The following is a 57,671-nucleotide window of genomic DNA, read 5'->3' as shown; positions in this document are numbered from 1 at the left end:
GGTTTAGGATGTCGCCTTTTTATAGACTCAAAACCTGCGATTGCTTCTCCGGTTGCTGAAGTAGTGCGTCGCTATCCGATTCATTCAACTAACGTCATTGCTCACATCCGCAAAGCTACCCAAGGCGAAATTGCTCTGGAAAACTGCCACCCTTTTATTCGGGAACTTTGGGGACGTTATTGGGTGTTTGCTCACAACGGAAATCTCGAAAATTTTTCTCCAGAATGTGCCGGAGTTTACAAACCGGTTGGTAAAACTGACAGCGAAAAAGCATTCTGTTTGATATTAGAAAAGCTGCGCTCCACTTTTCCTCAAAGTAAGCCTGCTGTAGCGGAAATTTACCCGGTTTTGGAGGAAATTACTAAAAGTTTGGCAGAACACGGAATTTTTAATTATTTACTTTCCGATGGAGAACACTTGTTCACCCACTGTTCTACTAATCTGCATTATATTGTGCGACAAGCACCTTTTGCTAGCGCTCACTCGATCGACGAAGATGTAACAGTCGATTTCCGGGAATTGACCAAGGAGGACGATCGCGTGGCTGTTATTGCGACTTTTCCGCTGACAGATAACGAAGTTTGGACGCAAATTCAGCCGGGAGAATTGCTGGTATTTCAGGATGGTTTGCCCGTCAATTCTGGGCTGCTGGAGTTAAGTTAACGAGATTTAAACAAATTTAAAGCCTAAACAGAGCATCGAACCTGCTAAATAACCAGCTTTCCAGCTTGATTGATGAAGCCATATTTGCCATCGCGCTTGACAGCGGCTAAGCCTTCTGAAAAACTGCCGACAGCGGAAACTTGGGGGCGATCGCCCACTAGCCTGTTTGATTGATGTATCCGCACCCTTTTGAAGCCCTAACTGCTGCTAAACCTTCATTAATTGAGCCGGGGTTGCACAATTTGATGATGATGCTTGTGGGGTGTCCCGCCTTCAGTGAAAATATACCTGACTGGCTACGATATCCCATGCCACAAAACAATCAAAATCATCCCCCAATTATCCAACGGCTTCTACGGTTCCCGAAGTGACAACAGAGGGATTAATTCGGTTGAACAGCCGCTAAAATTTGTCCTGCTGTCACCGTTTGCCCCTTTTCACAAAACAACTCGGCAACAGTGCCGGCAACATCAGCAGTAATAGCAATTTCCATTTTCATCGCTTCCAAAATTAACAGCCGATCGCCCTCTGCAACCGTATCTCCAACATTAACCAGCACCTGCCAAACATTGGCCGAAACGTGAGCGACAACTGCCTCACAACCGATCGGCAAAACAACCTCCGCCGCCGTTTCAGAAGCCACATCCGCCGAGGCTTCTGCGATAGCTTCAGCGTCAAATTCCCCGGATGCGGCCCAGCGATCGCGCTCTGCATTAAATGCGGCCTGCTGCTGCGCTTTAAATTCAGCCGCACTGTTAGCAATAGAATGCAAAAACTCATTGTATTCTCTCAAATTAAAAGTGATTTCCTCAACCTTTAATTTAAACTTACCTTCGATAAATGCTTCCCGACAGCGGTGCAATTCCTCATGGGAAACCGGATAAAATCGGATTTGGTCAAAAAAGCGCAAAAGCCAAGGTTTACCAGACTGGAAATCCGCCGTTTGTTTGAACCGATTCCACATTTGTACCGTGCGGCCGACAAATTGATAACCTCCGGGCCCTTCCATGCCGTAAACGCACAAATACGCGCCGCCAATGCCCACTGCATTTTCAGGAGTCCAAGTGCGGGCGGGATTGTATTTAGTAGTAACCAAACGGTGGCGCGGATCGAGGGGAGTTGCGACGGGCGCGCCTAAATAAACGTCTCCCAAACCCATCACTAAATAGCTAGCATTAAATACAATTTCTCTGACTTGTTCGATGCTGTCAAGCCCGTTTATGCGGCGAATAAACTCAATATTGCTGGGACACCACGGTGCATCCGATCGCACAGACTGCATATATTTTTCAATCGCCAACAGCGTCGATTCATCTTCCCAAGATAAAGGCAAGTGCACAATTCGCGCCGGCACTTCCAAATCCTCGATCGCCGGAAGTTCGGCCTCCGCTGCAATCAGCGCCTGCATTAGCTGCTGTTGCGAAATCTGGCGGCCCTCAAAGTGAATTTGGAGCGATCGCATTCCCGGCACTAATTCGATAACACCAGGCAACGGATTTGCTTTCAACTGTTCCATCAATGCGTGCGCCCGAAAACGCAAATTTAAATCCAGCACCAACGGGCCGTATTCAACTAGAATATATTTATCCCCAGCTTGACGGTAAGTAACAGCAACCTGTCCCGGAGATTCGGGAATTTCGTGCAAAATTGGAGAAGCGGAAACTGCGGGCAATCCCTCCGCATTTTCCCCAAAAACAGGCAAACTAAAAGTAGCAATTTGCAGATTTTGTGCTAATTCCCGCTGCAAAGCTTCAGCAAAACTCAAACAGTGAAAGCGAATGCTGTCCCCCGGTTTTAGTTGCCCGATTTTCCACAATTCCGACTGCACAATAGTAGCAGGACACACAAAACCTCCCAAACTCGGGCCGTCAAGACCGAGAATTACAGGCATATCGCCCGTAAAATCGATCGTGCCGATCGCGTAAGCATTATCGTGAATGTTAGACGGGTGCAAACCCGCTTCCCCGCCGTCTTGACGCGCCCAGGTGGGCTTCGGGCCGATCAGCCGAATGCCCGTCCGCGTCGAGTTGTAATGCACCTGCCATTCTGTGGAGAAAAACATTTCGATGTCTGACTCAGTAAAGAAATCCGGCGCGCCGTGAGGCCCGTACAAAACGCCGATTTCCCAATTATTGCTGTAGGTGGGAATTAGTTCCGGAGGCAAAGATATTTCCGCTTCCAGAGTTGCAGTTTGAAGCAGTTTAAGCACATCTCCCGGACGCAGCGTGCGGCCCGCGTGTCCGCCAAATTTGCCCAGTACAAAAGTTGATTTGCTGCCCAAATAATCGGGGACATTAAAGCCGTGCTTTACTGCTAAATAAGTGCGGTAGCCGCCGCTTTCAATGCCTTTTAACTTAAGAATGCTGCCAGCTTTTACGGGAATTGCCGTCCAAAACGGCACCGATTCGCCGTTTAGCGTTCCCTTCATAGTTGCACCAGTCAAACTAATAACTGTATCGGCATTAAAGCGCAGAGTTGGGCCTGTCGCTGTGAATTCCAATCCTGCTGTCGATTCGGGATTTCCTACCACACGATTTGCCGATCGAAATGCCAGATGATCCATCGGCCCAGAAGGCGGCACGCCAACATCCCAATAGCCAATCCGCCCCGGATAATCCTGAATGCTGCTGTAGGTTCCCCCATCCAATACATCGATCGTTAAAGGTGCGTATTCAAAAGAGTTTAAAAAGCGCGTGCTCTGTTCGCCCCGGTTGAATCGGGAATCGTCTAAAATCTGGCGGAGGTAATCTAAATTAGTTTCAATTCCCGCTATTTCACTGGCATCTAAAGCAGCTTTGAGTTGAGCGATCGCCTGGGTTCGATTATCCCCGCAAACGATTACTTTGGCTAGCAGCGGATCGTAAAAAGGAGTAACCTCCGTGCCGGTTTCTATCCAACTGTCGCAGCGGACGTTTTCGGGAAACGTAACTTGATTCAGCAACCCGGAACTCGGCTGAAAATTCTTGCCGGCATCTTCGGCATAAATTCGCACCTCAATTGAGTGTCCCTGCGGTTGATAGCGGTACTCTTCCAGGGGAAACAAATCTCCAGAAGCCTGTTTTACCATCCACTCAACGAGGTCGATATTGTTGACAGCTTCAGTAACGCCGTGTTCAACTTGCAAGCGCGTGTTGACTTCCAAAAAATAAAACTGTTTCGCATCGACATCAAAGACAAATTCAACAGTACCCGCTGACTGGTAATTTACGGCTTTTCCCAACCGCACGGCTGCACTGTACAACTGATTTCGCTGTTCGTCGCTAATAGCAGGGGCGGGGGTTTCTTCAATTACTTTTTGATTGCGCCGCTGCACCGAACAATCTCGTTCGCCCAAGGCTATGACATTTCCTTTGCCATCTCCAAAGATTTGGACTTCTATGTGCCTGGCTGTTTGAATGTATTTCTCTAAAAAAACGCCGCTTTGTTTAAAATTGCTTTGACTCAAACGCTGTACTTTTTCAAATGCTTCTGCCAAATCTCGATCGCCAAAACAAGCCTGCAAACCGATGCCGCCGCCGCCTGCGGTACTTTTGAGCATCACCGGATAGCCGATCGCCCCAGCCGCTTTTTCCGCATCCTCTAAACTTGCTAAAAGGTCGCTTCCGGGAGTTAGCGGCACTTGATTTGCAGCGGCTATTTCCCGCGCGGTGTGCTTCAATCCAAAGCAGCGCAACTGACTCGGAGTCGGGCCGATAAATGCAATATTTTCGCTTGCACAAGCTTCGGCAAATTCAGCATTTTCGCTCAAAAAGCCGTAACCCGGATGGATAGCTTGAGCTTTAGTTTGGCGCGCAACTTCGAGAATGCGATCGAACCGCAAATAACTCTCGGCTGCGGCGGCTGCACCGATACAAACGGCTTCGCTGGCGGCGAAAACGTGCTTGGCGCGGGCGTCGGCTTCAGAATATACTGCTACTGAAGCAATTCCGAGGCGATCGAGCGTGCGGATAATTCGGCAGGCAATTTCACCGCGATTGGCAATCAAAACTTTGTTAAACATTTGGGTAATTGTATAAATCTTTGATTGATAAGTCAACCGCAGATGTAAGGGAGATGAACGCAGATAAACGCAGATAATTTCTAGAGAGGAAAGCTTGGGAATGCCATGCAAGTCTCTTGGGGCAATAGGGAAGGGCGCTAACAATAGTGCTAGCGTCCTCCTCGCGGGTGATTCTAATAGCTTGCGGCGGGCATATTAGATTACACGGAATCCCAAACAATCAACTGAATCGGTGTAGGATTGTAAGCATTGCAAGGATTGTTCATTTGCGGGCAGTTAGAAATAGCAACCAGTGCGTTCATTTCGGCTCGCAAATCAACTGTACTTCCCGGATCGGAGATGCCGTCAACAATTTCTAGCGTGCCGTCTTCGCTAACGGGAACATTCATAAAGAAGTTGATATTGCTGACTAAATCTCGCTTGCCCAAACCGTAGGGAAGAATTGCGGCGAGGAAATTTTCAACACAGGCGTGCTGGTATTTTTTATCTAGCCCAAACCGCACCGAATTGCTCTCGCAGCTACAGGCGCCGCCGGAGGTATCGTGCCGCCCGCACGAGTCAGCAATTATGGTCATCATGGCTCGCCCTTCGTTGGAAATGAGTTGGCTGTTTGTAGTGACAAAGATGTTGCCTTGATTGACGATCGTATCGGGGGCGCTGTAGCGTTCGGAAGGGTCATCGGCATTGTAAACTAAAAAATCTACTGCTTGATTTCCGCCTAAATCTACAATGCGGAGAATCTGTCCTTTTTTGATGACACGAGACCAGGGATGTCTGGCGGGTAAAACTTCGTTATAAATTGCAGTTTTTGGATCGAGAATTTGTTGGGTAGTTGCAGTCATGGTTCACTTTTTGTGATGGAATTACAGAATTTTTTACCGCCGATTGGTGCGGACAAGATTGAGTGCTGTAATCGAGTCTATTGCACGAACAAAGAATCAGTGTTGATGAACCCGCGCACGGCTTCCGGGTTGGCGGTGCGGCACAAGTCGTCTGGTGCGGGTGCGGGGGTTTTCACAATCTGAATTTGGATGGGTTTTGGATCGTAACTTGAACCCGGATGCAGGATGTGGGGGCAGTTAGAGATAATGGTCAATACGTTCATTTCGGCTCGCAAATCGATAAAACTCCCCGGTTTTTCGCAGCCTTCGCGAAACTCCATCGTGCCGTCTGGTTTGACGGCAATGCGAGTAAATAAGTTGAGGTTGGGCATGATATCTTTTTTGCCCAATCCCCACCGACTTAGGGCTTTGAGGAAGTTGTCGCGGGAGTTTTTCCAGTCTCCTTCGCCGTATTTTTTGGCATTGCTAATGGCGTTGCTGCATCCTCCTAACAAATCGTGACAGCCGGAGGTGTCTTGGGTGATGGAAAATAGGATGCGTCCCATGTCTGTGTAGATCGCCATGCCTTGTTTGAGAAAGGCGTTGAATTGAATTTTGGCGGTGTCTGCTGCGTTGAAACGTTCGATCGCATTGTCGGCGTTGTAGCACAGCATGGAAACGCCGCGAGAGCCTTCTAAATCGGTGATTCGCAGGGTGTTTCCCCGCTTGATGACTCCCGACCAGTACGCGCCGCCCGGTACGGTTTCTTCGATTAATACGAGGCTTGAATCGATTTGTGAGTTTGGGTCGATCGATGATAGTTGCACCATAAGTTCCTCTTGATGTATTTGGGGGGGTCAGCGAAACAAAACAATAGTATTTTGTAGCGGCCAAACCCGCCATCTCCCAAAGTAATATTTATTTCCACTGATATCTTGCACCATTCTCAAGAACGGGCTCTCCGGCCCGTTCCACAATAAAATTGAGTTTTGTGGAACGGGCCGGAGAACCCGTTCCTAAATAGGTAATTGACAATGGTGCAAGATGTTAAGTTTCCACTTACTTAGGTTGGGCGTTGTACTGTTGGCGTGGGTGCAAAAAGTGCAACTACAAACCTATTTTTATTTAAGCAGCCATTGCAACTGCTTCCTGTCCGTGTTTCCGCATCAAATCCATGAGTTCGTCGCGGTAATCGTGGAATTTGGCGTGGCGTTTAACGCTGGGAGTGCGATCGGGCAAATTAATCGACATTTCCTTTCTCACTGTACCGGGACGAGCGCCCAAAGCATAAATCCGATTGGAAAGAAACACCGCTTCTTCGACATCGTGGGTAATCATAAAGATTGTAATCTGAGTGCGGCGCCACAAATCGAGCATAAATTCGTGCATCGATTCTTTAGTGTGGATATCCAATGCGCCGAAAGGTTCATCCATTAATAACACTTTAGGTTCAGAAGCGAGGGCGCGGGCGATCGCCACCCGCTGTTTCATCCCGCCCGACAATTCCTTCGGTAGCGACGAAGCAAACTGCGTCAATCCTACCACACTCAAATAATAGCTCGCTTGTTCGCGCCGCTCCTTCTTGGACACGCCTTGAAGTTTGAGGCCAAACTCGGCATTTTCCTGCACGTTCATCCAAGGAAAAAGAGTGTAATGCTGAAATACCATACCTCGATCCGGCCCAGGCGAAACAACTTCTTTGCCATCAATTTTCACTTCCCCTGTTGTCGGCTTGTCCAATCCCGCAATCTGCCTCAACAGAGTAGATTTGCCTGAACCGGATGCGCCTACCGCGCAGATAAATTCGCCTTGCTTGATGCTCATATTGATGTCCTTGAGGACAACTAATTTACCCTTTTTCGTTTCAAAGTTTTTGTGCAGATTGTTGATTTGTAGAAACATGAGTTTATCCTCTGTATTGTAAGTAAAAAATGGATTTTTTCATTCCCAAAATCTGTAAATTTTAGGACTAACAACGATATCTAGCGTGGGTTTCAATTTTATTTTACACCACTGCCTTCTTCCTTCTTCCTTCTTCCTTCTTCCTTCAACATCTGCTTACTGTTTCTGACTTGACCATTTACAAGAAACCCGCAGCAGATATTGAAAAAGCAAGTCAAAAGTCAGTCCGATCGCCCCAATGACAATCAGCCCCACAAAAATTTCATCGGTTCGGAGAAATCGACCGGCGACGCTGATCCGGCGGCCTAAGCCTTCGGTTGCAGCAATCAATTCCGAGACGATTACCAATTGCCAAGCCGCAGCTAGGTTGATGCGGCTAGCATCAAGAATTCCCGGCAAAACGTGGGGAAAAATAACTTGAGTTAGGATTTCCCAGCGATTCCCGCCCAACATATAAGTAGCTTCGATCAAGTCTTTTGGAACAAACTTGACTGTATCCATCACCATCAGCGAATTGAAGAAAAAGACACCGATAAATATCAGGGTAATTTTGGGTTCTTCGCCGATTCCCAAGTAGAGAATTAATAGGGGAATGAATGCTGGCGCGGGCATATATCGCATCAAGCCGAACATGGGTTCTAGCAAGGCGCGAATACTGGGAAAACTGCCCATCAGCACGCCAATTGGTATAGAAAAAACCAAGGCGAACAGAAAGCCCACTCCCACCCGCCACAAACTCGCTACTGTGTCTTTCAAAAGTTCGCGAGTGTTCCACAGCCGACCAAATGCCTCTAAAACTTTGCCGGGTGAAGGCAAAAATTTGGGGTCTACGTTGGCGAAGGTTGTTACTAGCCACCACAGCAGCAGCGGCAGTGCGATCGATGTTACCGTTAACCCAATATTGAGGGGTTGTGGTATCTCTTCCGCAATCCGCCAGAAAACGGTGGGATTTAGGTTTTTTTGCTTGAGGTGAGATTGGATCGATCGCGGATCGGGATTTGGTGGCATGATTTAATTACTGAATAGTTTATCGAGTAATTTCGGTGATTTTTGGCAATTTTAAAAACCAATATTTGTGACAGGTATTAGCAGAGGTAGGACACAGCGCCGTGCCATTCTTCGTGTCAACTTAAGACGGAAACCCTTCAGAAATCTCGCTTGTCGTCGAGTCTAGATCCCCCTAAATCCCCCTTAAGAAGGGGGACTTTGAGAACACTCTTATCCCCCCCTTATTAAGGGGGGTTAGGGGGGATCTGGGCTTAATCGTCAGACAGCAGACCGGTCTTAGGTTTGAGCTGGTTGTTGACACCAATGGGCTTTGCCTAAGTCCCTAGGGCGATCGGGGTGTACTCGATAAACATGAAATCTGCTGTAATTTTGCATTCTAGCTTCTACCTTCGGCATAAGCTTTTATAAAGCGATCGTCAAATAATGTGCTAATATCTGGTTGGGTTTTTGCTAAATTTACATCTACGAGAAATTTAGTCATTTCGGCAGCCGCAAACTGTAATGATGTCATGTCATTTCCCGGTTGAAAGGCTTTCAAGTTTTCCTCGATCGTAAATATCTTTGTGCCGTTTTCATATTCTTTGTATTCCTCTACGCTGACTCCGGCGCGGTTTGCTAAAATTTGGTAAGATTTGTCTGGATTTGATTTCATGTATTCTAATGTTGCAAACCATGAATTGACCAGGGCTTGTACTCGATCGGGGTGTTCGCCGATAAACTTTCGGGTGAATACCAAATGGTCGGAAATCGCCCCCGGAAAATCTTTGGAACTAAACAGTTCCTTGCTGTTCGATCGTTTTAATGCCTGTGTGGTAAACGGCGCAAATACTGCCACCGCATCGACTTTTCCTCCGACGAAAGCCGCCGCAGCTTTGCCAGTTTCCAACGGTACAAATTGAATATCTTGCACTGATAAACCTGCTTTTCTCAGCCCTAACAATAAGAGAAAGTGATCGACTGTACCTTCCTCTGCGGCTACTTTTTTACCTTTCAAATCGGCAACGGAATTGATGCCTTCGGCGACAATCACTTTGTCATTTCCCGTCGAGTTGTCGTTGACTAAAACAATTACTTGGTCGGCACCACCGGATATAGAGTTTACGGTATCGCCGAGGGTTTGGCTGTTAGCATTTATCTGTCCTGCTGTGAGGGTGCTGATCGATTCTAAGTAGCCGTCAAACCATTTTAAGTCTACAGCAACATTGTTGGCTTCAAATATCTTTTGTTCTTTGGCAATTTGCCAAGGAAACCAGCCGGGCCACGCGCTGAATCCGAGGCTAACTGCATCAGCACTTACTGAAGAAGCTGCTTCGCTTTCTGTCGTGGTTTTGATATAAATTGCCGGGTTGACGCAGCCGACAGCGAAAAACAAGGTGATAAAAAATAAGGCGCAGTAGGATAAGGGCGATCGCGTTATTTTTGGGGAGCAATATCGGATATCCATAGCAGATTCTGGTTGCTGGTTAGAGGTGAATATGTCGATCGAGCTTTTGCACCTTCTTTGGCTTCCTTAGCTGCCACAAACCCCCTTGATATACAAGGATAAAGCCCGAGAGCTAACGAACCGAGTCTTGATGACCGATCGCGTTTCTCCCGGGCTTTTATCCCGCCGTGTAACTGGCTAGTGTTTCCCTAAAATTCAATCTGGGGAGAACCAGTCTGCTTCTCTCGGACCAGCACTTGAACTTTCTAAGCTGAGTTAGAAATTAATTCAAATCGGAACCCTAGAAGCTGTTAAATTTTTTCGGTTCTTGTCTGTATAAGCCCTGTTTGCAACCCAAGGAGTTATTCGAGACTGTTGGTAACAGCAATGCACTTAGCTTTTTGAAAGGTAAGCATACTGTAGCGTGGAATTTTACTAGATTGCTACGTCTCAAACGGTAACAGCAAACTTAATGAGAAAATGTGTAAGATGTTACAAAAAATGGTTTTTTTTGGAGTAGTTAATTAAAATTTTTGGAAGATTAAACCGGGCGATGAGACGGGGCAATTGGAAATCGCGAAGTTTACCTGCACACAAAGACTAAACCCGCAAGGTCATAGTTGAATATTTCTTGAGAAATACTTCGATCGCCCGTTAACTGGATGCGAGTACGATCGCCAATGCGGTAAACTAACATCCTATTTGTAATAACGATCGGCAAACACAGCCTGTGAAGTCAAATCCGTTAGCATTGGAATTATTCCTCTCTCTCCGATCTCCCTCTGCGTTCTCTGCGCTCTCTGCGGTTAAATCATCCTCATATAACCAGAAATGATATGAAGTCAAATCTTCAATCTAAAATCTAAAATCTAAAATCGACAGAGTTAATTGAGGGTGCATTATGGAAAAAGTTAACTACAGTCAGAGTCTCGACATTCATTCGCTGCTCGATCGCTACCGCACCGGCTCGATCGCGCCTGCAGATGCGATCGCCAGCGTGTACCATCGGATCGAACGCTATGCAGATCCGGCAGTATGGATTTATTTAGCACCGCAGGCGGAAACCCTCGAACGCGCCAAAGCTTTGGAAAACCTAGATCCGCAACAATTGCCGCTCTACGGGATACCTTTTGCGATCAAAGATAATCTCGATTGGGCGGGCGTTCCGACTACGGCGGGATGTCCTGCGTTTGCTCGCACTCCAGCGCGATCGTCCGCAGTCGTAGAGCGCCTGTGCGCGGCCGGTGCGATCGCGATCGGCAAAACAAACATGGATCAATTTGCCACAGGATTAGTGGGAACCCGCACTCCCTATGGAGTTTGTCGCAATCCGTTCGATCGGCGCTACATTCCGGGCGGATCGAGTTCCGGTTCCGCAGCAGCAGTCTCCGCCGGATTGGTGAGTTTTGCTCTAGGTACCGATACCGCAGGCTCAGGGCGGGTTCCCGCTGCTTTTACCAACATTGTCGGGCTGAAGCCAAGTTGCGGATCGATCAGCACTAGCGGCCTGCTGCCGGCAGTGCGATCGCTCGATTGCGTTTCTGTGTTCGCTCTCACCTGTGCGGATGCAGCCTCGGTGCTGCAAGTAGCCAGCGGTTTTGATGCTGAGGATGCGTTTTCTCGTCGCCCTGAAACGAAAGTTTTGCCAGATTTATCCAGCTTGCGGGTGGGAGTTCCCAGAGAGGGCGAACTCGAATTTTTTGGGAATGCAGAAGCCGAACAGCGCTACCGAGAGGCGATCACGCGCTTGCAATCATTGGGCTGCACGATCGCACCTATTGACTTCAAACCCTTTGCGGATGCTGCCCAACTGCTCTACGGCGGGCCTTGGGTAGCAGAAAGGTTGGCCGCGATCGGCGATTTCCTCGACGCGCACCCAGAGGATATCGATCCGATCGTCTACGAAATTATCAGCGGCGGCAAACGCTACGATGCCGTCTCTGCCTACCGCGCGTCATACCAGTTGGCCGAACTCCGCCAGCTTGCAGAAATTCAGTGGCAGTCAATGGATGTGTTGGCGGTACCCACGACAGGCACAATTTATACTGTCGCAGAAGTTGCAGCCGAGCCGATCGCGCTCAACACCAATCTCGGGCGCTACACAAACTTTGCGAATTTGCTCGATTTGTGCGCGATCGCAGTTCCCAGCGGGTTTCAAAGCAGCGGATTGCCCGCAGGATTGACACTGATGGCTCCTGCGTGGCACGATTTATCGCTCTGCCGCCTGGGATCTGCTTTCCACGATCGCTTGGGGGGAACTTTGGGCGCAACTGGCCAGCCGCTACCAAGCCTCCCGGAACCAGCCATTGCCCCCAAATCTGACTCAGAAGAACGAGTTAAAATAGCCGTGGTTGGCGCTCATTTGAGCGGTGAGCCGCTGAATTATCAACTAATCGAGATCGGAGGAATTTTGGTTCGCGCCTGCCGTACCAGCCCGATTTACAAGCTGTACGCTTTGACGGGTACTGCTCTTGGCAAGCCGGGATTGGTGCGTCAGATAGAGGGCGGTAGCGCGATCGAGGTGGAAGTTTGGGAGTTGTCGATCGCGGCTTTCGGCGGATTTGTCGCTAAAATTCCCCCGCCCTTGGGAATTGGTACGCTGGTGTTGGAGGACGGCTCGACGGTGCAGGGCTTTTTGTGCGAACCTTATGCTGTGGCGGATGCGATCGATATTTCTGATCTAGGCGGTTGGCGAGCGTATAACTTCCGGTTTTAAGTTAAGTTAGAATTGCAAATTTCTACCCATCTTCAGAATCATGCCATCAGCAGTGCCAATTCGACCAATTCCCGTCACAACCCCAACCCCCACCGGCGGCGGTACCAGTCCCGGAGGGGCACCTGGTGGCACTCGCGGCACCAGCGGCCCCGACTCCCTCAGAGGTACTGCGGGCGCTAACTTGATATTTGGTTTGGGTGGCCCTGACAGCATTTTGGGCTTAGGCGCAGACGATTCCCTCTACGGCGGCGACGGCGATGACTCACTGCTGGGCGACATTGGCGATGACAGACTGTTCGGCGGTGCTGGCCGTGACAGCGTTTTGGGCGGCGCCGGCGACGATACTTTCTACGGCGGCAAAGGTTCTGACTCTATGCTGGGCGACGTTGGCAATGATTTGCTGTTTGGCAACCAAGACACCGATACTTTGTTGGGCGGCGCGGGTAATGACACGTTTTTTGGGGGGGCCGGCGATGACTCGCTGTTTGGTGGCATCGGCGATGACTGTTTATCGGGCGATCGCGGCCGAGATACTTTAACTGGCGGCGCCGGAAACGATACTTTTGCGATCGGGCGTCAGGCAGATGCTGATGTCATTACAGATTTTACTGATGGTACGGATCAAATTCGCTTGGCTGCCGGCCTCACCTTTGGCGAACTCACCATTGCCGCTGGGGCAGGAACTTCGCCGAGTACAATTATTCAGCTTACAAGCACCAAGGAAACTCTGGCTACTTTATTCGGAGTTGCCCGCGCTTCTATCAGTCAGGCAGACTTTATTCTTTAATTGGGAATTGTTGACGGTTGACGGTTGACTGTTGACGGTTGACTGATACAAAATCCGGGTTGGCTAACCATTTTATGAGACTCGGTGCTTGAAACCGCTTTTGACCTCAAACTACACAAACGAAGTCTGCCTTCGCAGACTAAGATAGAGAAAGTTATTTAAGCAGGATTTGGTATGACAAATAACAAATAACAAATAATATCATTTCCGGTAACACCGGAATGATGTTGACTGTTAACGGTTGACTGTTGACTGTTCACGGCGTCAACAGTCAACCGTCAACAGTGAACTCGAATTTACTATTCCGATGCTAACGGATTTGATATAACAACTGACTACTGACTACTGACTACTGACTAATGACTAATGACTAATGACGGTTTTCTCAATCTCAACAAACCTGCGGGCATGACTTCTCACGACTGCGTGGGGCGAGTGCGCCGGCTATTGAAACTCAAGCGAGTCGGACACGGAGGAACCCTCGATCCTGCTGTGACTGGCGTTTTGCCGATCGCCCTGGGCAAAGCAACCAGACTGCTACAATATCTCCAACACAATAAAGCTTACCGAGGTACGATTCGGTTTGGCTTAACTACTGCTACTGACGATTTAGAAGGAGAAATTATCCATTCTCAACCGGTGCCAGAGTTGAGTTTGGAAAAAGTGCAAGCTGCACTGCCCAAATTTATAGGAAAAATCGAGCAGTTTCCACCGAGTTTTAGTGCGGTGCAGGTGGGAGGAAAACGCCTTTATGAGTTAGCTAGAAAAGGCGAAACTGTGGAAGTTGCTGCTAGAAATGTTGAGGTTTTTCGGCTGGAAATATTGGATTGGCGGCCGGGGGATTTTCCTGAATTGGATTTGTCGATCGCCTGCGGGGCGGGTACTTACATTCGGGCGATCGCACGGGATTTGGGCGCTATGTTGAATGCAGGCGGTACTTTGGCTTGTTTGACTCGCACCGAAAGTAGCGGTTTTTCGATCGACCAAAGTCTAACTTTTGAACAATTGGAACTGCAATTGCAGGAGAATAAATTCTGCCCGATTTTGCCATCGGCGGTTTTGGGACATTTAGGTGCGATCGTCCTTTCCCCTGAATATACCAAACGCTGGTTTCAAGGACAGCGCCTCCCGATTCCCGAAACGCCGATCGGGCCAGAGGAGGAAAGTAGCAACAATTCCCCCCACAACCCAATACCCGAACCTCCCTATCCCTTGCAGGTGTACGATCGAGACGGTAATTTTTTAGGTATCGGTCAAGTAGCCAACTCAGAGACAAGTACCATATTATCTCCTCAAATTGTGATTTGAGTATCTAAAATAAAAATGAAAAAAGGTATAATTGGTACTGGAAAAGTTGGCGCAACTCTAACCGCTGTGAATGCTCTCGATGCACCTAGCTTACAGCGGTACGGGACGAGATTGGCCTATTAATCTAATCAATCGCTGAGGTAAAAATTGTGAAAATATTGCTGATCGGATTAATCCGAGGCTACAAAATGGGGATTTCTCCTTACCTGCCTAACGCCTGTAGATTTCAGCCAACTTGTTCGCAATACGCGATCGAAGCAATAGAAAGATTTGGGCCGGCCCGCGGCAGCTCAATGGCAGTTAAGCGAATTTTACGCTGTCATCCTTTTCATCCAGGGGGTTACGATCCAGTACCTCCCACAGATAGCGAAGGCAATTAGTTATTAGTGAGAATCCCGATTTTAATGATTAGTTAATAGTGCAAATAGGCGTTGTATCCTCATGGCTAAAACTACCGAGGGGAATCACTCCCTAAGAGGGTAAAATTCTCACAATTAGTGGTGTTTTTTAACCTAAATTCAGTAATTTTACTGTTATCTTTCAAAACTCAGCAGCTATATAATGGTACAAACAGAGTACAGGGGATGCGAGTTGATATGTCTGCTACCGCAATCGGATACAAAATGTTGTCCCATACTCTGGCTGTACTCAGCCAGAAACAAGCAACGGGGAAACTGCTGTTAGAGCAAGGCGAACAACAGTGGCAACTTTACTTTTTTCAGGGTAGTTTGGTTTATGCCACTGGAGGAGCGCACAGAGCGAGGCGCTGGTACAGGGCGATCGGGCAACACTGTCGAAACTTTCAAGTGGATCTCAGAAACCTCGATGCTGGAGAACTGTGGGAATATCAACTGCTTCAGCGAGGGATAGCAGCCAGCGAAATGAGTCTGGAACAAGCTAGGGCGATCGTCCACACCAGCCTTTCCGAAGTGTTATTTGCTCTGATCGGTCAATCGGGTTTGCGCCGGGAGTGGCGTCCGTCCCAGAAATATTTTTCTACCATTACCTCTTCTTTGCTGCTGTCTTTAACAGAAGTAGAGAAAGTTCTGTGTTGTACAGAAGAAATTTGGCAGAAGTGGAAAGCAATGGGTTTGTGGCTGGTAGATCCCGAACAAGCACCACTTTTAAAAGCATCGGCTCAGTTGCAGCAAAATCGATTTAGTTCTAATTCTTTGATCGCTTTGGGTAACGTATTCAACGGCGAGAATACTCTTTGGGATATTGCATTTAAGAAAAAGCAGTGCGTGACAGTGGCAACTCGCGCTTTAGTTAATTACATCAAGCAAGGTTTAGTAAATTTCCGAACAGTACCAGACTTGCCGTCGCCTATAGAACAGTGGCGCCTTGCCTCAGCGATGGCAGGGCCGGGTCGCCCTTTGATTGCTTGTATCGATGACAGTCCGACAGTTTGCGAATTTTTAGAGCAAATTTTATTGCCGGAGGGGTATCGAGTCCTAAAAATTCAAGACCCCATGCAGGGAGTGGGCCTCCTCGCCAAACAAAAGCCTGCTTTAATTTTTATGGACGTGGTGATGCCCAAGACAAGTGGCTTTGCTTTGTGCAATTTTTTGCGAAAAACACCAGCTTTTCGGGAAACTCCGATCGTATTTTTGACCGGTCAAGATAGTATAATTGACCGCACGCGGGCGAAATTGACAGGTGCTTCCGATTTTTTGAGCAAGCCAGCCAATCCCGAACAGGTTGTGCAAATAGTTGATAAGTATTTGAAGGTAAAAGGCGATCGCCACCCTTCAGCAATCCGCCCCCAAGATATACTTAATCCACGACAACTTACCCTGGCAAATTCTTGAACCCAAATTATGCTGATCAAGCGTCACTTATCGGGCGCGTGAGCCTCCTGGGCACCCGATAAGTATTGTAAAATAAAGACGCCACCGGATTTTACCAATAAATCTTGTAGGGGCGGTTGCATGGTTTTTCTGACTTTCAAAGCCCGCATTTCCGTAAACCAGCTCAACGCGTATTGATTCTAATACCAGTTCCAACCATTTGACAAAAAGAATGCAACTGTAGGCAAGTTCCCAGCCAGACGGTCATCAATCATTTCCAGTTTTTTAATCTAAAATCTAAAATCTAAAATCTAAAATCTAAAATCTAAAATGGTATAATCCATAAAACTTGATATTAATTATGAGCGATCGCACCCCGCAGGTGAGTGTAGTAATTCCGGCTTACAACTGCGCTGCTTACGTCGGCCAAGCCGTAGATAGCGTTCTGCACCAAACCTATGCTAACTGGGAAATTATTGTCGTAGACGACGGCTCCCGAGACGATACCAAGTTAGTTTTAGAGAAATATGGCGATCGAATTCGCTACATTTACCAACAAAATCAAGGAGTTTCGATTGCCAGAAATCACGGCATCGAGCTAGCCCGAGGAGAATTTATCGCTTTTCTTGATGCTGACGACTACTTTTTACCAGACAAATTAGCAGCACAAATGGCTGTATTTGCAGCGCGACCAAATCTAGGAATAGTTCACAGTGGCTGGCGTCTAGTTAATAGTATAGGCGAACCGCTAAAAGATGTCAAACTCTGGCAAAATGTCCCTAAATTAGACTTAGAAATGTGGCTGCGGTGGAAACCAGTCTTACCCAGCGCGATGGTATTTCGCCGTCAGTGGTTAGAGCGCGCCGGCGGATTTGATCCTCGATTTCCCCCGGCGGAAGATACAGATTTAGTGCTGCGTTTAGCCTTAATGGGATGCGAAGCAGAGTGGTTGCAACAAGTAACTGTTTGCTACCGCCAGCACGAACAAAGCGCCATGTACAAAGGTTTACCGCAGGCTAAATCCCTCGCCGCAGTGATGGACAATTTTTTTGCCCGCCCCGAGTTGCCGGATAAAATACGTTTGTTGGAAAGACAAATTAAGTACAGTACCTTAGTTTGGATTGCTTGGTATTTGTACCGCACCGGTCATTCTGTTGAGATGGTAGAGTTTTTGCAGCGTTCTTGGAATTATACGCCTTATTTGCCTGTGGAAACAGTAATTAATTGGGCGGAAGCTTTCGCTGAGTTTTCGCAGGATGCGGGAAATGAATTCGATGCAGATTTATTAGCTCAATCTCCCGAGTGGCAGCGGTTAATGCAGTGGATGATTCTCGGTACACCAGCTTGATTGAAAGCTTTTCCATTGCACTGATATCGTTTACGGTTGCCGGTTGCATAGGAATTATTTAACCGCAGAGAGCGCAGAGGACACAGAGGAAGAGAAGAGAGGCTTTTCGCATTTCTGGCTATGTAAAACCTGCATAAACTTTAGGCTTCAGTTTGAGTTTCTGCTTCAGTAAAAATTGGCGGCCACAGTTCAGCAATTGGCAATTCCCAGCCAGGAAAAAGTTCGGGGACAGTCAAAATATCTTCATTTCCCAACACAATTGGTTCACATTCCTGACGATAAACTGTAACAGTTTCTTCGTCCGGGTCAATCAAAATTCCCACTTGCGCTCCGAGTTCTAGGAAATTCTTAATCTTTTTTTCTAGCGGTTTAATGCGATCGCTCTGTGATTTAATTTCTACTACCAAGTCTGGGACTAATTCTCCGAAATAACGGGGACTTTGCCTGAGACGTGCGGCTCGGACAAAAGAAACATCAGGTGCTGTAAGGTTAGCATCAGGTAAAATAAAGCCGCCTGCGGAGTCAAAAACTCGACCCAAACGGCGGGGATTCACCCAAACGAAGAGAAAGGCACTCAAGCGAATGCCAATTTCACTAGATACAATGTCTGACGGGCCCACAATGATAATTCTCCCGCTTTCTAGTTCAACTTGGTAGTCTTGACCGGCTTCTTTGAAGGTTTTTTGGACTTTTTCTAAGTCTTTGAGTGTCATCATATTGATTATTCCTTGGCAGAAAAGGAGTTGCCGCAGCTACAGCTTTGGGCGGCATTGGGATTGTGAAATCGGAAACCTCCCCCCATCAAGTCTTCTGAATAATCCAAGGTGATCTCATTGAGATATTTTAAGTGCTGGGGGTCGATCGCAACTTCAATTCCCTCCGACTCGCATAGAGCGTCTTCTGGGGCTGGCGCATCGTCAAATGCCATTGTATAAGACAAACCGGAGCAGCCACTCGATTCCACGCCCAGACGAAATAAAGCATTGGGGTTCGGACGCTTCGACTTGAGGCGCGTTACTTCTGTTGCTGCTGTTTTGCTCAGATGAATCATTATGAGTAATTGGTAATTGGTAATTGGTAAGTAATGTTGAGTTTTGAAAATATAGAGTGTGCCTAGCCGTGTACCTTACCCGTAGAATGTAGGGTGCGCCGCCGCGCACCTTACTGCTATATCTTTAGCAACTTGAGTTACTTAGCCTTTTCATTACGAGCATAATCGTCTTGAAAGCGGATAATATCATCTTCTCCGAGATATTCGCCATTTTGCACCTCAATTAAAACCAGGGGGATAACTCCCGGATTTTCCAGGCGGTGAGAAGTGCACTGAGGAACGTAAGTAGACTGATTTGTAAACAGAACTTGTTCAGTTTCGCCACAAGTAACTTTTGCAGTACCAGAAACCACAATCCAGTGTTCGCTGCGGTGGTGGTGCATTTGCAGGCTGAGGCGGTGTCCAGACTTAACTTCGATCCGCTTAATTTTATATCCTGGGCCTTCTTCTAGAGTCGTAAATGAACCCCAAGGCCGCAATTCCGTAGCGGCTATTGCGTTGGGTGCTGCAGGTGCGTGCAGGGTAGATACTTGAGAAATTTCTTGAATCTGAACCATGATTTTCACTCCTTGAGGATTGCTTGCTGAATCCTTCGGTAAACGACGTTGTTTTTTGAGATTAACTAATCTATAGTTAAAACCGAAGCCCACCTGCGGGGACTGGTTAGCCGACTGTAGAGTTTTGCAAGAGTTGTGCTCAGCCCGATCGACTTGCCTTAACAACCATAGCAAAACCAACATAGCTGTTGTCACCTGTTATTCGCTCGATCGCCCCAATCTACATCAAATCTTCATAGAAAGGGCGCTGGTTCTTGAATATTCATTAAATGTGAATCCTAATCTAGCTCTTGAGACTGCTGCTGCCAAACTTCTAGCATCTATTGATACAAATGCAGCCATTGACCCAGGCTATCGCTGGCGGTTGCTAGGAGTTGTGAATTTGTTTAATTTCTCATTCACGGATCTCGGTGAGCGTATTTCTTAAAGCTATGCACTGACAATCATAACTTGTCCTCTAGTTGCCATAGTTAAAATAGCTAAAACTTTTGGAGCTAAAGGCTTCAAATCTGCCAAGCGATTGGATGGTGCTTGCAGAACAATTACCGCAATATCGAACTGTGGCAAATTCTGTTGAAACGACAAGTTGCGATCGACTGTGAGCAAAAGATCAAACTCTGCTTATGCAAGGGCAAGAAGTTGACCATTTTTTACACCTGCCCATCCCATTTGTGGAACCGTTTTCATCTCATGGTCAACAAATTCTCTGGCCAATTTGCGATCGATGCACTCATCCAAAAGAAGCTTCATTCGTTAGGCGACCATGCCAACAAGCTGTTTTTCTGCCTCTTCCAGCAAGGCGATGACTTGCTCTTTAGTCACAGTTGGGAATCCATCTAAAAAATCATCAATAGATTCTCCTGCTTTCAGATAGTCCAGAAGTGTTTGTACCGGAACCCTAGTAAAAGCAAAGACTGGAGTGCCACCCATAATTTCAGGAGATACGCTAATAATTAGAGATTTTTTCTGCATAAATATTTAGACCTTCCGGTTTCATAGTTAACTCATCACCTTTAACTATTTTTTCACGCTCGCTCGATCGCATCAGCTTTGATTTTTTCGTGCATCTGCCCAATGCAGTAAATCTATATATAATACATCATACTAGATCGATCGGCTTCCCGCCTTCTACTCTAGATCAACATCTTTTCGCCACTTTGACAGGAGCATCAAAATGAACAGCAACGGACTGCCACAAAAGCAAGGTCTGTACGATCCGCAGTTCGAGCACGACGCTTGCGGAGTCGGATTCATCGTACACATCAAGGGTAACAAATCCCACGAAATTGTCGAGCAGGCACTGACAATCCTATTGAACCTCGACCACCGGGGCGCGTGCGGCTGCGAACCCAACACCGGAGACGGGGCGGGGATTTTGATGCAGGTACCCCACAAGTTTCTCAAGAAAGTAACGGCGGCCCTAAACATCGAACTTCCCGAAGCCGGCGAGTACGGCGTTGGCGCGATTTACTCGTCGCCAAATCAAACTGAACGCGAAAACGGCAAACGCATTTTTGAGGAAATCGCGGCAGAAGAAGGCCAGGAAGTGCTGGGCTGGCGCGATGTGCCCACGAACAACTCGTCCCTCGGCGACACCGCCAAATCTAGCGAACCCTTCATGCAGCAAGTGTTCCTCCGGCGCGCCGCAGGTATCGATGAGGCGGCTTTCGAGCGGAAACTGTACGTCATCCGCAAACGGGCTCACAATGCCATCCGCAGGACTAACACAGACCCCTACTGGTATAATTCCACACTCTCCTGCCGGACGATCGTCTACAAGGGTATGTTAATGCCGGTGCAAGTCGGTGATTACTATCCCGATTTGCACGACCCCGACATGGAAAGCGCTCTAGCCCTGGTTCACTCGCGCTTCAGCACGAATACTTTTCCGAGCTGGGAACGATCGCACCCTTACCGCTACATCGCTCACAACGGCGAAATTAACACGATGCGCGGCAACATTAACTGGATGCACGCGCGGCAATCGCTGTTCAAGTCGGAACTATTCGGCGATGACTTAAAGAAAATCCCCAATTTAATCAATATCGAAGGCAGCGACTCGACGATTTTTGACAATGCTTTGGAATTGCTGAATTTGGCCGGGCGTTCTTTGCCGCACGCTGTAATGATGATGATTCCCGAACCTTGGACGGCCCACGAGTCCATGAGTGACGAGAAAAAAGCTTTCTACGAATACCATTCTTGCTTGATGGAACCTTGGGACGGCCCAGCTTCGATCGCATTTACCGATGGTACATCGATCGGGGCCGTGCTCGATCGCAACGGTTTGCGCCCTTCCCGCTACTGCGTTACCAAAGACGACTTGGTAATTATGGCATCGGAAGCCGGAGTTTTGCCCATCGCCCCAGAACGAATTGTATCAAAAGGCCGCTTGCAACCGGGGCGAATGTTCCTGGTAAATACCGAGGAAGGCCGCATCGTCTCTGACGAGGAAATTAAGACCAAAATCGCCACAGAACACCCGTACCGCCAGTGGATCGACCAGCACATGGTCGAAATCGCCAAACTGAAAGATGCGCCGGCCTTGCCAGAATCCCACCCCGAAACATTGATCCAGCGCCAGATGGCCTTTGGCTACACCTTTGAAGAACTGCGGTTGCTGTTAGCGCCGATGGCGAAAGATGGCGTGGAAGCTGTCGGCGCGATGGGTGCGGATACGCCGCTGGCGGTGCTTTCCAATCGACCAAAACTGCTTTACGAATACTTCCAGCAGTTGTTTGCTCAAGTTACCAATCCGCCGATTGATTCTATCCGCGAAGAAATTGTAACTTCTGCCGAAACTACGATCGGCGCTGAACGCAATTTGCTCAAACCAGAACCGGAAAGCTGTCATTTGATAGAACTGAAAACGCCAATTCTCAGCAATGAAGAATTAGCTAAGCTCAAACACGTAAATGAGGGCAATTTCCGGTCGATTACACTGCCGATTTTGTTTGACCCCAAAAGCGGCGTAAAAGGTCTTGAACAAGCCTTAGAAGAGGTTTTCGCGGCAGCAGACAGCGCGATCGCCTCCGGGGTGAATATCGTCATTTTGAGCGATCGGGGCATCAGTCCCGACCAAGCCCCAATTCCGGCGCTGCTGGCAGTTGCAGGCCTGCACCACCACTTGATCCGTAAAGGTACGCGCACGCGGGCGGGACTCGTGCTCGAATCCGGCGAACCGAGGGAAGTGCATCACTTTGCGACACTTATTGGATATGGTTGCGGCGCGATTAATCCGTATTTGGCCTTTGAGACGATCGCCGATTCGATCCGCGAAGGATTGCTGCTAAATGTCGAGTACAAAACAGCTTGCAAAAACTACGTCAAAGCCGCAACTAAAGGTGTGACGAAAGTTGCCTCGAAAATTGGGATTTCCACAATTCAAAGTTATCGCGGCGCGCAGATTTTTGAGGCGATAGGCTTAAACAAATCCGTAGTCGATAAATACTTTGCTTGGACAGCCTCCCGGATTGAAGGCGTAGACCTCGAAGTCATCGCCCAAGAAGCTATTTTACGCCATACCCACGCATTCCCCGATCGCCCATCCAGCGGACATACTCTCGATGTCGGCGGCGAATATCAGTGGCGGAAAGAAGGCGAGGCGCATTTGTTTAGCCCGCAGACAATTCACGCGCTGCAAAAGTCGGTGCGCGAGGGCAGTTATACGCTTTTCAAACAGTATTCTGGGCTGGTTAATGAACAAAACCAGCAGCATTTTACCTTGCGCGGTTTGTTGCAATTCAAACAGCGGGAATCGATACCCATTGAGGAAGTTGAACCGATCGAATCTATTCTCAAACGCTTTAAAACTGGGGCGATGAGTTATGGTTCGATTTCTAAAGAAGCCCACGAATCTTTAGCTGTGGCGATGAACCGCATTGGTGGCAAATCGAACACCGGTGAAGGTGGCGAAGATCCCGATCGCTACACTTGGACGAACGATCGCGGCGACTCGAAAAACAGCGCGATCAAACAAGTTGCTTCCGGGCGTTTCGGCGTTACCAGCTTGTACCTTTCACAAGCGCGGGAACTGCAAATCAAGATGGCGCAAGGCGCGAAACCCGGTGAAGGCGGACAGTTGCCTGGTAAAAAAGTATACCCGTGGATTGCCAAGGTGCGGAACTCGACTCCGGGTGTGGGTTTGATTTCGCCTCCTCCTCACCACGACATTTATTCGATCGAAGATTTGGCCGAATTGATTCACGACTTGAAAAATTCCAACCGAGAAGCGCGGATTAGCGTCAAACTCGTGTCGGAAGTGGGAGTCGGGACGATCGCGGCGGGTGTTGCAAAAGCCCACGCCGATGTCGTGTTGATTTCCGGCTATGACGGCGGTACCGGCGCTTCGCCCCAGACTTCGATCAAACACGCGGGATTACCTTGGGAATTGGGACTGGCGGAAACTCACCAGACTTTGGTACTGAACAATCTCCGCAGCCGGATTGTCGTGGAAACTGACGGTCAAATGAAAACCGGTCGCGATGTAGTAATTGCTGCACTGCTTGGCGCTGAGGAATTCGGTTTTGCGACCGCGCCGCTGGTGACATTGGGCTGCATCATGATGCGCGTTTGCCACCTGAACACTTGCCCCGTGGGCGTGGCGACGCAAGACCCGCTGCTGCGGAAAAACTTTACCGGCGACCCCGAGCACACGGTAAACTTTATGACTTTCATCGCGCAGGAAGTCCGGGAAATTATGGCGCAGTTGGGCTTCCGCACGCTGAATGAAATGGTTGGCCGCACTGATGTTTTAGAACCTCAGCAAGCGGTGGAACACTGGAAGGCTAAGGGTTTGGATTTCTCGAAAATCCTTTATCAGCCGGAGGTTGGGGCGGATGTCGGGCGCTATTGTCAGATGGCGCAGGATCACGGTTTGGAAAAGTCTCTCGACATGACTGTGTTGTTGGATTTGTGCAAAGGTGCGATCGAAAACGGTGAAAAAGTCCACGCCAAACTGCCGATTACCAATGTCAACCGCGTTGTCGGCACAATTCTCGGCAACGAAATCACCAAACGCAACTGGGAAGGTTTGCCGGATGACACGGTGCACCTGCACTTCCAAGGCAGCGCTGGGCAAAGCTTTGGCGCATTCGTGCCCAAGGGTGTCACCCTGGAGCTCGAAGGCGAAGCTAACGACTATTTGGGCAAAGGGCTCAGCGGCGGCAAAATCATCCTGTATCCGTCGCAGGCTTCTACCTTTGTCGCGGAAGAAAACGTGATTGTCGGTAACGTTGTGCTTTACGGCGCGACAGCCGGCGAGGTTTTCATCCGAGGGATGGCGGGCGAACGTTTTGGGGTGCGTAACTCCGGCGTGAATGCGGTAGTTGAAGGTGTGGGCGATCACGGTTGCGAGTACATGACTGGCGGCAAAGTTGTAGTTTTGGGCGAAACCGGGCGCAATTTTGCAGCGGGTATGAGTGGCGGTGTTGCTTACATTTTGGATGAGGCGGGGGATTTTGCTACTCGCTGCAATATGTCGATGGTGGATTTGGAAAAACTGGAGGATGTTGAGGAAATTAGCGATTTGCGGCAGTTAATTCAGACTCACTTTGATTTGACTGGAAGTGCGAAGGCATCGAAGGTTCTGGCTGCGTGGGATGATATGGTGCCGGTTTTTGTGAAGGTGATGCCGAGGGATTATAAGCGGGTGTTGCAGGCTATTGAAAGGGCGATCGCATCGGGTTTAAGCGGTGATGATGCGCTGACGGCTGCGTTTGAAGAAAACGCTCGCGATGTCGCTCGGATTGGCGGCAGCTAGTATTAGTATGGGTGCGTTACGGCTACGGCCTAACGCACCCTACAAAACTATAATTAACTCAAGCATGGGTTTCTCGAAGCGGGCGCGAAGCAAATTCATACGGATCAAGTCAAATAATCTCATATTCAAAATATCTTGGGCGCTGACCATGAGTGATTTTCAATCTTTAAATTATGACAACCAATTTCTTAATCTAGCTTCCGAAAGCGGAGCTGATTACACTCAATTACGCAATTTTTTAGCAGAGGGCAAGTTTAAAGAAGCTGATTGCGAAACTAAACAAATTATACTTTGGGTAGCGTGCTGTGAAAAATTAGGCTATTTAGGGCATTCAGATTGGGTAAACTTTCCTTGTACAGACCTCCAAACAATTAACCAACTTTGGGTAAAATACTCAAATGAGCGTTTCGGATTTTCAGTACAAAGGTCTATTTGGCAACAAGCGGGCAAAGATTATGACAAATTCTGCGAATACGTTAAATGGGATTTATTTAATAGTAGAATGACCTATGAACTCCGCGCTCCCCTTGGTCATCTTCCCCATACTTTTGTATATTGGTTAGGACATAGAAGTGTCATCGTCCCTGGTGGAAATAGCTGGGGATTGGGATTGCATTGGTTAGATTCCAAACTATCTGCTTGTCATCTATAAAATAATTATCGTAAATACAGAAGTAGATAAAATTGTGCAATGGATCAACTAATCGAATATCCCAAACTAATCAAGCGTATTTTGACCGAGTATATAGAATTGTGCAATAATCGCCCTTCTCAATAAGACATCGAGACATCGAGACATTCTTGATTGCAGACGAGGAAAACGGTCATTACATCTGGATAAATCTTGGCTGGCAAAAGGGCGATCGCATTACCGGTATCACTGTTTACGTTCGGATTCGCGATCGCAAATTCGGGATCGAGGAAGACTGGACAGAAGATGGGATTGCAACGGATTTGGTGCGTGCAGGGGTTCCCAAGGAAGATATTGTGTTGGCATTTCACGAGCCGGGAATGCGACAGTACACAGATTTTGCAGTAGCTTCCTAGTAATTTATCAAACTTTGAATTGCTGTTGACCCACCCGTTTGATATAATGTTGTTACTAGATTGTAGAATAGCAATCAAAAAAAAGGGATAATTATGACCGTCGAACAAGCCATTTTGGAAAATGTGAAGGTCTTATCGCCAGACCAACAACAAGAAGTCTTAGCTTTCATCAAATTCTTGCAGTCCCATAAATGGGAAAATATCTATAAAGGACGCTTCAAAGAACTGCAAAAAAAAATTCGTCAAAACACTGAGATCGATCCCGATGATGACCCCACTGAAACAGTCCTCGAAGGGATTCAGCAAGGCTTTCATGAAGCAATTACCGGACAAACTCTCCCCTTGTCCCAACTGTGGAATTGATAGAGAATTAGGGAAATCAACAAGCAAAATGATTCAATCCATACCGGAAATATCCATCAAACCTGGATACCGTCCCCAGTCGAATGATAAAACTCCTGAAGCTGATGCAATTGATTTTTACCTACTGCGACAACTCACCAATTCCCAACGGTGGCAAATGGGGGCAAAATTAAATCGTTGGGCAAAAACTGTTAGCTTGCGCGGGATGAAAAAAGCTTGTCCCTCAACCTACAAAGAGCGATTTGCTCGATCGATATTAGGTAGCAAGTGGTTGCCAAATTTAACCCCCACCAGTGAGCCCTCTATGTGGACGCAAGACCCCAGCGAAATTGCTAGACTGTTGCACCCAATTTTTGAAACATTAGGTGTCTCTTATTATATTACAGGAGGCGTTGCCGCTTCTGTCTATGGCGACCCGAGAACAACACGGGATTTAGATTTAGTAATTGAATTAATCCGGGACAATATTTTTCAATTAGTTGAAGCACTAGAAACGGCTGGTTTTTACTGCCCTCCGGGTTCGGTAAAAGATATTCAAGAGGGTAGAGGGATGGTGTTGAGCGTCACTCACATGACTTTAGTATTGAACGCTGATATTGTGCTGAATTCTAATACTGAATTCGATCGCTCAAAAATGGCAAGACGACGATTAGAAGCGCTTGACGAAGCTGGTGTAGAACAATTTTGGGTTGCTTCTCCTGAAGATATTGTGTTGGCAAAACTGCTCTGGCGGCAACAGTCTCAGTCTCAAAAACAATGGAATGATGTCTTGGGAATTCTGAAAGTCCAATCTGAGAATTTGGATCGGGGTTACTTAACAGAGTGGGCCCAACAATTGGGGTTGATTGATGATTTGAACCTAGCTTTTACTGAATCAGGGATTTGAGGCGATCGCAATTCGCGTAGTGCGATGGGAAAAAAGGTCGATCGATAGTATAGAAAATAGTGCAATGAATAAACTAACTGAATATCCCAAAGTAAGAGAGCATATTTTAACCGAGTATCTATAATTGTACCGCCATCCTCAACCAGACATCGAAACATTCTTAATTACCGACGAACAAAACGGTCATTACATCTGGATGAATCTTGGCTGGGAAAAGGGCGATCGTATTACCGGTATTACCGTTTACGTTCGGATTCGCGATGGTAAATTCTGGATCGAGGAAGACTGGACAGAAGATGGGATTGCAAGGGATTTGGTGCGTGCAGGGGTTCCCAAGGAAGATATTGTGTTGGCATTTCACGAGCCTGGGATGCGGCGGTACACAGATTTTGCAGTAGTTTCTTAGCACTTAATCGATATGACTACAGCAGCTTTAATAACAAAACAGTACATTGAAAAACAGGAAAGTTGCTACCGAATTGTGGGGAAGCGAGTTTCTCTGGATTCAATTACTTATGCTTTCCTTAATTAAACAAGGGAAAGTAACTCATCCCTTTGCTGAGCTAAATTACTTTGAATTCACTCCAAAGTTTGCAAGGCTTCCAAAATAGACAGTTTTCAGATATATATCCACACTTCTCATAGAAACCCATTGCGGTTTCATGTGCGACTGTAACGACCGTAATATCATCTTCCCCACCAACCATCTCTCGGATGCGAACCAATAATTCACTTCCTATTCCTTGTTTTGCATAAGACCTGTCCACACCCAGGTCTGTGACAAAAAGGAAATAAACAAAATCCGTAATACCAAAGGCTACCCCGATTAGCTTCCCTTCATCATTCCTAGCGGTAACAGCGACTGAGCGAGTAGTCAACAGCTTCCTTACCCTTTCTTCAAAACGCTCTTTGGGATACTGACTACCAAGATCGCTCCTTTTTAAGAAGTCGTAATATTCCTCAAAAGACAAGTTTTCGTTATCTCGGTAGTCAATCATCTTACTTACTCAAATTTTTTCTTAAATTACTGCATATTTTATTGGGTGTCAAGAAAAAGTCACAAGATTCTGAGGATTTCCCTGTATCTACCACGCTATCTGGAAGTTATTTGCGATCGCCCACAAGTGCAGACATACCTACAGTCATTATATTGTCCGAAGGCGATCGCCCCTAAAATATTTACAAAACTAAATCTGGTATGCGATCTATATCTAGCTCTTAGAATAGATAAACCTGAGCGTTAAAATTGCAAATGTATGACAGCGTTCTTACAAACTATGCAATGGAATATCTAATTTTTAGAGAAGCCGATCGAGAGGACATACAGGCGATCGTCAATATTTACAATTCTCATGCGCGCGGTCAAAATACGTCGATCGAGCGCGGCTTTTTGCTAACACAAATTACTGAAGATGAGATTGTCCAAAGCTTAAATAATTCATGCAGATATTTTGTGGCAGCTAAAACCGATGGGGGAACTCTGGGATTTGTGGCTATATCACAACCCAAAATATCTGATGAAATGTTGAATAAAATCATCTGGAAAGATGAGGGTTTTAAGAAAATAGTCACAAGCGATCGGCATTTTTATCTCGAAAGAGTAGCAACCAAGTTAAATTGGATGGGTCGAGGTGTTGCTCGATTTATGTATAAAGAAATTTATCAATTTTTTCCAAATTCATTTATTTCGCTGTTTATTGTTACCCAGCCAATAGCTAATACTCGTTCCCTAATGTTTCACCAAAAACAGGAATTTGAACAAATAGGAACTTTGCAAGTTGACCGATTTCTCGATATAGAAAATTATGAATGTATTGTGATGTTTAAAGAAACTTGAATTTATCATGAGTGAGTCTCCAAGCAGAAGCCGACCTCAATTCAGCCTAACAGGAGTTACCAGAAGCGACGGAACTGTTACCTCCGCGAATTGCAATCTCAAATAAGCTCGATCTAACTCCTCTGGCGGCTACGATACTTCGCCTCCCCGCAGTTAAAATATTTTCCCCAAACAAAAAGCGCCCCTATTTCTAGGAGCGCTTTTTGTCAATCAAAGACTAAAACTTAGCCATTGATAGAAGGAGCAACCAAAGCTACAGGAGTTGTCTCACCAGCAGCCAAGTCAAGCGGGAAGTTGTGAGCATTGCGCTCGTGCATTACTTCCATACCCAAGTTAGCGCGGTTAATGACATCAGCCCAAGTATTGATGACACGACCTTGAGAGTCGATAATCGATTGGTTGAAGTTGAAACCGTTCAAGTTGAAAGCCATCGTGGAGATACCCAAAGCGGTAAACCAGATGCCGACAACTGGCCATGCACCTAACAAGAAGTGCAAAGAACGGCTGTTGTTGAAGGAAGCGTATTGGAAAATCAAACGACCGAAGTAGCCGTGGGCTGCAACGATGTTGTAGGTTTCTTCTTCTTGACCGAATTTGTAACCGTAGTTTTGCGATTCGGTTTCGGTTGTTTCACGAACCAAAGAGGAAGTAACGAGAGAACCGTGCATGGCGGAGAACAAGGAACCACCGAAGACACCAGCAACTCCCAACATGTGGAACGGGTGCATCAGGATGTTGTGCTCTGCTTGGAACACGATCATGAAGTTGAATGTACCGGAGATACCCAAGGGCATACCGTCAGAGAACGAACCTTGTCCAATTGGGTAGATCAAGAATACTGCGGTGGCTGCTGCAACTGGTGCAGAGTAAGCTACGCAGATCCAAGGACGCATACCTAAGCGGTAGGACAGTTCCCATTCACGACCCATGTAGCAGAAAACGCCAATGAGGAAGTGGAAAATTACCAATTGGTAAGGGCCGCCGTTGTACAACCACTCGTCTAAGGAAGCTGCTTCCCAGATTGGGTAGAAGTGAAGACCAATTGCATTGGATGAAGGAACAACAGCACCTGTGATGATGTTGTTACCGTACATCAAGGAACCTGCTACTGGTTCGCGGATGCCGTCGATGTCCACTGGTGGGGCTGCGATGAAGGCGATGATGTAGCAAATGGTGGCGCTGAGCAAGGTAGGAATCATCAAGACGCCGAACCAACCGATGTAAATCCGGTTGTCGGTTGATGTTACCCACTCACAAAAGCGTTCCCAGACGTTGGCACTTTCGCGCTGCTGTAAGGTTGTTGTCATTTGTTTATGATTGCTTTATTTGGTTGTCAATGTTCGGATGATGTTTCTATTATTAACGGTATTGTTAACGTTTGTAAAGGGGTTGAGCGACAGTTAAACTGATGAGTGTGATTAGGAAAGCTGATGTAAAGAGAGAGAGGGGCGTAGCTTGCGGGGCCCGACGCCATCGCTAGGGGTTTTGTTAAGAAAGTTGAGGGTTTTGCTTTCTGTGGGTCAGCTCGTGATACCTTTCTAAAACCTGAAAGCGGGAAAGTCCGGTGCAATTCCGGCGCTGTGCCGCAACTGTAAAAGTCAGAATGCCGATTTCGGGGGCGCTTTGTGGGCGTTTACTTTTGGATTCCCTGCGGAGCACGGGGAGGAGATTATTTGTTACCTTTGACTAATTGGCCGACTTGTCCGGGTTTATTTTACGGTTCGATCGCCCGAGACGGAGTTTTATCGAGAATGCGGATTCCGGGGGGAATTTTAAACGCGCAGCAGTGTTGGACGATCGCCGATGTGGCTGATCAATACAGTACCGGCTGTTTGCAAGTGACAAATCGGGCAAATTTGCAAATCCGAGAAGTGAACTCGGAAATTGCCCCGGAAGTCTGGAACCGCTTGCAGGAATTGGGGATAGCGTCTCGCCGCGTTGAAGTTGACCCGATTCGCAATATTATGGCAAGCCCGACAGCAGGGATCGATCGCCAGCAGTTACTGGATACTCGCCCGCTAGTCAAAGCTTGGGATGATTACCTGCAAACGCATCCCGAATTGTCGGAACTTTCGCCTAAGTTCAGTATTGGCTTCGACGGCGGGGAATCGGTTTCGATCCAGGCTTTACGCAACGATATTTTATTAGCTGCTGAAGGGCGTTCAACCCAATCAGAAATCCTTTTTCGCCTGTATTTAAACGGCGATACAGGAATTTTAATCGAAGAATCGCAATGTATTTCAGTATTAGCCGCCCTCGCTAGCACCTATCTTGAATACACCAAAAATCGACCTCGAATTGATGGCAAAAAACCGCGTTTGCGTCACCTGCTGGCAGATTGGGGCGCTGAAAGTTATCTAGAAAGGGTACAGCAGAATTTACCATTTTTATTGCAATTCACATCTTGCACCTTTCCCAAGAACAGGCAAGATGCCTGTTCCACAAAGAGTGAATTTCCTTGTGGGGTGGGCATCTTGCCCGCCCGTTTGATCGACTCATCTGAAAAATCCCTCCCCAATCACCGACATCTCGGCATTCATCCTCAGCGACAGTCCGGTTTCTCCTACATGGGAATTGCAGTGCCTCTCGGTAGGCTAGAATCAAAGCAACTGCGGAATTTGGCAAACTTAGCCCAAAATCTAGCCAGCGGTACCCTGAGACTGACGCCCTGGCAAAATCTGTTGATTTCTGATATCCCCAACTCCCAGCTTTTTGAGGTAAAACAGCAAATCGCCGATATGGGATTGCACTCGTCGGTGAGTCGCCTAGATTCGTGCTTGGTGGCTTGTGCCGGCAGCAGCGGCTGTGCCTCGGCGGCGACAGATACTCAAAGTCACGCCCTAAAAATGGTGAGGGATTTAGCGCAAAAATTGACGATAGACCAACCGATTAACATTCATTTCAGCGGTTGCCAAAAGTCCTGCGCCCAGCACCGGCCAATTGATATCACGCTGGTGGGAATTCAGATTGAGCGAGGACACGAGACGATCGAAGGTTACGACATTTATGCGGGTAGAAAAGATTCGCCCTTCGGACGACCAATTTTTCAGGCGGTGAGTGCGATCAAGATGCCCGGTGCGATCGAGCGAATGTTGCGGGTGTATCAGCGGTTTCGAGAGCCTGTGGAGTCATTTGGTGAGTTTGTCGATCGGCTGCCGATCGACAAAGTGCAGGAGTTGTTGAACACCGGAAATAAAAATTTTAAGTAAAAAAATATCCGATTCAAACTGACAATTTTTAATCACTTCTCTTTCTATCTCTCTTGATATTCCTTCCTGCGCTTCCTTTCCATCTTCGCGGTTCATTCAAAAAATCTATTTCACAAATCCCACAAACTTCCCATAGCAGTTTTAAACAATGATTGACTACATTCGAGACGGAACAGAAATCTACACCAAATCCTTCGCCACAATTCGAGCCGAAGCAGATTTGTCAAGCTTGCCGCCCGATTTAGAATCGGTAGCCGTGCGGCTAATTCACAGTTGTGGCATGACCGATATTGTTACAGATTTAGCAGCTTCGCCCGGTGCAGCCACCGCGGGACACAACGCCCTCGTCGCAGGTGCGCCGATTCTGTGCGATGCCCGGATGGTGGCCGAAGGCATCACTCGCAAACGCCTTCCGGCTGACAATGCGGTGATTTGCACCCTCTGGCATTCCGAAATCCCGGAGTTGGCGCGGCAAATCGGAAATACTCGATCGGCCGCGGCCCTGGATTTATGGCTGGACAACTTGCAGGGTGCGGTTGTGGCGATCGGCAATGCCCCGACTGCTTTGTTCCGACTGCTGGAAATGCTGGATGCCGGAGCACCCAAACCGGCTTTAATTCTGGGTTTCCCGGTAGGATTTGTCGGGGCCGCCGAATCCAAAGCCGAACTGGCCGCCAACAGTCGGGGAGTGCCATTTATTACGTTGCACGGGCGGCGCGGCGGCAGTGCAATGGCAACGGCGGCCGTGAATGCGTTAGCGAAAAAGGATGAATTATGACTAAGGCTACTGGTAAATTGTACGGTTTGGGTATTGGCCCTGGCGATCCAGAGTTGATTACTTTGAAAGCTTATCGGATTTTGCAATCGGTGCCGGTGATTGCCTATCCGGCGATGGAAAATGGTAAGGTGCTGGCGCGGGCGATCGTTGCTGATTATCTGCGCCCGGAGCAAATTGAGATTCCGATGCCGTTGCCTTTTAGTCCGACGCGATCGTCTCAACCTTATTATGATATTGCTGCCGAGAAAATTGCCGCACATCTGAGCCAGGGACAGGATGTGGCGGTGCTATGTGAGGGCGAACCTTTTCTCTACGGCTCGTTTATGTATCTATTCAACCGTTTGTCGGCGAGATTTACCACTGAAGTTGTGCCGGGAATTTCTTCGACAATGGCGAGTGCGGCTGCGTTGGGAGTGCCACTGACTTATCGTAACGATGTGTTAAGTATTATGCCTGCGACGCTGGATGCTGAGGTTTTGCGCGATCGACTGGCGGTTGTTGATGCTGCTGTGATTATTAAGCTGGGCCGGCATTTTGCGAAAGTCCGGGACGTGCTGATTGAGTTGGGACAGTTCGATCGAGCTTTGTATATAGAACGGGCAACTATGCCAAATCAGCGCATTCGGGCGATCGCAGATGTCGATCCCGCTGAAGTTCCCTATTGGGCTCTCATTATGATACCTAGCCAGCAGAAGTCTGTATCTTAATATTTCCATGCCTGAAGGCGACGCGCTTCCAGGCTTTACCTACTTTTTTGTGCATTCTTACCTCTTTATCCAGTTTTCTTCATATTGATAATTTAATCTTATATCTTTAATCAGTTAATCTGTTGTTAAAATACTTTACAAACCTTAGAATATGCTTTATGTTTATTTACATGGCGGAACACAAAGCCGTCACGAACATTGAAAACCAAATAAAGCAATCATAAACAAATGACAACAACCTTACAGCAGCGCGAAAGCGCCAACGTCTGGGAACGCTTCTGCGAGTGGGTCACAAGCACAGACAACCGGATTTACATCGGTTGGTTCGGCGTCTTGATGATTCCTACCTTGCTCAGCGCCACCATTTGCTACATCATCGCCTTCATCGCTGCTCCTCCAGTGGACATCGATGGTATCCGCGAACCAGTAGCAGGTTCCTTGATGTACGGTAACAACATCATCACAGGTGCTGTTGTTCCTTCATCCAACGCCATTGGTCTTCACTTCTACCCAATCTGGGAAGCAGCTTCCTTAGACGAGTGGTTGTACAACGGCGGCCCTTACCAATTGGTAATTTTCCACTTCCTGATCGGTGTATTTTGCTACATGGGTCGTGAATGGGAATTGTCCTACCGCTTAGGTATGCGTCCTTGGATATGCGTAGCTTACTCTGCACCAGTTGCAGCAGCAACCGCAGTATTCTTGATCTACCCAATTGGACAAGGTTCGTTCTCTGACGGTATGCCCTTGGGTATCTCCGGCACATTCAACTTCATGATCGTGTTCCAAGCCGAGCACAACATCCTGATGCACCCCTTCCACATGTTGGGAGTTGCTGGTGTCTTCGGTGGTAGCTTGTTCTCCGCCATGCACGGTTCCTTGGTAACATCTTCCTTGGTTCGTGAAACAACCGAAACCGAATCACAAAACTACGGTTACAAATTCGGTCAAGAAGAAGAAACCTACAACATCGTTGCAGCCCACGGCTACTTCGGTCGTTTGATTTTCCAATACGCTTCCTTCAACAACAGCCGTTCCTTGCACTTCTTGTTAGGTGCATGGCCAGTAGTAGGCATCTGGTTTACCGCTTTGGGTATCTCCACGATGGCTTTCAACTTGAACGGTTTCAACTTCAACCAATCGATTATCGACTCTCAAGGTCGTGTCATCAATACTTGGGCTGATGTCATCAACCGCGCTAACTTGGGTATGGAAGTAATGCACGAGCGCAATGCTCACAACTTCCCTCTCGACTTGGCTGCTGGTGAAACCACTCCCGTAGCTTTGGTTGCTCCTTCTATCAACGGTTAATTTTTAACTTGAGATTAACAAAAAGCGCTCCTAGAAATAGGGGCGCTTTTTGTTTGGGGAAAATATTTTTAGAGACCTGTTTCTGTTAACAAACTAAGTCATATCAAGTCCGCTTGAGTAGTTGTCATCCTGAGTTCTGAAGGAACTGAAGAATCTCGCCCTTTCGGCAACGCGCTTACTTCGTTGCGCTTGACTCATGAAAAGTAACCGTTTTGAGTCAAGCGCTCACCCGGACGTGATATGAGAAACGGCTCATCAAAAACAGAATAGGCAGAACTTCCCAGCAGTTAAAGTGTTGCGGGGTTCTAACGCGCGATCGCATTTTAGGTTGAATTAAGTTGATTTATTTAATAGCCGATCGCCAAATCTAAAATTTATCTAAAAATTAAAAGGTGAAAAATTAATTTTTCACCTTTTAACTCTCGATTTTGGATTAGCCGTTACCGAACAAACTTCTTGAAGGCCAGTGTGACGTTGTGGCCGCCAAATCCAAAGGAATTCGACAGCGCCACATCAACTTTTAGATCGCGACTTGTATGAGGAACATAGTCCAAATCGCACTCAGGATCGGGATTTTCTAGATTAATTGTCGGCGGGATTTTGTCATTGGCGATCGCCATTACCGTCGCCACCGCTTCAATTCCCCCAGAACCGCCCAAAAGATGACCGGTCATTGACTTGGTAGAACTAATTGCTACTTTGTAAGCGTGGTCTCCCAAAGTTTGCTTAATCGCTTTTGTTTCAGTAGAATCGTTGGGAAGCGTGCTCGTGCCGTGAGCATTGATATAGCTCACTTGATCCGGCGTCAAACCCGCATCCTTGAGCGCTAAAGCCATTGCCCGCGACGCACCGTTCCCCCCCGGTACCGGAGAAGTCATGTGATAGGCATCGCAAGTTAAACCGTAGCCAACGATTTCTGCGTAAATCCTCGCGCCACGCGCCAGAGCGTGTTCCATTTCTTCTAGCATCAGAATGCCAGCACCTTCGCCGACGACAAAACCATCACGATCGCGATCGAACGGACGAGAAGCATGAGTCGGGTCATCGTTGCGAGTCGAAAGCGCCCTCGCCGCAGCAAAACCCGCCACGCACAAAGGTGTCACCGCAGCTTCCGTACCGCCGCAAATCATGGCTTGCGCGTAACCCCCCTGAACTAGGCGAAACGCATCGCCTACGGCATTCGACCCGGCAGCGCATGCCGTCACCGTGCAAGAGTTTGGCCCTTTAGCGCCCGTGTGAATCGCCGTCAGGCCCGCGGCCATATTCGCAATCATCATGGGAATCATAAACGGGCTGCACCGATCGGGGCCGCGAGTCAGATATATCTCTTGCTGATCTTCTAAAACCTTCAGGCCACCAATGCCAGTGCCAAGAATGACACCCACCTGTTCTGCGTTCAGGTCGTTAATCTCAAACTTCGCATCAGCAAGAGCTTGTTTGCTCGCTGACACCCCAAATTGAGCAAAGCGATCCATCCGCTTTGCTTCCTTGCGCTCTAAATAGTCGTGTGGGTCGAAACCCTTCACCTCTGCGGCAAAGCGGCAGTCGTGCCGCGACGGGTCGAATAAGGTGATCGGGCCTATACCATTCTTCCCGGCAAGCAACCCGTCCCAATATTCGGACAAGGTATTGCCGATCGGTGTAATCGCGCCGAGACCCGTGATAACAACGCGCTTACGCTCTAAATTTGTCATGATTTCAGTTTCAAAAAATTAAACACCCAGAACGCAGAACAAAAGAGGAGTTTCCAGTTTTCTAACTTCTCTCCTCTTAGGGGAAAAGACAGGTATTTTATGCTTTTGGAGCTGCAAGTTTGCTGCTGATGAAATCTACAGAAGCTTGAACCGTAGTAATTCCTTCGGCTGCTTCGTCAGGAATTTCAATATCAAACTCTTCTTCCAAGGCCATGACCAGCTCTACAGTATCTAAGGAATCTGCTCCTAAATCGTTAGCAAAGTTGGCTTCGGGCTTGACTTCGCTCTTATCGACTTCCAGTTGCTCTGCCACAATTTTCTGGACTCTAGCAAAAATGTCGTCTTGGCTCATAACATCGTGTCCTCATTGGTTGCTGCGTATCTAATCTTATCCGAAAGGGGGATCTGCTGGAGAAAGGCTGGCCGCTTTTCTAAGTGACACGGGTCAGCGACAATTGGGACACGGACGATCGCAGTAACTCTACGACTAAGGCAAAAAAACGCACATAGCTCCAAATCAATCATCTCATTTAGCCACCTGATAACGTTGAGGAACCGGGTTTTTGGTCGATGGTGCGTCAGTCATCAACTCAAAATGCTTGAGAAAAGCTGACAATTGGCTTCTAGCTATGCGGTGATACGTTAATTATAAAGAGGGAAAACTAAGCAGGAAACCTCCCGACTTTGACCGCTCAAGTTTCTTTTCCCGAACCTTGTGTCCCCAGCAGCAACAATTATGCCATCCCCAAATCTCAAATATGCTTACTTTCCCGGTTGCGTTGCCCAAGGGGCCGCCCGCGAACTTTACCTGTCTACCCAAGCCCTGACTCAAGCGTTGGGCATCGAACTGGTGGAACTCAAAAAAGCTTCTTGCTGCGGTTCTGGCACTTTCAAGGAAGATTCGCAGTTGCTCGAAGATACTGTCAACGCTCGCAATATTGCTTTGGCTGAGGAACTGAATCTGCCTTTGCTGACGCATTGCAGCACTTGTCAAGGGGTCATCGGTCATGTGGACGATCGCCTCAAGGATTGCCAAAAAACCGATCCCAACTACGTAGATAAAGTTAACAGTTTACTCAAAAAGCAAGGTTGTTCGCCTTATCAAGGCAGTACCGAGGTAAAACATCTGTTGTGGGCGATCGTTGCAGATTACGGTTTGGAGGAAGTTCAAAAGCGAGTCACTCACAAGCTTTCGGGTTTGAAGTGCGCGGCTTTTTACGGCTGTTATTTGCTGCGAGCTCAGGATAAGCTGCTTTACGATGACCCGCACCAACCGGAATCGATGGAAAATGTATTTCGGGCGATCGGGGCAACTCCGGTTTATTATCGAGGGCGGACGCAGTGCTGCGGCTGGCCGTTGGCTAGTTATGCCACTAACCAATCTTTTCAGATGGCAGGCAAACATATTCAAGATGCTCTTGACAATGAGGCTGATTGTATGGTAACACCTTGTCCTCTTTGTCATTTAAATTTGGATTCGCGACAGCCGGAGGTGGAAAAAGTAATCGGGCGCAAGTTGGGTTTGCCCGTGTTGCATTTGTCGCAATTGGTGGCTTTGGCTTTGGGTGTGGAGCCGAAAAAACTAGGACTCGATCGACATATTGTTTCAACTAAGCCCGTGTTAGAAAAATTAGGCTTTTAATTGATCTATTTGCACAAATTTGTAGTAAAGATGTCCGTCCTTGATAACTCCGCTCTAACCACAGACGTGCTCAGTAGGAACCTACTTTGATAAGACTCGCAGCGTGAATAACTGTGAAGTTTTGTCGCTTTTTCGCGAAGTGCTTCCAGGCACTGCGGTAGACTAACCTTTAATTCTCTGTGCAGGCTATAGCGGTGGCACCTCGCCGTCAAATCTGTTAATTCGCAGAGGCAGCAAATTTTTAGTGACTCGTTGGGAGCCTTTATTCAATGTCTCATTCAGTCAAAATTTACGATACTTGCATCGGCTGCACTCAATGCGTCCGCGCTTGTCCGACTGACGTTTTGGAGATGGTGCCCTGGGATGGCTGCAAAGCAGCTCAGATTGCCTCATCTCCCCGCACTGAAGACTGTGTAGGCTGCAAGCGTTGCGAAACTGCTTGCCCTACCGATTTTCTCAGCATCCGGGTTTACCTGGGAGCAGAAACCACTCGCAGTATGGGTCTAGCTTACTAAAAATCGATCGACACGCCGATCGAATTACGGGCAAAAAAGAGGGGGCGATTAAATTGCCCCCTCTTTTTTTGTCGCGGAATCTGCATTCAAGACCCGAAGAAGGTAAAAATGATAAAACTTGAGTTTTATTGCGATCGCTAAGCAGGAGTAGTACGTTAAATGTGCGGAATCGTTGGCTATATCGGCACGCAAGCAGCAAGCGAGATTTTGCTAGCAGGATTGGAGAAACTAGAATACCGGGGCTACGATTCAGCGGGCCTCGCTACCATCTCCGAAGGAGAAATTACCTGCATCCGAGCAAAGGGCAAATTGCACAGCCTCCGGGAAAAGCTAGCAGAGATAGACTCTCTGGCCCCCATCGGCATCGGACACACCCGCTGGGCAACTCACGGCAAGCCAGAGGAATATAACGCTCACCCTCACCTGGATAATAGCGGGCGAATTGCGGTAGTTCAAAATGGAATTGTCGAAAATTATCGCGAGTTGCGGGAAGAATTGAAAGCAAAGGGACATAAATTTGTCTCTGATACCGATACAGAAGTTATTCCTCATTTAATAGCTGAGTTTTTGCAAGAAGCAAAAAGGGAGAAGCAAGAAGAAAAAGATAAAAAAACAGAGAAAATTGCTGATTTATCGTTTTTGGAAACTGTTTTAAAGGCGGTAAATAAATTAGAAGGGGCTTTTGCGATCGCCGTTATCTGTGCAGATTTTCCAGACGAAATAATTGTCGCCAGACAGCAAGCTCCTTTGGTGATTGGCTTTGGTGCAGGCGAATTTTTCTGCGCTTCCGACACGCCGGCCTTAGTATCTCACACCCGCACTGTTTTGTCCTTGGAAAATGGCGAATTGGCAAGGCTAACTCCGATGGGAGTGGAAGTTTACAGCTTTGCAGGGGAAAGGCTGAAAAAAAGCCCGCGCATCCTTGGTTGGAGTCCGGTTTTAGTCGAAAAACAAGGCTTCAAACACTTCATGCACAAGGAGATTTACGAACAGCCAGCCGTAGTCCGAGCTTGTTTGGAGGCTTATTTAGACAGCGATTGGCAGCCGGGAAATCCGCGTTCTCCCATCAATCTCAACTTGCCCAAGGAACTTTGCGCCGATGTCGAACAAATTTCGATTCTAGCCTGCGGAACGAGCTGGCACGCCTCGCTAATTGGCAAATATTTGTTGGAACAATTAGCTAATATTCCCACTGCCGTGCAGTACGCTTCGGAGTACCGCTACGCACCGCCACCGCTGACAGCAAATACTTTAACTATTGGGGTAACTCAGTCGGGAGAAACGGCGGACACGCTGGCTGCGTTGGGAATGGAACAGCAGCGCCGCGCGGGTCTTACGGATAAATTCCGGGCAAGAATGTTAGGCATTACTAACCGAACTGAAAGTTCGATCGCCCACATGATGCCACACGTAATCAACACCCACGCTGGTATAGAAATCGGCGTTGCTGCCACTAAAACTTTTGTCACTCAGTTGATGGCATTCTATTTCTTAGCTTTGGATTTGGCGCACCAGCGGCAAACAATCAGCACTGAGAGATTGGCAGAAATTATTGCTGGTTTGCGCCAGTTGCCGGCAGAAATTGAGAAGTTTTTGGAGATTCAAGAACAGTATGTGGAGGAATTGTCCCACCAGTTTACAGAAACCCAAGATTTTATCTTTTTGGGGCGGGGAATTAACTTTCCCATTGCTTTGGAAGGGGCGCTGAAACTGAAGGAAATTAGCTACATTCACGCCGAAGGATATCCCGCCGGAGAGATGAAACACGGCCCGATCGCCCTTTTGGATGCGAAAGTGCCTGTAGTGGCGATCGCCATGCCCGGAAGCGTCTACGAAAAAGTGCTTTCCAACGCTCAGGAAGCGAAGGCCCGCGACGCCCGTTTAATTGGTGTTACGCCGAAGCAAGGTGTGGCGGAAGCAGATATTTTTGACCACATTTTGCCGGTGCCTTTGGTGGATGAATTGTTGTCGCCGATTGTGACAGTGATTCCGCTGCAATTGTTGGCTTATCACATTGCAGCCCGTCGGGGTTTGGATGTGGATCAGCCACGAAATTTGGCGAAGTCGGTGACGGTAGAATAAAAGAATTCAGTTGACTGTTGACTGTTGACTGTTGACTGTTGACTGTTGGCAGTTGACTGTTGACTGTTGACTGTTGACTGTTGACTGTTGACTGTTGACTGTTAACAGTTGTTATAGCGGTTTGATCGCGTGGTGAGGTATGCCCGATGCCCGATGCCCCATGCCCGATGCCCCATGCCCGATGCCCGATGCCCGATGCCCGATGCCCGATGCCCTATTCCCTCTGGCTGACTCCGCAAATTGCGGCTAACAGCAACCAGCTTGTAGTATTGACTCGAAAATCAAACAGCGTCACATCTACAGTGTTAAAAAGCGTACAGGCGGCAAAGGCTAATAAATAACTGAAAAAAATTAGGCGATCGGCCGCTCTTACCTCTTGACAAACTACCTGATTTTTGCTATGAATTATAGATTTTTGATTTAACACTAAAGGATTTTCCGCTACTTTCTGTGTGGCTATTTCCTCGTGTTTGATATCCGCAGGAAAAAGCGGCCAATTCGCCAGCAGTAAAACACCTCTAGCCAAAACCCAGCCAACTAAACCAAACAACAAAACCGTTGCCGGTATCCCTGTTTCCGCAGTCAACATCAGCATCAAACTGTGAGGATGACCCAGCCATTCTTGCATCTGAGCTTGATAGAGAGGCGTAAAATTTCGCAATCCCCAACCAGTCCAAGGACGCTGCTGAGTCATCGACCACGCAAATTCCCACTGAGTTTTTCTCAAAGTAGCTGTCGGTCGATTTGGGAACATCTCGTCCGTGAGTCTAGCCCAAAAGAAAGCCGGAACAATTCTTCGTAAAGATTGCTGCAGTGGTTCCGGGCCAAAGGCAGACAAAAAAACTGTGCTAGCCACACTCAAAACCGCAGCTAATAATTTTTTATAACCCGCATAAAATGCAAAAGCCAAAACTGTTAAAACTGCCAGTCCCCAAGCATTGCGAGAATTAGTAAAAATCAAAGCCACAGCATTTCCGATCACTGCACAACTTAAAAATAGGAATTGGGCATTGGGCATTGGGCATTGGGCATTGGGCATTGGTAAGTGGTGACGACTGACAACTGCCAACTGACAACTGCCAACTGACAACTGACAACTGACTTCTTCCATCCACAGTCCCATTGCTAAAATAAAAGCAATTGTCACATAGCAAGCTAAAATATTAGCGTACATAAATACAGAAGCCATACGGCCGGGGGGATTGCCTTTGGGTTCGAGTACCCAGCCAAAAACAGGCTGCAATTGATCGATGCCGCTCCAACCTAAAAATTGCTGTCCCAGACCTAAAATTATCACTGGAATTGAACTAATTACAATCATCCAAGACAATTGTCGCAATTGAGGCAGAGTTTTAATTAAACTGCTGAAAGTGGCAAACAATATAAAGAACGGCAAGAAATTGTACAACCCGACAAAAGCCTCAATGCGGTTGTTGGCAAAAACGGCTGTGATGACTAGCAGCGCGCTCAGAATTGCGAATCCTCGATTCAACGGGCGCCGAATAATTTGACTGAACTTTTGCTTGCAAGTGCCGGCCAATCCCAGGAATAAACCTAAAGCTCCCAAAATCGGAATTAAGGGAAAAATCAGCATCCCCACTTGGGCGAAATTCCAAGGGATTTGCAGGCGGGGATCTGGATGTTTTTGGAGGCGAGACTTGAGATTTTTGGCTGTCTGTTTCGCAGCTAATTTCAACCGTTTTTTGATATTCACCCACACTCCCAATCTCAAATCTAAAATCTACAATTTACCATCGTTAAGCTAGTTCCCAAACGCATTCCGATCGCGTCAGGCGTATTTGAGCTAGGGCAAAAATGGTCGGGATGATGCGGCCGTAGTTCGTGGAAATCGATCGCCAACCCAAATCCGCTAAAAACCAAGTCCACATCACCGGGCCGACCAACGAAAATACGCTCCGCGTCGCACCGTAACGAGCCGCACTCACCGCCATACCGCGCCGCGCCGTCTGAATTGCGACATAATTTTGAAACTGGGTTGCTGCGGTTGCAGTGCCTGTAATCACGGCTTGTTTTGCCATTTGATAGGTGGCAAAATGCAGCGCAAATTGATTGGCCATTAGTTTGAGCAGCATTGGTTTTAAGATGGAACTAACCGCTAAAGCGCTGCCGCCTTTGAACAGTAAACCCAGCGGGTCTTTTTCAGCAGAAATTGGCAGGGGTTCTGAGAGTTTAGAATCAACGATCGCTCGCTGTACGCGCACTGTCAGCGCTTGCTGTTCATCTGCAGGTAAACGCTTCCACGCGCGGCCCATTAAGTGCAGAAATACTTCTGCCTCTAAGTCGGTGGTTGACAACTGTCTGGGATAAGGGATTTTGAGATAGCGACAAACTTGAATTAGTGCTTGTCTGTAAGTTACTTGTTGGGTTCGCCCTCTGAGTACCGTCAACCCGTCGGCTGCAAGATACCGAAACCGCTGTTCTACGGCGTCGAGCCATGCTTGGCGATCTCGACTTTGTACATCTATCGGTGCGGGGGTTTGCACGTAATCTAAAGGGTTAAACTTGCGGCTGAACAGAAGTTCTGTTAGTTGCTGCAATTCTTCTTCTGTTGTCAATTCGAGTGCTGCTCTGAGTTCGTCCAAAATTTTGCCCTCCCGTATACGATTTTAGATTTTAGATTTTAGATTTTAGATTGCTGCTGGTTGACAACCAGTGGGATTTAGGATTTACCTACAGTGGCATTTTTTATCGGGTCTTAATCATGGATTCGTGCTGTCCCTTATTCTACTACCGGGCGCAGGACGATCGGCAGGATTTGCACAGAAGATCCGACTGCTAGAAGCTATAACCTCAGCAGCTACATCGATCGGCGGACGCGCATCTAAATTTTACAGTCAATTTTGGTGTCCCGCCGATCCTAAAAATACAATTTAGATGCCCAACAGCCAACCCGGAACCCCTCGGTACGTCTGGGACCCCGCAGATTGAGGAGTAAAACCTTTGCCCTGAACCCCCACTATTTTATTCGGTATAAACAAAAGAAAAATAATTTAGTCTATTTCTGTTAAAAAATGTCAGTTAATCCTATAATGAGTTTGGTTTTTTTAGCACAAAGTAAATGATGTCTTCTTCTGTCGCACCGTCTTTTTTGCAGGGATATTGGCAAGATACTTTCAATCTCAAGCAGCATCTACAGGATTTTTTAAACTTAGATTTAGAAACAATTGAACAAGAGCTAGCTCTCGGTCAACAATCCCTAAAAGAAATAGGTCATCGGGATTTTGATTGGAAAAAAGCTAGCGAGTTTTATCGCGATGGAGTCGGACAAGCTTACCTATTTGACCTCGGAGCTTGGCATATGTCCAATCAGGATTACATAGGAGGCACTTTAACATTAATATCAGATATGGCTGCCGGTCGAGTTTTAGATTTTGGCGGCGGTATTGGCACTCATGCTATTGCAGCAGCTCTTTGTCCTCAAGTAGAACAAGTAGTCTATTGTGATCTTAACCCCATAAATCGCAATTTTGTTCAAAGCCGAGCTGCTAAGTTAGGATTGAGTGAGAAGATTTCGTGTAGTCTAGAAGTATCTCCTACAGAGGCTTTTGATACGATCATTTGTTTAGATGTGATGGAACATTTACTCAATCCCAGTCAGCAATTGATGGATTTTCATAAAATGCTGTCTCCGTCAGGGAAGATTATCCTTAACTGGTATTTCTTTAAAGGTTTTAATCAAGAATTTCCTTTTCATTTAGAAGATAAGCAAGAGATGAACACATTTTTTACTAAACTTCAGTCTAATTTTATGGAGGTTTTTCACCCTCATTTAATTACCGCTCGTTGCTATCGCAAATTAACTGCAAGTTAAGAAATCAGCTTAAGGCTTATTTCCTAGAAAAAGTCCGGTAAGTAATGTATCTGAAAGTCCAATTATGTTCGATGTTGTGGTGATTGGTGCGGGTATGGCGGGGCTCAGTTGCGCTCAACGGTTGCGTCAAGCTGGTTATTCTGTGGCGGTTGTTGAGAAATCTCGCGGCGCGGGGGGACGTGTTGCTACCCGCCGCGTACAGGGTACTAGGGCAGATCACGGGGCGCGGTATCTGGAACCGCAGGGGGATGCGGTGCAGGGGTTAATTGAGGCTTTGGTCGATCGCCACATCCTCAAACTCTGGACTGATACTGTCTGCGAATTCAGACAGGGAAAACTTTCTGCTATTCCTCGCTGTTGTTATGTCGCACCTGCGGGTATGAATGCTGTCGGTAAGTATCTGGCCCAGGATTTAGAGATTGGGTTTGGCCGTCGCGTACAAGCTATTTCTACTACAGATAACCAAATGTGGCATCTTTCCCTAGAAGTTACTGACAGCAATTTAGAGATACCTCAAGAATTAATTGCTAAGGTTGTGGTTGTGGCAATTCCTGCACCTCAAGCTTTAATGTTTTTGGATGCGGAAATCGGTTTGAAATCAGATTTTATTGACAAATTGCGTTCTGTGGAGTACGACCCTTGCATTACCGTTATGGCTGGCTATCCTGCGGCAAAACAGCAAGATTTAAGTAATCTAAATCCGCAGTGGAAATCTGTTTCTTTTCCCGATAATTCTGATTTAGCTTGGGTTGGTTTAGATAGCAGCAAGCGGCTTGAGTCGCACCAGCCTGTGTTTGTGGTTCACAGCAGCACAAATTTTGCAGAACGCTATTTAGAAGCTGCTGATTTGGAAACTGTTGGTCAAGAATTGCTTTCGAGAGCTTCTGAATATTTAATCCCTTGGCTGAAGCAGCCAGAATGGTTACAGGTTCACCGCTGGCGCTATGCTTTTTGTCGAAGTCCTTTGCCTGTTTCTTGTTTGCCTGCAGGGGGAAATTTGCCGCTGGTTTGTGCGGGGGATTTGTGCGGGGAAGGTCAAATAGAGGCTGCTTTGCGATCGGGTTTGGCGGCGGCTAATTGGGTGAATTCTCAGTTGCAAAATTTGCCGTTAGATTCCAGCCTAAATTGGTAATATGGCTAAAAGTAAGGTTCTGTTCGTAGGAAAATAAAAGTTAAGCTGATTAGGACTTACGCAGAAACCTGGTTTTTTACGAAAATACTGTATTTGAGATTTTAACACGGGTAAAAAACCCGGTTTATTTGATATTTATGCGTAAGTCCTACTAATGTTAGATTTGGTTATGTAATGACAATTTAAAACAAAGCAAGTGGTTGAGATTAAACCAATTAAGCAACATCAAATTGAACAAGCCAAGCAAGTAGTCATTGCGGTATGTCTAGAAATTTGGGATGGCGTACTAACCAAGAATGAGTTGAGCGGCTATGATTCGATGTCTGATATTGACAATGTACGATCGCACTATTTCGACAATAACGGCACGTTCTTGGTATTGGTTGACGGTGAGCAGGTTGTAGGCACTGGAGCAATCCGAAAACTCAATGATGAAATCTGCGAACTTAAGCGGATGTGGTTTCTCAAAGAGTATCGAGGACAGGGGTTAGGCTGGAAAATGGCTCAAATACTCTTTGATTTCGCACTCGCGGCAGGTTATCGGAAGATTAGGCTTGACCTAGCAAACGAAGAGCGACAACCAGAGGCACTCAAACTTTATAGGAAGCTTGGCTTTTATCCAATTGAGAGATACAACGATAGTGTATGTCGTGTGTTTATGGAGAAGTTGTTGCAATAGCAAGGATAAAGAAGCAGAGCTTTATCCCAAACGCTGCACATCTTCCACCGACAGAGAAAGCGCCTGGGCAACTTGTTCGACAGTCAAACCCATTGCCAGTAGTTGAGGGATAGCATCTTGTTGTGTTTGCTCCGCGCGCTCGGCTCGTTGACGCTCAGCTTCAGCCCGCTGGCGTTCCTGTTCGGTGTGGAGGCGTTCGAGTCGAGCTTGCTCGCTCCCCGTCAGCAACAAATTCCCTTCGTTATCCCACCAGCGCAACCACCGTTGTGTCTGATTTTGATAGCTGCCTTCCCATACGCCTAACTCTACTCCCATGCGGTCGATCGGGTAATGTCCGCGATCGTTCGGTTCCAACAGGCGATAGCGGGCGTTCACCCAGTTGTAGACTTCCAGTTGGCTGGTTTTAATTGTATAGATGGCGTAGTAGGGGATGCGGATAATCTGTTCGTATACCCAAAACTTCCCTGGTTTCTGAGTAATACCTTCTGGCAAACGAGATAAAGGCCTGTTGTCGCGTTCTTCGGAACCATCCCCACAGGCTAATTCGATCGCAATTATTGGCACCATATACTCGCGCCACAGCACGTAAGAGCGGCGAATTTCTCCGTCTAATAGGGGCGGAACGTTGGGGATGTAGAACCAATCAGGGGCTTCGGCTCCGCGTTCGGGTGGGTCGGTTTCGCGCCAGTAGATGCCACAATCTTGCCCAATCGCATATTGTCCGTCGGGGTGAAGGGTTTGCAGTGTGCTTTCTAGGGAGTCGGTTAACAGAATGCTCTGGGGATGTTCTTGGAAGTTCTTCACAAACGTGCCGTCGGATTCAGGGAGTTGGGTGTGATCCGGGAAGGCGGGGGGCAACCCTGTCGCATTAAGACTTTGGGTCATGGCTGGTACGTGATCGATTCGCGATCGAACTGATGCTCTGTTATAGCGTAGCGATTGTCGATCAATTTGTGTAGCCCAAGATAGCGATCGTTCTAAAAAATCGAGCAATCGACCTACAAAAAAAATGGAAAAATGGTGTAAATTCCCACTTTTCCAAATAGTTATTTTTGTGCTGTTTCCTGTTGTTCTAAGCCTTGTTCTTGCATCTGCAATAACTCGGGAACTGTTACGAAACTGTACCCTTGATTTCTCAATCGAGCAATAATATCAGGCAAAGCCTTTACAGTTCTTGCTCGATTGCCGCCGCCGTCGTGCATCAGCACAATGCCGCCGGAATTTGCCTGCCTCATCACGTTGTCTATCAAAGATTCCGTAAGGGTGCGCCAATCAAAAGAATCAGCAGACCACATCACAACTGCATAATTTTTCTTTTGAGCATAAGCTGTCAATCCATTGTTTAAAATGCCTCCTGGCGGGCGGAACATCGATGTTTGGATGCCGGTTAACTCCTCAATTAAGGATGAAGTGCGATCAATCTCGCGAGCGGCACCGTCTTCGTTATACTGAAGGTATTGGTGGTTCCAAGTGTGATTGCCGATCGCGTGACCTGCTGCTGCGACCTGTTTGCCAATTTCGGGAGAATTGTGCAGGTATCTTCCTACCCAGAAGAATGTAGCCTTAATATTATTTTCCTTCAGAATATCTAGGATTTGTGTAGTTGTTTTCGGCCAGGGGCCGTCGTCAAATGTCAGGGCGATCGCCTTGTGCTGGGAGTCGAGTTTCGCGTGACGAATGGTTGTACCTTGAAACTGGGACGGTACGGCTGATTGAAATCGGATTGCTTGCACTTGGGCTAGAGCACTTTGGGAAAATTCAACTCGATGGGCGATCGCCTCGGAGAACTTATTAATATTGGACATCGGCGGTTGTTCTGGCGACTGGGATACTGCCAAGACTTGCGCCTGAATCGGTTGCAATGGCTGATTGGCCCGCAAGTTAACCGGCCATGTTACACCCAGCAAAAAACTTCCTGTTGCTGCCATAAAAGCAACGATTAAAGTTTTTCGCCGCCTCCACAGCAGTTTCAATTTTCTCACGTCATTCTCTCCTTCACACCTTGTACAGTTAATTTGAGATTTTATGTTGATATCAAGTTAATCCACTTAAGAGGATAATCTTAAATTGGACAGTCCGTAAAAATGCTACTGGAAATAACCGATCGCGGGGAAGTCCGTCCGGATAAAAAAATTTAAGATTTGTACGCCAGAAATGCCCTAACCCCTGAAAACGCGGGATGGTTGAACTTTTTCCCCAGCCAGGGGGACGGCGCTCAAATCGGATTCATGGCACTATATTCTTAGGGACTCAGCCCGCATCGGCCCGCGTCCCTACCTGAGACTGCAAGTTGGTTTAACCTGAGATGTTGCACTATTGTCAATAAGCTTTTTAGGAACAGGCATCTTGCCTGTTCCACAAGAAAATTTAGTCTTTGTGCAACAGGCCGGAAAGCCTGTTAACGCGAGAAGGGTGCAAGATGTGAGGTTAACTGGATTTGATATAAGGGCGATCGCGCGCCCCCAGCGTCGTAAAATTAACTTTTAGGACCGATTCTCTCTTTGTACAAGCCGACAATCCGATCGATAACTTCAGCAACAGTCAGATTGTCTGTTTGAATTTCCACAGCGTCGGCAGCTTTACGCAAAGGTGCAACCTCGCGGGTGCTGTCTTTTTCGTCTCGCAGGGCGATGTCTTGTTCCAATTGGGCCAAGCTAATATTAGCCCGATCGCTATCTTTAAGTTCTAACAGCCGCCTGCGCGATCGCTCTTGTACCGAAGCCGTCAAAAAAATCTTCAGTTCCGCATCGGGAAACACGTTAGTGCCGATATCGCGGCCTTCTGCTATAATTCCGCCTTTTGTGCCGCAGCGTCGCTGTTCCTCCACCAGAAACTGTCGCACGGCGGGAATTGCCGCCATTTCCGAGACGCGGGATGTCACTTCCAAACTGCGAATTGCCTCGGTTACGTCTTCGCCGTTAATCTTCAACATTTTTGATGCGGGATCGAGGTTGTATTCCAAATAACTGGAACTGATTAATTCGGCGATCGCGCATTCGTCAGAAATCGGCGTGCCTGTTTTCAATGCCAGCCAAGTCAGCGCCCGATACATCGCGCCCGTATCCAGATAAAACAAGTTCAGAGCTGTTGCTGCAAGGCGAGTTACGGTAGATTTGCCAGCTCCCGCCGGGCCGTCGATCGCCACAATGGGCCGGCGGTTCCTGAGAATTATATTGTCAATCAAGCGAGTAGAGCCGACTCTGGCTGCCACGGCTAAAAGTCCCGCTGTTTCCACAACCTGCAAGCGGGTCAAAGTGTCGGGCTCGACGAGATCGGCGTATTCGAGCTTGACTGCGGGCTCTCCTGCGACTGCTGCGCGCACCGCTGCGAGTGCGGCCGCTGCGATACGGTCGCCTGAATAAAAAGTTTCCGAGGCTTGTTGCAGCGCGCGGTAGAGTACGGAGGCTTGCTGTTTTTGCTCTGCTGTTAAATACTGATTGCGAGAACTCATTGCCAGTCCCGATTCTTCGCGGACGATCGGACAAGCGACAATCTCTACAGGCAAGTTAAAATCCAAGACCAGCTTGCGAATCATTGCTAGCTGCTGGGCGTCTTTTTGACCGAAATAAGCTTTTGTCGGCTGCACCAAACTCAAAAGTTTAGTAACAATTGCCGCGACGCCTTGAAAATGACCGGGCCTTGCTTTGCCGCACAAAACCGATGTCATCGCCGCTGGCGGCACTACTTGAGTCAAGGATGAAAGGTGAATCTCTATCTGTTTTTGGGCGGTTTGCTCTGTTTCTGTGCGTTCGACCGCTTGGTTGCCGAACATTTCAGTTGCTGAGGGAGCAAATATGGCATCAACCCCAGCTTGTTCGCACAACAGCCGGTCTTGCTCGATATTCCGAGGATAATCTTGAAAATCTTCTGTCGGCCCAAATTGCAGCGGGTTGACAAAAATGCTGACCAGGGCGATCGCATTTTCTTGCCTTGCCCGCTGGATCAAGCTCAGATGCCCTGCGTGCAAAGCTCCCATCGTCGGCACCAAACCGACTGTCAAATGAGGTGCAGCAGACTTTTGTAAATTTAAGTAGCAGCGAAGTGCTGCAATGGTAGTAAACAGGCGCACCGGTAGAATCTCCTGAAGGCATTCGGCAGAATGCAGAGTTTATTTGTCAGAATTTGTTTGAGTTGACATCTTGCACCATCCTCAAGAACAGGCTTTCGGGCTTCTTCTATAAAGAATGGTGCAAGATGTCAGTTTTATTCTACTTTCTGCCTTCTACACTTCGGATAACTTTTGTATTCTGCCTGAGACTACCGTTCAGCGTTCAACTTTTGTTTGCTGCTGCGGTTCGATCACTTCGATTTCCACTCTCGCAACACCACTGCTGATCATTCCTAGCACGTTGGCGGCGCCTGCGGACAAGTCAATGAGCCGATCGCCCACATAGGGGCCGCGGTCATTAATGCGGACAACCACGGTGCGGCCGTTGTCGAGATTTCTCACCATGACTCTCGTTCCAAAAGGCAAATTTGGGTGGGCTGCGGTCATATCATTTTGGTTGAAACGCTCGCCGCTGGCGCTGAGGTTGCCGTTAAATCCTGGGCCGTACCAGGAAGCCCAGCCGCTGAGGCGCACTTGAACTGGGCCCATAGACAGCACGGAGCGTTCTGGTTGGGGTTTGCCTGCGACTTCTTCCAGGGGTGGGGCGTTGCCCATAAGTCGGCGGAGGCGATTGGTTGCTTGCAGGGCGTCTCGGCTAAAGTCGCTAGTGGTGTCGGGGAGGATGGTTTCGGCGTTGATGTTTACCAAGTCCTCACCGTTTGCCTGGATAATGTAGCGATCGCCTTTTTCCCACTTAACGGTAATGCTTTTGGGATCGATGTTGTTGCGGGCTAGCTGATTGAGTCTTGCTGCTAAGCTTGATGCCCGCCAAACTGGATCGGGTTCTTGATTGCTAGAGTTGCTGGCAATGTTTCCAACTTTGGGATTTTCTCTGGAGCCCGCTAATTTTGACGGACTGCTAGCACCGGCTTGGCTGTTGCCAGTTTCTCCCAAAGGCGTGTTTGTTTCCGGATTCGCGTTCAGAAAGGTGATGACTGGAATGTTTCGCACGTAGACTGTCGCTGCTTGTCGCCCGCCTAAGTCGTGGGGCTGAATTTTGGCGATCGAGTCTCGGGCAATTTCAGCTCTGGCTTGATACTGATACTGTCCGACTTTTTGCGCTTCGACCCGAGTAGCGTTTAACTGCCGGGACGGTTGGGTAGCAATTACTTGCTCGGAAACCTGAGAGTTTTCGTTGTCGGCACCTGTTGCTTGTGCGTGACAAGAGGATGCCGTTCCTACCACAGGAACTAACAGGACAGCGAGTAGACCACCAACAAATTTTTCCTTCATACGTCCATTTTTGTGAATAGCCATTGCCAACCGAGATTGGAGGATTGGCCGTTTGGCGGCGGGCGTCAAGGATTTCTCTCTTGCCCTTCGCCATTCCTCCGTGAGTCAAAGCAAAGTATCCGGGTGCGTTTTTGCTTTAATGCTTCCGCCCAAAAAAAATTGGCGGAAACTTCCCTGATACTTGACAACTCGTACTCGATCCGCAATTTGTGTTTTGTTCACGAACTGCAACAGACTACCACAAACTTTTGTGGTTGGGGATCGCTGCAATCGCGATTTTCACCAAATCTTCATAAAATCTTCTCAAAACCCTCTATCATAAAACCCTTTAGTTCCAGTGCTTACAGCCGTTTCAGTCTTTACGGAAAAATTTACAAAAATTTACAAAACTTTAGTGTATTTTGTGGGCTACGGAATGGCTAGTCTTAAAAAAGCTGTTTGTCAACTGTTATGGGAATAAACTAAAAATTAGAAGAAATCGATTTGGCGGACTTATGGATTATCGAGAAGCAGGTGTGGATGTTGAGGCGGGCAGAGCTTTTGTCTCGCGCATCGGGAGTATGGTCAAGAGCACGCACAGATCGGGAGTTTTGGGCGGATTCGGCGGGTTTAGCGGGTTTTTCAGCGTCCCGGAGGGTTTAAAAGAGCCGGTGATGGTTTCGGGTACTGACGGCGTTGGGACTAAGTTGAAATTGGCCCACAATCTCGATCGGCACGACACGGTAGGTATCGACTTGGTGGCGATGTGCGTCAACGACGTGCTGACATCCGGGGCCGAACCCCTCTTTTTTCTCGATTATTTAGCCACGGGAAAGTTAAATCCCGAACAATTAGCTGCGGTGGTAGCCGGGATTGCTGACGGTTGCAAGCAAGCAGGCTGTGCTTTGCTCGGAGGGGAAACGGCAGAAATGCCCGGTTTTTACCAAGCGGGTGAGTACGATTTGGCGGGGTTTTGTGTGGGAATTGTCGAAAAGAGCAAATTGTTGGACGGTTCGCGGGTGCAGGTGGGAGATGTGGCTGTGGGACTCGCAAGTTCGGGCGTGCACAGCAACGGTTTTAGTTTGGTGAGAAAAATTGCGGGCGATCGGGGTTTTGGCTGGGATTCCCAACCCGAAAAGTTAGGTGGCAAAACTTTAGGAGAAGTGCTGCTAACTCCGACTAAAATTTATGTGAAACCAGTCCTCGAAGCAATTAAGAGCGGTCTAGAAATTCACGGCATGGCTCACATTACGGGCGGCGGTTTGCCGGAAAATTTGCCCCGCTGTTTGGGAGTTAATCAATCTGTCAGAATTGACAGCAATAGCTGGCCAAATTTACCAATTTTCCAGTGGATTGCTGAAGCGGGTCAAGTTGCCACAGCAGATATGTTCAATACTTTTAATATGGGGATTGGCTTTGTGCTGTTGCTTGATTCGAGGGAAGTAGAACAGGCTGTTAAATGGTTTGAATCTCAGAGAATTAGTGCTTGGGCGATCGGGGAAGTGATTGAGGGGAACGGAGAATTGATCATGGATAACGGTTAATGGGTAATTAGTAAGAAGCAATCCCAGGGGCTGAAGATTGCTTCGCTTTGTTTTATTCGTTAACAGACAATCTCAATCTGCCTTCATCTGTGTATATCTGCGGTTAAATTTATAATTTTGAAAGTAACCGCAGAGGACGCAGAGGATGAAAGAGAAAAAGGAATTCACAAGAGATAACTCGTTGCTACAAATTTAAAGGCAATTGAAATAAGCTATTGTGCTTTTAAATATGGTATAATTCAAAATTAGTTCCGTGAATTAGTGTAAAATTTTCCGCCGAATGTTTAAATTAATTGAAGATATATACTATTTATTACATCGACTCTGAAATAAAGGATTGTTAATTCTTGAAAAGAGAAAATATCAAAAATCAAGGTAATGTTTGTATCACAGTTTAAATAAAAAACACCTTATTAGGCTTGTACGTGACTCAAAATTTCCAAAAACTCCTGCACCACTAGAGCCGGTTGTTCGCTGCATCGGGTAGCATCGTAATGTTTGACAAGACTGATGCCAGAATCTCTGAAAAGCTGGCACTTTTCATCTTCTGTTGTGTTTGGATGGGATAATTCGCTGTCAATTTTCAGTATCCCTAGCTTGTTTTGGTGGAAGATCAGGAAGTCAGCTTCTTGGTTTTGTCTGCCGGCGGGTGTTGCGAGTCGCAGTTGGGAGTTGGGGATGAAGAGAGTGGAAGTGCGATCGAGTATTTCGGCAATTTTCACTTGTGCGTCGGAGTGAAGGCGAAAACCATTCCAGTTATAGACTGCTTCTTGAGAGTTCGACTGAATTTCCTGGTTTTGTCCATCTTCACTCGATGTATTTTCTTTATTTGATTCAGTGCTAGCATCGGGTATGATAGGCTTGTCTGAATCTGTTCTCGACAAATCTGCTTCAACTAAGTTTGCGAATAGTCCTGCTCCACTTAGGTTAGCTCCACTTAGATTTGCACCGCTAAGATTAACTTCAATTACCAGATTTCGCTGTAAGTTCACTTGATTTCGCCGTAAGTATCGTTTCAGGACGGACTGTAAGTTATCTTTTTTGACTTTTTCCCCTAATGCTTTTGAGAGTAGCTTCCAGAGTTTAGCACCAGCATCTTTGATATAATCAGGTTCATAGTCGTTGCTTCTAGCTATCTCTACATACGATCGTCCTTCCCAGGATTGCCTAAACACTAGCTCTTGAACTTTGTTTAGCCCTTTGTAGTCTAGAGCAACTCCTACAATGTCTAGCGCTTCTTCCACAGTCATTTGTCAAAATTCCTCACTTGCAGAGCCTTAATATTCGTGTAGGGCACAACCTAACCTTTAGAACATGGGTTTTCTCCTTTGACTGCATTGTACCGTAATTTGCAGCAAATATTACTTTTTTATTACTTTTTTATTACTTTTTATAACTATCTAAGATGAAATAAAGTTGCTAAACTATTTCTCAAGTAGACAAAGAGGTACTGTTTAATATCGTCAATAGACAAAGAACCTAGAGACCGTATAGAACCGGGAAAAGAAACAGACGGAGAAAAACGTAAACAGGGTCATTCTAGTGGTAGCTCAGGGAGTAGTTCTCAACTTGACAGGATTAATAACGAGCTTACGAAGTCAAACTTAACTGACTCAGCACGAAAAGCGTTGGAAGCAGAGAAAACAAAATTACTGGGACAGTAGTCCGCTTGTGAAAACAGGCGCGCTGAAATCTCAGGGGATAATTAACGCCGTAGATGCTTATCTGGGGTAGACTGTCGATATCTCATCGACTGACATGATAGCTACGTTTTTCACCGGAATATTTGTAACCAAAGGAGAAATTTATGAACCACCCTTTTGATTTAGAACTGTCGGAACTAGAGTCTATTGACTTAGAATCTGCTGTGATTGAGGCTGAGGATGAGTCTCTGGGTAATGACGCAGCGGTTAGTATGATTTCAGACTATCGAATTGAAAGTTAAAAAGTGTGAGTAGGTGAAGAGAATTAAGTTAAAGAATTTTTAGTGGCTCAGCCCGGAAGGGCAACTCAAGATGAGTCTTCTAACTTGATTCTACTCACCTATTTATTTAGTATAAAAAGTCACTGTCAACCCTCCCCAGTATTTTCTCTTGCATGATTAATCTTATTCTTGGCAACCCAAAAGACGTTCACGTTATTCATCTTACGAAAGGTCTTAAGGAAGCTAATTCAACAGTGGTACACTTAAACACACGTCTTTTACCAATTCAGTTGAAAGCATCTTGGGAGTCAGAGACAGAAAAAAGCTATTTAGTTTTGGCAGACGGTTACAAATTAAACATAGAAAGCATTCACAGTATTTTTTTGCGAAGGATTTCTGATCCTTATATTCCAGCACTCGGTAATCCAAGGAAGGAACAAATAGCGTTAGATGATTCTACAACTACTTTAAGAGTAATCCTCAAGTCATCTCCTGCTTTCTGGGTAAATCCTTGGGACATATCGTACAGGATTCACGAAGAAAAACCTTTGCAGCTTTCAAATGCCAAAAAACTTGGTATTAAGGTTCCAGCCACGCTAACCACCAATGATCCCGAACAAGTTATTAAGTTTGCAGAGTCTAAAGAAAGGGTTATTTTTAAACCTGTCTGTGGTGGAGCTTGGACGCAATTTATAACAGATTTTCATTTAGAACCTAAGCGTTTAAGTTTAGCATTGAAGATGTCGCCAGTCACTTTTCAGGAGTACATTCCTGGCACTAATATTCGTACCTATTTAATTGATGAATCTGTTTATTCGGCTGAAGTGAAAAGCGATTCAGTTGATTTTCGGCAAGACAAAACTTCCCAACTAATTCCAGTAAATTTGCCCGAACATATTCGTCAGCAATCTTTAGATATTGCAAAAAATTTTGGATTGCTATGGACAGCTATTGACTGGCGTTTAGATCCAACAGGTGAGTATGTTTTTTTAGAAGCAAACTCTAATCCGTTATTTCTGTATTTTGAACGTCAGACTGGTTTTCCAGTTACTCAGGAATTAGTTAAGCTTCTGACTAAACCACGCTAATCAGCCAGCACTGAGATAAAATTACGTTAGAAATAGCAGTAGATAACAGGTGGAGAAAAGCGATCGCCCTTCTTTTTCTCAGCATTCTCTGACAGAGGGCGATCGAGCTTTTTGAAGTGCGCTCTTACGTCAATTACCACATAAATAGTTATTTGTCAATATAAACATATTTCCCCAAAACCGTCAGCGGCATCATCTCCCCGCTGCCAAGTCAATTGAAACCCCATCTCGAATCAATATTTTAAACAATTCCTCGTCATCTTTTATCAAACTAGCATTTAATTCAATAACTTGACCTTCTTCCCTCATTACCTCCAACAAATCAGAAGTAGATACTTGAAATATTTCCTGATTATTACACCGCGCAGTCCAGCAATTGCCGTAACTGCCCGTAGCTTCAATATCAGATATTGCCCATTGCTTTAAGAGATAATTTTTGTCTAAATACCCAACGATTTTTGCAACTCTCAATTCCAGTTTTTCTTCTGCTTCACAGCAAAGATTCACAGCCCATTTTTGACCGATATTATAGGTAATAGCCGAATTGTCAGATTTCATAATGCTTCCGGGATTCTACTTGAATCTACTCGCTTAATTCGATCCTTATATCCTGTCCTGTGGATCTCTCGCGATATCTCGGCCGGGGCGGGTTTTTGAGATTGTTAATTATTGGCAGGTATTGTTGGTGAACCCGCCCCTTGTATCTTAAAAGAGTGAGTCAGGCGATTGCCACGTCATTGATTCGATCATACCGACAATCAGTCGATCGAACCGACAATCAGTCGATCGAACCGACAATCAGTCGATCGAACCGACAATCAGTCGATCGAACCGACAATCAGTAGATCATACCGATGATCAGTCGATCGTACCGATGATCAGTCGATCGTACCGATGATCAGTCGATCGTACCGATCGACGAAGTGAATCTAAAGAAACAAGGAAA

51 protein-coding genes and 2 riboswitches (1 of these 53 running past the window's edge) are annotated in these 57,671 nt (G+C 47.0%); of the genes, 27 read left to right on the top strand and 24 right to left on the bottom strand.

Annotated features, from left to right (window positions below):
- Positions 1-663, top strand: partial view of a class II glutamine amidotransferase gene (locus tag QUB44_RS03740; protein WP_333363274.1) — the 3' portion only. The gene continues 126 nt to the left of window position 1, outside the view; the window shows 663 of its 789 coding nt (coding positions 127-789); its start codon lies beyond the left edge, outside the window; the stop codon is at positions 661-663.
- Between the two features lie 44 nt (positions 664-707).
- Here the strand turns inward: QUB44_RS03740 and QUB44_RS03735 are convergent, their stop codons facing one another.
- The 7 genes from QUB44_RS03735 to QUB44_RS03705 form a co-directional block, all read right to left on the bottom strand.
- Positions 708-821 carry a WG repeat-containing protein gene (locus tag QUB44_RS03735; protein ID WP_333363272.1) on the bottom strand — a complete coding sequence of 38 codons (114 nt, stop codon included), beginning with the start codon at positions 819-821 and terminating at the stop codon, positions 708-710.
- A gap of 224 nt (positions 822-1,045) precedes the next feature.
- The gene (uca, locus tag QUB44_RS03730; protein ID WP_333363270.1) at positions 1,046-4,663 is read right to left on the bottom strand and encodes an urea carboxylase; all 3,618 of its coding nucleotides are present in this window, start codon (positions 4,661-4,663) and stop codon (positions 1,046-1,048) included.
- Positions 4,664-4,863: 200 nt separating this feature from the next.
- A complete protein-coding gene (locus tag QUB44_RS03725) occupies positions 4,864-5,505 on the bottom strand; it encodes an urea amidolyase associated protein UAAP2 (RefSeq protein ID WP_333363268.1) in 642 nt (213 codons plus the stop codon).
- A gap of 77 nt (positions 5,506-5,582) precedes the next feature.
- Positions 5,583-6,314 (bottom strand): urea amidolyase associated protein UAAP1, encoded by a 732-nt coding sequence (locus QUB44_RS03720; protein WP_333363266.1) that lies wholly within the window; start codon positions 6,312-6,314, stop codon positions 5,583-5,585.
- A gap of 295 nt (positions 6,315-6,609) precedes the next feature.
- Positions 6,610-7,386: an ABC transporter ATP-binding protein gene (locus tag QUB44_RS03715; RefSeq protein ID WP_333363263.1), complete on the bottom strand. Its 777-nt coding sequence runs from the start codon at positions 7,384-7,386 to the stop codon at positions 6,610-6,612.
- Positions 7,387-7,542: 156 nt separating this feature from the next.
- Positions 7,543-8,394, bottom strand: coding sequence for an ABC transporter permease (locus QUB44_RS03710; RefSeq protein ID WP_333363261.1), 852 nt, complete (start codon positions 8,392-8,394; stop codon positions 7,543-7,545).
- Between the two features lie 376 nt (positions 8,395-8,770).
- The gene (locus tag QUB44_RS03705) at positions 8,771-9,838 is read right to left on the bottom strand and encodes an ABC transporter substrate-binding protein (protein WP_333363259.1); all 1,068 of its coding nucleotides are present in this window, start codon (positions 9,836-9,838) and stop codon (positions 8,771-8,773) included.
- Positions 9,839-9,982: 144 nt separating this feature from the next.
- A riboswitch (guanidine-I (ykkC/yxkD leader) is annotated at positions 9,983-10,133 on the bottom strand.
- A gap of 585 nt (positions 10,134-10,718) precedes the next feature.
- On the opposite strand from QUB44_RS03705, the gene atzF reads away from it, so the two are divergent.
- The 6 genes from atzF to QUB44_RS03675 all read left to right on the top strand — a co-directional run bounded on the left by atzF (position 10,719) and on the right by QUB44_RS03675 (position 17,766).
- Complete coding sequence (gene atzF / locus QUB44_RS03700) at positions 10,719-12,533, top strand: allophanate hydrolase (protein ID WP_333363257.1); 1,815 nt, start codon at positions 10,719-10,721, stop codon at positions 12,531-12,533.
- 40 nt (positions 12,534-12,573) lie between these two features.
- Entirely contained in the window at positions 12,574-13,320 is a 747-nt protein-coding gene (locus tag QUB44_RS03695; protein ID WP_333363255.1) for a calcium-binding protein, read from the top strand.
- A gap of 366 nt (positions 13,321-13,686) precedes the next feature.
- Positions 13,687-14,628 (top strand): tRNA pseudouridine(55) synthase TruB, encoded by a 942-nt coding sequence (gene truB / locus QUB44_RS03690; RefSeq protein ID WP_333363253.1) that lies wholly within the window; start codon positions 13,687-13,689, stop codon positions 14,626-14,628.
- Between the two features lie 149 nt (positions 14,629-14,777).
- Positions 14,778-15,008 (top strand): membrane protein insertion efficiency factor YidD, encoded by a 231-nt coding sequence (gene yidD, locus QUB44_RS03685; protein WP_190732478.1) that lies wholly within the window; start codon positions 14,778-14,780, stop codon positions 15,006-15,008.
- Positions 15,009-15,224: 216 nt separating this feature from the next.
- Complete coding sequence (locus tag QUB44_RS03680) at positions 15,225-16,439, top strand: response regulator (RefSeq protein WP_333363252.1); 1,215 nt, start codon at positions 15,225-15,227, stop codon at positions 16,437-16,439.
- Between the two features lie 340 nt (positions 16,440-16,779).
- Positions 16,780-17,766 carry a glycosyltransferase gene (locus QUB44_RS03675; protein WP_333363250.1) on the top strand — a complete coding sequence of 329 codons (987 nt, stop codon included), beginning with the start codon at positions 16,780-16,782 and terminating at the stop codon, positions 17,764-17,766.
- Positions 17,767-17,906: 140 nt separating this feature from the next.
- Here QUB44_RS03675 and QUB44_RS03670 read toward each other — a convergent pair whose 3' ends face one another.
- The 5 genes from QUB44_RS03670 to QUB44_RS03650 form a co-directional block, all read right to left on the bottom strand.
- The gene (locus QUB44_RS03670; protein ID WP_333363495.1) at positions 17,907-18,479 is read right to left on the bottom strand and encodes a Uma2 family endonuclease; all 573 of its coding nucleotides are present in this window, start codon (positions 18,477-18,479) and stop codon (positions 17,907-17,909) included.
- An 8-nt stretch (positions 18,480-18,487) separates the two neighbouring features.
- Positions 18,488-18,817, bottom strand: coding sequence for an iron-sulfur cluster assembly accessory protein (locus tag QUB44_RS03665; protein ID WP_333363248.1), 330 nt, complete (start codon positions 18,815-18,817; stop codon positions 18,488-18,490).
- Positions 18,818-18,954: 137 nt separating this feature from the next.
- Positions 18,955-19,374, bottom strand: coding sequence for a cupin domain-containing protein (locus QUB44_RS03660; RefSeq protein ID WP_333075032.1), 420 nt, complete (start codon positions 19,372-19,374; stop codon positions 18,955-18,957).
- Positions 19,375-19,803: 429 nt separating this feature from the next.
- On the bottom strand, positions 19,804-19,980 hold the full coding sequence (locus tag QUB44_RS03655; protein ID WP_333363245.1) for a hypothetical protein: 177 nt from the start codon (positions 19,978-19,980) through the stop codon (positions 19,804-19,806).
- A gap of 147 nt (positions 19,981-20,127) precedes the next feature.
- Positions 20,128-20,346, bottom strand: coding sequence for a DUF433 domain-containing protein (locus tag QUB44_RS03650; RefSeq protein WP_333166575.1), 219 nt, complete (start codon positions 20,344-20,346; stop codon positions 20,128-20,130).
- 202 nt (positions 20,347-20,548) lie between these two features.
- Between QUB44_RS03650 and gltB the strand changes: the two genes are divergently transcribed.
- The 6 genes from gltB to QUB44_RS03620 all read left to right on the top strand — a co-directional run bounded on the left by gltB (position 20,549) and on the right by QUB44_RS03620 (position 27,837).
- A complete protein-coding gene (gene gltB / locus QUB44_RS03645; protein WP_333363242.1) occupies positions 20,549-25,135 on the top strand; it encodes a glutamate synthase large subunit in 4,587 nt (1,528 codons plus the stop codon).
- A 148-nt stretch (positions 25,136-25,283) separates the two neighbouring features.
- A complete protein-coding gene (locus QUB44_RS03640; RefSeq protein ID WP_333363239.1) occupies positions 25,284-25,787 on the top strand; it encodes a GUN4 domain-containing protein in 504 nt (167 codons plus the stop codon).
- A 149-nt stretch (positions 25,788-25,936) separates the two neighbouring features.
- Positions 25,937-26,182 carry a XisI protein gene (locus tag QUB44_RS03635; RefSeq protein WP_333363236.1) on the top strand — a complete coding sequence of 82 codons (246 nt, stop codon included), beginning with the start codon at positions 25,937-25,939 and terminating at the stop codon, positions 26,180-26,182.
- A gap of 93 nt (positions 26,183-26,275) precedes the next feature.
- The gene (locus QUB44_RS03630) at positions 26,276-26,545 is read left to right on the top strand and encodes a hypothetical protein (protein ID WP_333363234.1); all 270 of its coding nucleotides are present in this window, start codon (positions 26,276-26,278) and stop codon (positions 26,543-26,545) included.
- 28 nt (positions 26,546-26,573) lie between these two features.
- Positions 26,574-27,431 carry a hypothetical protein gene (locus QUB44_RS03625; protein ID WP_333363231.1) on the top strand — a complete coding sequence of 286 codons (858 nt, stop codon included), beginning with the start codon at positions 26,574-26,576 and terminating at the stop codon, positions 27,429-27,431.
- A gap of 124 nt (positions 27,432-27,555) precedes the next feature.
- On the top strand, positions 27,556-27,837 hold the full coding sequence (locus QUB44_RS03620; protein ID WP_333363228.1) for a XisI protein: 282 nt from the start codon (positions 27,556-27,558) through the stop codon (positions 27,835-27,837).
- Between the two features lie 157 nt (positions 27,838-27,994).
- On the opposite strand, the gene QUB44_RS03615 is transcribed toward QUB44_RS03620, so the two are convergent.
- A complete protein-coding gene (locus tag QUB44_RS03615) occupies positions 27,995-28,429 on the bottom strand; it encodes a GNAT family N-acetyltransferase (protein ID WP_333168755.1) in 435 nt (144 codons plus the stop codon).
- A 254-nt stretch (positions 28,430-28,683) separates the two neighbouring features.
- On the opposite strand from QUB44_RS03615, the gene QUB44_RS03610 reads away from it, so the two are divergent.
- Complete coding sequence (locus QUB44_RS03610) at positions 28,684-29,268, top strand: GNAT family N-acetyltransferase (RefSeq protein ID WP_333363225.1); 585 nt, start codon at positions 28,684-28,686, stop codon at positions 29,266-29,268.
- A gap of 224 nt (positions 29,269-29,492) precedes the next feature.
- Here QUB44_RS03610 and psbA (QUB44_RS03605) read toward each other — a convergent pair whose 3' ends face one another.
- Positions 29,493-30,575 (bottom strand): photosystem II q(b) protein, encoded by a 1,083-nt coding sequence (gene psbA / locus QUB44_RS03605; protein ID WP_333363123.1) that lies wholly within the window; start codon positions 30,573-30,575, stop codon positions 29,493-29,495.
- Positions 30,576-30,805: 230 nt separating this feature from the next.
- Positions 30,806-30,885: riboswitch (adenosylcobalamin-variant (AdoCbl-variant) riboswitch) on the top strand.
- 8 nt (positions 30,886-30,893) lie between these two features.
- Here psbA (QUB44_RS03605) and cobG point away from each other — a divergent pair.
- From cobG to psbA (QUB44_RS03585), 4 genes are all read left to right on the top strand, one after another.
- Positions 30,894-32,477: a precorrin-3B synthase gene (gene cobG, locus QUB44_RS03600; protein WP_333363222.1), complete on the top strand. Its 1,584-nt coding sequence runs from the start codon at positions 30,894-30,896 to the stop codon at positions 32,475-32,477.
- Between the two features lie 148 nt (positions 32,478-32,625).
- Positions 32,626-33,255 carry a precorrin-8X methylmutase gene (locus tag QUB44_RS03595; RefSeq protein ID WP_333363219.1) on the top strand — a complete coding sequence of 210 codons (630 nt, stop codon included), beginning with the start codon at positions 32,626-32,628 and terminating at the stop codon, positions 33,253-33,255.
- On the top strand, positions 33,252-33,962 hold the full coding sequence (locus tag QUB44_RS03590; RefSeq protein WP_333363216.1) for a precorrin-2 C(20)-methyltransferase: 711 nt from the start codon (positions 33,252-33,254) through the stop codon (positions 33,960-33,962). The genes QUB44_RS03595 and QUB44_RS03590 overlap by 4 nt, the downstream gene beginning before the upstream one ends.
- Positions 33,963-34,190: 228 nt before the next feature.
- The gene (psbA, locus tag QUB44_RS03585) at positions 34,191-35,273 is read left to right on the top strand and encodes a photosystem II q(b) protein (protein ID WP_333363123.1); all 1,083 of its coding nucleotides are present in this window, start codon (positions 34,191-34,193) and stop codon (positions 35,271-35,273) included.
- A gap of 440 nt (positions 35,274-35,713) precedes the next feature.
- On the opposite strand, the gene fabF is transcribed toward psbA (QUB44_RS03585), so the two are convergent.
- Both fabF and acpP read right to left on the bottom strand, forming a co-directional pair.
- Positions 35,714-36,967, bottom strand: coding sequence for a beta-ketoacyl-ACP synthase II (gene fabF, locus QUB44_RS03580; protein ID WP_333363213.1), 1,254 nt, complete (start codon positions 36,965-36,967; stop codon positions 35,714-35,716).
- Between the two features lie 97 nt (positions 36,968-37,064).
- Positions 37,065-37,319: an acyl carrier protein gene (gene acpP, locus QUB44_RS03575; RefSeq protein WP_006633716.1), complete on the bottom strand. Its 255-nt coding sequence runs from the start codon at positions 37,317-37,319 to the stop codon at positions 37,065-37,067.
- 384 nt (positions 37,320-37,703) lie between these two features.
- Here acpP and QUB44_RS03570 point away from each other — a divergent pair, with 384 nt between their 5' ends.
- From QUB44_RS03570 to glmS, 3 genes are all read left to right on the top strand, one after another.
- A complete protein-coding gene (locus QUB44_RS03570; RefSeq protein ID WP_333363210.1) occupies positions 37,704-38,609 on the top strand; it encodes a CoB--CoM heterodisulfide reductase iron-sulfur subunit B family protein in 906 nt (301 codons plus the stop codon).
- Between the two features lie 269 nt (positions 38,610-38,878).
- Entirely contained in the window at positions 38,879-39,124 is a 246-nt protein-coding gene (psaC, locus tag QUB44_RS03565) for a photosystem I iron-sulfur center protein PsaC (protein WP_015175986.1), read from the top strand.
- Between the two features lie 159 nt (positions 39,125-39,283).
- Complete coding sequence (gene glmS, locus QUB44_RS03560; RefSeq protein ID WP_333363207.1) at positions 39,284-41,206, top strand: glutamine--fructose-6-phosphate transaminase (isomerizing); 1,923 nt, start codon at positions 39,284-39,286, stop codon at positions 41,204-41,206.
- Between the two features lie 214 nt (positions 41,207-41,420).
- Here the strand turns inward: glmS and QUB44_RS03555 are convergent, their stop codons facing one another.
- Together QUB44_RS03555 and QUB44_RS03550 are read right to left on the bottom strand one after the other, a co-directional pair.
- The gene (locus QUB44_RS03555; protein WP_333363204.1) at positions 41,421-42,920 is read right to left on the bottom strand and encodes an O-antigen ligase family protein; all 1,500 of its coding nucleotides are present in this window, start codon (positions 42,918-42,920) and stop codon (positions 41,421-41,423) included.
- A 43-nt stretch (positions 42,921-42,963) separates the two neighbouring features.
- On the bottom strand, positions 42,964-43,809 hold the full coding sequence (locus tag QUB44_RS03550; protein WP_333363201.1) for a YaaW family protein: 846 nt from the start codon (positions 43,807-43,809) through the stop codon (positions 42,964-42,966).
- A 476-nt stretch (positions 43,810-44,285) separates the two neighbouring features.
- Between QUB44_RS03550 and QUB44_RS03545 the strand changes: the two genes are divergently transcribed.
- The 3 genes from QUB44_RS03545 (at position 44,286) to QUB44_RS03535 (ending at position 46,849) form a co-directional block, all read left to right on the top strand.
- Entirely contained in the window at positions 44,286-45,038 is a 753-nt protein-coding gene (locus QUB44_RS03545) for a methyltransferase domain-containing protein (protein ID WP_333363198.1), read from the top strand.
- Positions 45,039-45,102: 64 nt separating this feature from the next.
- Entirely contained in the window at positions 45,103-46,170 is a 1,068-nt protein-coding gene (locus QUB44_RS03540) for an FAD-dependent oxidoreductase (RefSeq protein WP_333363195.1), read from the top strand.
- Positions 46,171-46,366: 196 nt separating this feature from the next.
- A complete protein-coding gene (locus QUB44_RS03535; protein WP_333363192.1) occupies positions 46,367-46,849 on the top strand; it encodes a GNAT family N-acetyltransferase in 483 nt (160 codons plus the stop codon).
- 21 nt (positions 46,850-46,870) lie between these two features.
- Here the strand turns inward: QUB44_RS03535 and QUB44_RS03530 are convergent, their stop codons facing one another.
- The 4 genes from QUB44_RS03530 to QUB44_RS03515 form a co-directional block, all read right to left on the bottom strand.
- Positions 46,871-47,734, bottom strand: coding sequence for a Uma2 family endonuclease (locus QUB44_RS03530; RefSeq protein WP_333363493.1), 864 nt, complete (start codon positions 47,732-47,734; stop codon positions 46,871-46,873).
- A gap of 161 nt (positions 47,735-47,895) precedes the next feature.
- Positions 47,896-48,831: a polysaccharide deacetylase family protein gene (locus QUB44_RS03525; protein WP_333363189.1), complete on the bottom strand. Its 936-nt coding sequence runs from the start codon at positions 48,829-48,831 to the stop codon at positions 47,896-47,898.
- A gap of 494 nt (positions 48,832-49,325) precedes the next feature.
- Positions 49,326-50,918: a bifunctional pantoate--beta-alanine ligase/(d)CMP kinase gene (locus QUB44_RS03520; RefSeq protein ID WP_333363186.1), complete on the bottom strand. Its 1,593-nt coding sequence runs from the start codon at positions 50,916-50,918 to the stop codon at positions 49,326-49,328.
- Positions 50,919-51,113: 195 nt separating this feature from the next.
- On the bottom strand, positions 51,114-52,190 hold the full coding sequence (locus QUB44_RS03515; RefSeq protein ID WP_333363182.1) for a septal ring lytic transglycosylase RlpA family protein: 1,077 nt from the start codon (positions 52,188-52,190) through the stop codon (positions 51,114-51,116).
- A gap of 494 nt (positions 52,191-52,684) precedes the next feature.
- Between QUB44_RS03515 and purM the strand changes: the two genes are divergently transcribed.
- Positions 52,685-53,713: a phosphoribosylformylglycinamidine cyclo-ligase gene (purM, locus tag QUB44_RS03510; RefSeq protein WP_333363179.1), complete on the top strand. Its 1,029-nt coding sequence runs from the start codon at positions 52,685-52,687 to the stop codon at positions 53,711-53,713.
- A gap of 413 nt (positions 53,714-54,126) precedes the next feature.
- Here the strand turns inward: purM and QUB44_RS03505 are convergent, their stop codons facing one another.
- Positions 54,127-54,963 (bottom strand): pentapeptide repeat-containing protein, encoded by an 837-nt coding sequence (locus QUB44_RS03505; protein ID WP_333363175.1) that lies wholly within the window; start codon positions 54,961-54,963, stop codon positions 54,127-54,129.
- A gap of 557 nt (positions 54,964-55,520) precedes the next feature.
- On the opposite strand from QUB44_RS03505, the gene QUB44_RS03500 reads away from it, so the two are divergent.
- On the top strand, positions 55,521-55,658 hold the full coding sequence (locus tag QUB44_RS03500; protein ID WP_333363172.1) for a hypothetical protein: 138 nt from the start codon (positions 55,521-55,523) through the stop codon (positions 55,656-55,658).
- A gap of 152 nt (positions 55,659-55,810) precedes the next feature.
- Entirely contained in the window at positions 55,811-56,725 is a 915-nt protein-coding gene (locus QUB44_RS03495; RefSeq protein WP_333363168.1) for an MvdC/MvdD family ATP grasp protein, read from the top strand.
- A gap of 192 nt (positions 56,726-56,917) precedes the next feature.
- Here the strand turns inward: QUB44_RS03495 and QUB44_RS03490 are convergent, their stop codons facing one another.
- A complete protein-coding gene (locus QUB44_RS03490) occupies positions 56,918-57,283 on the bottom strand; it encodes a hypothetical protein (protein WP_333363165.1) in 366 nt (121 codons plus the stop codon).
- Positions 57,284-57,671 lie beyond the last annotated feature (388 nt).

Source organism: Microcoleus sp. AT3-D2, assembly GCF_036705715.1.
Lineage (GTDB): Bacteria > Cyanobacteriota > Cyanobacteriia > Cyanobacteriales > Microcoleaceae > Microcoleus.
The sequence above is the reverse complement of the archived record's forward strand: the minus strand, read 5'-3'. Positions and strand labels throughout refer to the sequence as shown.

Coding starts and splice junctions, on each gene's coding strand:
- QUB44_RS03675 (WP_333363250.1), top strand. CDS start 16,780: ATGAGCGATCGCACCCCGCAGGTGAGTGTAGTAATTCCGGCTTACAAC.
- atzF (WP_333363257.1), top strand. CDS start 10,719: ATGGAAAAAGTTAACTACAGTCAGAGTCTCGACATTCATTCGCTGCTC.
- QUB44_RS03625 (WP_333363231.1), top strand. CDS start 26,574: ATGATTCAATCCATACCGGAAATATCCATCAAACCTGGATACCGTCCC.
- gltB (WP_333363242.1), top strand. CDS start 20,549: ATGAACAGCAACGGACTGCCACAAAAGCAAGGTCTGTACGATCCGCAG.
- QUB44_RS03530 (WP_333363493.1), bottom strand. CDS start 47,734: ATGACCCAAAGTCTTAATGCGACAGGGTTGCCCCCCGCCTTCCCGGAT.
- QUB44_RS03500 (WP_333363172.1), top strand. CDS start 55,521: ATGAACCACCCTTTTGATTTAGAACTGTCGGAACTAGAGTCTATTGAC.
- QUB44_RS03490 (WP_333363165.1), bottom strand. CDS start 57,283: ATGAAATCTGACAATTCGGCTATTACCTATAATATCGGTCAAAAATGG.
- QUB44_RS03660 (WP_333075032.1), bottom strand. CDS start 19,374: ATGGTTCAGATTCAAGAAATTTCTCAAGTATCTACCCTGCACGCACCT.
- purM (WP_333363179.1), top strand. CDS start 52,685: ATGGATTATCGAGAAGCAGGTGTGGATGTTGAGGCGGGCAGAGCTTTT.
- QUB44_RS03540 (WP_333363195.1), top strand. CDS start 45,103: ATGTTCGATGTTGTGGTGATTGGTGCGGGTATGGCGGGGCTCAGTTGC.
- QUB44_RS03615 (WP_333168755.1), bottom strand. CDS start 28,429: ATGATTGACTACCGAGATAACGAAAACTTGTCTTTTGAGGAATATTAC.
- QUB44_RS03610 (WP_333363225.1), top strand. CDS start 28,684: ATGTATGACAGCGTTCTTACAAACTATGCAATGGAATATCTAATTTTT.
- QUB44_RS03515 (WP_333363182.1), bottom strand. CDS start 52,190: ATGAAGGAAAAATTTGTTGGTGGTCTACTCGCTGTCCTGTTAGTTCCT.
- QUB44_RS03720 (WP_333363266.1), bottom strand. CDS start 6,314: ATGGTGCAACTATCATCGATCGACCCAAACTCACAAATCGATTCAAGC.
- psaC (WP_015175986.1), top strand. CDS start 38,879: ATGTCTCATTCAGTCAAAATTTACGATACTTGCATCGGCTGCACTCAA.
- QUB44_RS03680 (WP_333363252.1), top strand. CDS start 15,225: ATGTCTGCTACCGCAATCGGATACAAAATGTTGTCCCATACTCTGGCT.
- QUB44_RS03640 (WP_333363239.1), top strand. CDS start 25,284: ATGAGTGATTTTCAATCTTTAAATTATGACAACCAATTTCTTAATCTA.
- QUB44_RS03710 (WP_333363261.1), bottom strand. CDS start 8,394: ATGCCACCAAATCCCGATCCGCGATCGATCCAATCTCACCTCAAGCAA.
- uca (WP_333363270.1), bottom strand. CDS start 4,663: ATGTTTAACAAAGTTTTGATTGCCAATCGCGGTGAAATTGCCTGCCGA.
- QUB44_RS03725 (WP_333363268.1), bottom strand. CDS start 5,505: ATGACTGCAACTACCCAACAAATTCTCGATCCAAAAACTGCAATTTAT.
- glmS (WP_333363207.1), top strand. CDS start 39,284: ATGTGCGGAATCGTTGGCTATATCGGCACGCAAGCAGCAAGCGAGATT.
- QUB44_RS03495 (WP_333363168.1), top strand. CDS start 55,811: ATGATTAATCTTATTCTTGGCAACCCAAAAGACGTTCACGTTATTCAT.
- psbA (WP_333363123.1), top strand. CDS start 34,191: ATGACAACAACCTTACAGCAGCGCGAAAGCGCCAACGTCTGGGAACGC.
- QUB44_RS03670 (WP_333363495.1), bottom strand. CDS start 18,479: ATGACACTCAAAGACTTAGAAAAAGTCCAAAAAACCTTCAAAGAAGCC.
- acpP (WP_006633716.1), bottom strand. CDS start 37,319: ATGAGCCAAGACGACATTTTTGCTAGAGTCCAGAAAATTGTGGCAGAG.
- QUB44_RS03665 (WP_333363248.1), bottom strand. CDS start 18,817: ATGATTCATCTGAGCAAAACAGCAGCAACAGAAGTAACGCGCCTCAAG.
- truB (WP_333363253.1), top strand. CDS start 13,687: ATGACTAATGACGGTTTTCTCAATCTCAACAAACCTGCGGGCATGACT.
- QUB44_RS03570 (WP_333363210.1), top strand. CDS start 37,704: ATGCCATCCCCAAATCTCAAATATGCTTACTTTCCCGGTTGCGTTGCC.
- QUB44_RS03695 (WP_333363255.1), top strand. CDS start 12,574: ATGCCATCAGCAGTGCCAATTCGACCAATTCCCGTCACAACCCCAACC.
- QUB44_RS03715 (WP_333363263.1), bottom strand. CDS start 7,386: ATGTTTCTACAAATCAACAATCTGCACAAAAACTTTGAAACGAAAAAG.
- QUB44_RS03545 (WP_333363198.1), top strand. CDS start 44,286: ATGATGTCTTCTTCTGTCGCACCGTCTTTTTTGCAGGGATATTGGCAA.
- QUB44_RS03590 (WP_333363216.1), top strand. CDS start 33,252: ATGACTAAGGCTACTGGTAAATTGTACGGTTTGGGTATTGGCCCTGGC.
- QUB44_RS03595 (WP_333363219.1), top strand. CDS start 32,626: ATGATTGACTACATTCGAGACGGAACAGAAATCTACACCAAATCCTTC.
- QUB44_RS03505 (WP_333363175.1), bottom strand. CDS start 54,963: ATGACTGTGGAAGAAGCGCTAGACATTGTAGGAGTTGCTCTAGACTAC.
- QUB44_RS03630 (WP_333363234.1), top strand. CDS start 26,276: ATGACCGTCGAACAAGCCATTTTGGAAAATGTGAAGGTCTTATCGCCA.
- fabF (WP_333363213.1), bottom strand. CDS start 36,967: ATGACAAATTTAGAGCGTAAGCGCGTTGTTATCACGGGTCTCGGCGCG.
- QUB44_RS03705 (WP_333363259.1), bottom strand. CDS start 9,838: ATGGATATCCGATATTGCTCCCCAAAAATAACGCGATCGCCCTTATCC.
- QUB44_RS03650 (WP_333166575.1), bottom strand. CDS start 20,346: ATGCAGAAAAAATCTCTAATTATTAGCGTATCTCCTGAAATTATGGGT.
- psbA (WP_333363123.1), bottom strand. CDS start 30,575: ATGACAACAACCTTACAGCAGCGCGAAAGTGCCAACGTCTGGGAACGC.